The organism is Streptomyces sp. NPDC031225 (assembly GCF_055570355.1).
The window spans coordinates 1-55,762 of the sequence record NZ_JBVIHJ010000035.1; the positions used below are offsets into that span (position 1 = coordinate 1).

Sequence of the window (55,762 nt, forward strand, 5' to 3'; positions counted from 1 at the left end):
AGCAACCTCCTGTCGGCTGCCGCATCTTCTTCCCCGGATCTCCCCACCCTCACCTGATACGACCGTCCTGCCTGGTCAGAGGCGGGTCACCGACCCCGACCGGACCTCCTCGACGTGGGATGCGGCCGCCTAGGCGGTGCCGTTGACCCGGGAGATCGGCGGGCTCGCCGGAACCGTGGAAGCCCGATCGCTCGGGCCGCGGCGGACGGGTCGCCGTGGATCTCGCCGTGGATCAGGGTCGGTCGGCGATGGCGGTGGCCGTGGCGCTGTCGGGGTGGAGGGGGAAGACCTGGTCGAGGCCGACCATGCCCAGGACGCGCAGGGTGTCGGCGGGGACGGCGGCGAGCCCGATGTCCGCCCGGGCGGCGAGGGCGTGGTTGCGGGCGGCTAGCAGGGCGGTGATGCCGCTGGAGTCGCAGTGCGTCATGCCGGCGAGGTCCAGGACGAGCCGCATGCCCGGTCGGACCGTGAGAGTGGTGAGCACTGCCCGCAGTTCGCCGGCGCTGGTGTAGTCGAGTTCGCCGGCGATCTCCACGACAGGACCGGTCACAGCCTCTCGAACGGCGATCTTCAGCGGACTCATCACGGGCTCTTCGCAGTCAGCGGGTTCATCGGGCGTGCTTCCGGGCCGGCGCGCTCAGCGTGCGTGTTTCGGCGGGCGCGCTCACGCCTGACCCTTCGGCGCCGGGCGCGGTCATCGGGCGTGCTTCGGTAGGGGCGCTCACGCGTGCCCCTACGGCGCCGAGCGCACTCACCGCGCGTGCCCCGATGGGTGCGCTCATCCCGTGACCCTTCGACGTCGGACCGCTCAGCGTGTGTGTTTCGGCGCCGGGCGCGGTCATCGCTCGGGCTCCGGTGGGCGTGTCACCGCGTGCCTCTTCGGCGTCGGCGCACTCACCGCGCGTTCTCCGTCGTGGGCCCGACGGCCGGGACGCCGAGGGCGAGCAGTGCCGTGTCGTCGTCGAGGCCGTCGCCGAAGCCGTCCAGCAGGCCGGTCAGGGCGTCGATGACGGCATGCGGGGGTTTGCCCGCCTGAGCGGTGGCGAAGGACAGCAGGGCCTCGTCCCCGTAGCGGCTGCCGCGGTCCTCGCCGGTACGCGCTTCGGTGAGACCGTCGGTGTAGAGCAGAAGGGCGTCGCCGGGGGCCAGGACGGTCGCGGCGGTGACGAAGCTCGCGTCGGGCAGCGCGCCGACGAGGAAGCCGCCGGGGGTGGGCAGGTAGTCGGCGGTGCCGTCGGCACGCAGGACGAGGGCGGGCGGGTGGCCGCCCGCGGCGAGCCGGACGGTGATCTGCCCGGCGCCGGGGCCCGGTTCGAGGGTGCCGAAGACGGTCGTGCAGTAGCGGGGGTCACCGCTGCCGGTGTACCGCTCGTGGAGCACCGTGTTGAGGGTCGACAGGGCGGCGACCGGGTCGGGGTCGTGCAGAGCCGCGGCGCGCAGGGTGTAGCGGGTCAGGGAGGTGACCGCGGCGGCCTGGGGACCCTTGCCGCACACGTCTCCGAGGAAGAACGCGAAGCGGGTGCCGTCGAGCGGGAAGACGTCGTAGAAGTCGCCGCCGAGCCGGTCGGGAGAGGCGGTGTGGTAGTGAGCGGCCGCTTCCACTCCGGGTACCGCCGGCAGGGTGGCGGGCAGCAGTGACTGCTGGAGCACGGCGAGGGCTTCCTGGAGCCGGGCCCGGTCCGCCTCGGCCTGTCTGTGTGCCTCTTCGGCCGCTTTCCGGCCGCGCAGGAGTTCCTCCTCGTAGGCCCGTCGGTCCCGGGCGTCGAAGACGGTGGTGCGGATCAGTTGGGGTTCGCCGGTGCTGCCGTGCTTGACCACGGAGGAGACCAGGACCGGCAGACGGCCGCCGTCGGCCTGTCTGGTCTCCAGGGCGACGCCGCTGATGCTGCCCTGCATCCGCAGCAGGGGCGCGAAGTGGGTCTCGTGGTAGAGCCTGCCGCCCACGGTGAGCAGGTCGGTGAAGCGCATGCGGCCCACCACCGCGGCGCGCTGCATGCCGAGCCAGCCCAGCATCGTGGAGTTGATCCTGGCGATGGTGCCGTCCATCAGTGTGGACAGGTATCCGCACGGTGCGTTGTCGTACAGCTCTTCGGCGCTGTCCTCCAGCAGCGCGGCGAACGCCGCGTCCGACGTTCTGGCGTCCCCGGAGTCCTGGGGGTCGGGTTGCTGTCCGATGCGGCACATCACCTCAGTCTGGCCAGAAAGGCGGTGATCGCCTCGTTGGTGGCCTCGGGGGCGGACAGGTGCGGGCAGTGCCCCGTCGCGTCGAGGGTGACCAGGGACGAGCCGGGGATCGTCTGGTGGACGTATGCGCCGACCTCACGAGGGGCGACGGCGTCCTGGGTGCATTCCAGCACCAGCGTGGGCACCTTCACGGTCTTCAGGTCGTCCCTCGAATCCGACAGGAACGTGGTGCGGGCGAAGACGCGTGCCATGTCGGGATCGGTGGCGCAGAAGCTGTTCTTCAGCTCCTCCCCCAGTTCCGGCCGCTCCGCGTTGCCCATGATCACCGGCGCCATCACCGCCGACCAGCCCAGATAGTTGGACTCCAGCGACGTGAGGAGTTCGTCGATGTCCTGCTCACTGAATCCGCCCCGATATCCCTCGTCGTCGATGTACCGCGGCGACGGGGCGATCATGACCAGCGCCCCGATGCGCTCGGGCGCCCGGTCGGCGGCCAGCACCCCGACCATCGCGCTCACCGAGTGCCCGACGAAGACCGCGTCACGCAGGTCGAGTTCCTCACACACGTCCACCACGTCCTGGGAGTACCCGTCGAGGGACGAGTAACGCTTCTCCGAGAACGCGGACAGATCCGAGCGGCCCGCACCCACGTAGTCGAACAGCACCACCCGGTAGTGGTCGACGAGGGCGGGCAGCGTCAGCCGCCACATGTTCTGGTCACAGCCGAAGCCGTGGGCCAGCACTACCGTCCGTCCCCCGGGGTTGCCGGTGACCGTGACATTGTTCCTGCGAGCGACATCCATGGCCCCAGTCTCTCAACCCGCCGGACCGCTCCGGCATGCCCCCGCATCCCTTCACATCTCACCGGCCGCTCGGACACAACACGTCACCCGCCCTCGACCCGGCGATGACCGTTCCTTTCCACGCCTTTGTGCCCATGCGGGCGTATCCCGGGAAGGGGACGAACATGACAGTGAACGAATCCCCCCGAGGCACGGCCCTGCTCGCGGATCCCCTGCGCAACAAGGGCACCGCCTTCGACCCCGAGGAGCGGGCCGCGTACCGTCTCGACGGCCTGCTTCCGCCCGCCGTGGAAACCCTGGACGAACAGGCCGAGCGCGCGTACGAGGCGTTCCTCGGCTACGACAAGCCGCTGAACCGGCACATCTACCTGCGCCAGTTGCAGGACACCAACGAGATCCTCTTCCACCGCCTGGTCACCGGGCACCTGGAGGAGATGCTGCCCGTCGTCTACACGCCGACCGTGGGCGATGCCTGCCGGCGCTTCAGCGAGATCTACCGCCGTCCGCGCGGGCTGTTCCTTTCGTACGAGGACCGGCACCGCTTCCGGGAGATCCTGCGCAACCGTCCGCATCCGGACGTGGACGTGATCGTCGTCACCGACGGTCAGCGCATCCTGGGACTGGGTGACCAGGGCGTCGGCGGCATGGGCATCCCGATCGGCAAGCTCAGCCTCTACACCGCCATCGGCGGCATCCACCCGGCCCGCACCCTGCCGATCCTGCTGGACGCCGGCACGGACAACGAGGAGCTGCTGGCCGACCCGCACTACCTGGGCCGCCGGGAGCGCCGCGTCACGGGCGCCGCCTACGACGAACTGGTGGAGTCACTGGTGTCGGCGGTGGAGGCCGAACTGCCCGGCACACTGCTGCAGTGGGAGGACTTCGCGACCGCGCACGCCCGCCCGATCCTCACCCGCTACCAGGACCGGCTGCTGACCTTCAACGACGACATCCAGGGCACGGCCGCCGTCGCGCTCGGGGCGCTGACCACGGCCACGACGCTCGCCGGCACCCGGCTGACCGACCATCGGATCGTGGTCCTCGGTGCGGGTTCCGCGGCGGTCGGGGTGGCCGACATGATCCGTACGGCGATGACGGACGAGGGCCTGTCGCAGGACGAGGCCCGCTCACGTTTCTGGTTCGTGGACGTCGACGGGCTGCTGGTGTCCTCGCGCGAGGAGCTCAGCGAGGAGCAGCGGGTCTACGCCCGCGACGACGTGCGGGAGTCGGACGGCCTGGCCGAGGTGGTCCGCCGGGTGGAACCGACCGTGCTGATCGGACTGTCCACCGCGAAGGGCGCCTTCACCGAGGAGATCGTCCGGCAGATGGCGTCCGGGTGCGAGCGGCCGGTGATCTTCCCGCTCTCCAATCCGACCTCGCACGCCGAGGCCGACCCCGCCGACCTGGCCCGCTGGACGGACGGCCGGGCGCTGGTCGCCACCGGTTCACCGTTCCCGCCGCTGAAGATCGACGGCCGTGAGGTGTCGGTGGCGCAGGCGAACAACGTGTACGTCTTCCCGGCCATCGGCCTCGCGGTGACGGCCTCCCGGGCGAGCCGGGTCACCGACCGGATGATGGTCGCCGCCGCCCGCGCGGTGGGCCGGTGTGCGGTACGGTCCGCGCCGGACGAGGGTGTCCCCGCGCCGCTGCTGCCACCGCTGCGGGACATGCGGGACGCCGCCCGGGAGATCGCCGTGGCCGCGGCGGTGGCGGCCGTGGAGGACGGTGTCGCACCGGAGGCGACCGAGGAGGAACTGCGGGCGGCGGTGGCGCGCACCCAGTGGACCCCGCAGTACGAAGGCTGACCCGGCTGCCCGACAGCAGTTCGGCCCGCCGAGCGGACTCGGCGGGCCGAACTGCTGTCGATCACGGGTCAGTTCACCATCGGTACCAGCGGCCTCGGCCACCACCGGAGTTGGTGGACCGCATGACGAAGCCGAGCAGCCACAGCACCAGGACGGCTATGGCGACCCACCAAAGGATCTTGACGGCGAAACCCGCTCCGAACAGGAGCAGTGCGAGAAGCAGGACTATGAGCAGGGGAACCATTTCTATCAACCTCCTGCACCGCCGTCTGCCCTGCGATTCTTTCGTCATTCACCCACAATGCATTGTTTGTGAAGGATGATTTGGGGAATCGACGTCAGCGCTGAAAAGCCGGGGATCCTGCGGGCGCCCGCCGGGCGGCACTGCGGTAGGTGGCGATACCCAGGGCGAGCATCCAGTAACTGAAGACGGCCCCCATCAGGGCGGTGGTGCCCCATCCGTTGGCCGCGTAGAAGTGCTCGGGTGTGTTGCCGAAGAACAGGGACGGCACGAAGAGCAGGTTGGCTCCCGCGAGGACGAAGGCGGAGCGGCCGGTCCAGCGCGGCAGCAGTTTCGTGCGGGCGATTCCGTGACCCACGGCGGTCAGGAAGAACGCGAGGACGAGGCGGCCGATCGTTCCGTAGAGGACGTAGGTGCCGCTGACCGTGATGGTCGGGTCGATGGGATGGTCGGCGGCGATGACCGCGCCGGCTTCCAGTCCGCTGGAGACCAGGGTGATCGTCACGTAGACCAGACCGGTGGCGAAGGCCAGGGTGCCGACCCACTCGTGGGCGGGGCCGGCTCCTTTGACCAGTTCCCGGAAGGCCGTCACGAACACGAGCAGGAACGTCAGGGCGAGGATCCCGATCAGCAGCCTGGCGAGGACGTTCGAGTCCGGCGGCGGGCCGGAGTAGACGAAGTACAGGGGTACTTCGACGATGAAGGCGATCGCGGTGGCGATGCCGGCGAGGCCCGTCAGGCGCCGGGCGGCGGTTTCGTTCATGACTGTCCCCCTGGGGTCGGTGTGGTGGTGCGTCGGTGGTTCGCTCGCGGCGGTGGTCTCTCCCGCGGTCAGCCGAGGGTGTTCCAGAACGCGCAGTGGTGGCTCGCGGACGTCGTGCGGGTCGGGACGATGTGGTCCGGTGCAAGGGACAGCACCGTCCGCCGGGACCATCGGGGCGTCGACGGGCCGTTCGGGTCGGCGGTGCGGGCGAAGCGGGTCCAGTAGTCGATCATGGTGTCGGCGAGCCGGTGCTGCGCCGCGGTCAGTGCGCGGGGGCGGCCGCCCAGGTCGAACAGGTAGGGCAGTTCGCTCGCATGCGGTGCGCCGAGCGGGAACGGCGGTGTGCCGGAGGTGAGCGGCGGGGCGTGCTCGTCGGCGAACTCGTAGCGCCAGAGGGGTACTTGGGCGGCGAGCAGGCTTCCACTGGCCGCGGTCGGGCAGGCGAAGTCCGCGTCGCCGATGACCGCGCCGAACACCGGCCCCCCGTCGGTGCGGTGCACCGGGTACTCGTGGACGATCGCCTTCGCCTGTCCCGGCGCGGGGAAGAAGGCGGCGACGACATCGGGCCAGGTGCCGGGGGTCACGGGGTTGCCCGCCTGGACGATCCCGGCGGCCCAGCCGTTGCCCTCGTCGTGGTTGTTGCCGATGAGCACGGGCACGTGGTGGAAGCGGCCGGCGCTGATCGCCGCGGCGGGGTCGGCAGGCAGCAACGGGGTTGCGTACGCGGGCTGTTGGTCACCGCCCTGGGCCCCGAGAAGCCGGGCCACGGGCACGCGTCGCAGACAGGCGAGGGCATCGCGGGCGGAGCCGCAGCCGGCCTTCGCCGCCAGGTCCGCGCCCGCCGCGCGCGCCGTGGACAGGGGCACGGCGGACGGGGCGAACGGCCGGTCGGGGCGGCCTGTGCACGGGCCGCTCTCGATGATCGCCCGGTCGAAGAGTCCCGCGGCGGCGGGTGAGGCGAGCTGGGCGCAGACGCTGTAGCCGCCCGCCGACTCCCCGGCCAGGGTGACGTTGCGCGCGTCGCCTCCGAAGGCGCCGATCTCGGAGCGGACCCAGTGCAGCGCGGCCTGCTGGTCGGCCAGGCCGAAGGTGCCGGAGCCGGGCAGCCCCCTGTGCGCGAGGTAACCGAGGGCGCCGAGACGGTAGTTGACGGTGACGACCACGACGTCACCGCGGGTGGCCATGCGGTGTGCGTCGTACGAGCTGCCCGCTCCGGTGGTGAAGCCGCCGCCGTGCAGCCATACGATCACCGGCCGGAGGCGTCCCGGTCGCGCGCTGTCGGGCGTCGTCACGTTCAGGTGGAGACAGTCCTCGTCGGTGCTGCCGCCGGGCACCTCACCGGCCGGCTGCGGGCAGGCGCTCGCGGGCCGGGTCGCGTCCCGTACCCCGGACCAGGGTGCCGCGCGGTGGGGCGGCGCCCAGCGCAGCGCGCCGGTCGGGGGCGCCGCGTAGGGGATGCCCTCGAAGGTTCGGTAGCCGGCGTGGGCGGCGCCGCGCACGGGGCCGTCGTGGATGCGTACCGTCGTGGCGGGCCGGGACGGCTGCGTCGGTGGTGCTGCGGACCAGGCCGCTGCGAGCACGGCGGTCAGAGCGCAGGCCAGTGTGGTCAGGACTCGCTGCATGGTCGTCATCTCCCCCTCGGATCAACTGCGTTCAGCTGCCGCCCATACCGCCCTGCGCGGCGATCATGGTCGTCGGCAGGGCACGTACGGCTTTCTCCAGACCGGGCGCGAGAACGGCGAGGCCCCCCGTGCAGGCGTCGATACGGGCGCGGAAGGTCTTCTGGTCCTGTCGTGAGAGGACCGAGCGGATGCCGCCCGCCGCGGCCAGGGCCAGCAGTGCGGCATCGGTGGCCGGGATCTCCCGCACCGGGCCGTCGCCGTGCAGTGCCGTCGACACCCGGTCGTGGAGGGCGGCGGGCACGGCCGGGTCCGTCACGGTCAGGCGCCGGGTGCCGAAGCGGGTGCGGGGCTCCCTCACGGTCAGCAGGCCCGCGGCGGCGAGCCGGTCCTCGACCTCCGTCAGGGTCCGCTTGCGGTGGCGGCGGACGAGGTGCTTCCAGCCGTGGCCTCCGGCGGCGTCCCGCAGAACGCCGTCCAGGACGGGGTCGCCGGTCGGTTCCGTGCCGGACACGGTGACCGTGCCGTCGGCCTCCCCCAGTCGGCCGCGCGACGCGAGGTCGACCAGGGCGGCGGCACGCAGCAGCAGCTCGGTGCGGGGACGGTCGTAGGGGCCCGCGGCCGTGTCGTCGTGGGCCAGCAGATACATGAGGCAGGGCAGGTCGTCGGTCACATATCGACGTTATGGCCGGTCGGCCCGGCCGCGGATCGGCCGCACGAACGGGCCGGCACTGGGAGCACAGGAGGAGCCCGGCGCCGTCTCCTCCCTGAGGAGGAGAGGTGGTCGTCAGGGTTCGCGGGGGCGCACGAGTCCGTGGTCGTAGGCGGCGACGACGGCCTGGACGCGGTCGCGCAGCCCGAGTTTGCGCAGGACCGCGGTGACGTGGTTCTTGACGGTGGCCTCCGACAGGCGCAGCCTTCCGGCGATCTCCGCGTTGGACAGGGCCTGCCCGATCAGGGTGAGCACCTCCCGCTCACGGCCGGAGAGGTCCCGCAGGGAGGGCGGCGGCGCCGGGTCGGGGGTGGTGCGCAGGAACCGGTCGAGGACGCGGCCGAGCACGGTCGGCGCCAGCAGCGCGTCGCCGCGCGCGGTGAGACGGATCGCGTCGACGAGTTCTCCGGGGCGGATGTCCTTCAGCAGGAAGCCGCTGGCCCCGGCCCGCAGGGCGGCGACCACGTGCGCGTCCACGTCCCACGTGGTCAGCACGAGCACCCGGGCCCGGCTGCCGCACTCCGCGATCTGCCGGGTCGCCTCGATGCCGTCCAGGACGGGCATGCGTACGTCCATCAGCACCACGTCGGGCGAAAGGTCCCGCGTCAGCCGCACCGCCTCCCTGCCGTCGGACGCCTCACCGACCACTTCCAGGTCGTCCCGGGCGTCGATGATCATGCGGAATCCGGTGCGGACCAGGACCTGGTCGTCGGCCACCACCACGCGCAGCGTCATCAGGCGCGCTCCACCGGCAGCCGGGCCGCCACCTCGAACCCGCCTCCGGGCAGCGGAGCGGCGCGCAGAGTGCCACCCACGAGCCGGGCGCGCTCGTTCATCCCCACCAGACCGCGTCCCGCTCCCGCCGCACGCGAACCGCCTTGTGCCGTACGCCCGTTGTCGGTGACGGTGACCTGTACGCACGCCTGCCCGGCCGTCACGCGCACGCTCACCTCGTCGGCGCCGGCCGCGTGGCGCAGCGTGTTGGTGAGGGCCTCCTGGATGATCCGGTACGCGGCCAGGTCCACCGGGGCCGGCAGTCCGTCGCACTGGCCCTCGCGGTGCACGTGCACGGTCATCCCGCTCGTGCGCACGGTGTCGGTGAGCGCGTCCAGGCGGGCGAGCGAGGGCCCCGGCTCCCGGCGTCCACCCGGTTCGACGGACTCGTCCTCCTCCGCGTCGGGGCCGAACGCCCGCAGCAGCAGGCGCAGTTCGCCGAGTGCCGAGCGGGCGCCCGTCTCGATGGCCCGCAGTGCCTCACGGGCCTGGTCGGGCCGGTCGGTGAACACGTCGTCTGCGGCGCCCGCCTGAACGACCATCACCGACAGGGTGTGCGCGACGACGTCGTGGACCTCGCGCGAGATCCGCGCGCGTTCCTCCACCACGGCCCGGCGGGTCTCCGCCCTCGTCCGTTCCCGCTGCGCCCTGCGCCACTGCCCGGCGGTCCACGCGAGGACCACGGCCAGCAGATAGACCGTCATCCCCGCGGGGCCGCCGCCCGCCGCGAACGCCAGCGGCGCGGGCAGGCACATCGCCGCGAGCGCGCCCGCCGACAGCCGCCGCGTCCCGGTGGCCGACAGCACGCACAGGGTGACCTGGGCCGCGAGCAGCGCCCCCGTCAGGGTCACCTCGGGCAGCAGGGCCCACACCGCGAGGCCGGCCGCCGCGTTCGCGGCCAGTACGGCGACCGGGGCGCGCGTCTGCCATCTCAGGGCTCCGGCCTGCGCGAGGACCAGGACCACGGCCACGGGCAGCTGTCGGCCGTCCTCGGCACCGGCGGCGAGCACCGAGGTGCCGAGGATGCCGAGCACTAGTGCGGCCGACCCCCACCACAGCCTGCGGGCCGTCCGGGGCGACAGCTCGCCCCGGCCTTCCGCGGTGAACGTCCCGTCCGGCTGTCTCCTGCTGCGGTCCACGCCCCGACCCTATCGGCGCGCGGCGGTGGACATCGGGGGTCAGTCCAGCGGGTCGAGGTACGTCAGCACGGACGCGTCCTCCTCGATGAGCGGGGCGAGAGCCGCGTTGAACGGGGGGCCGTACGGGGCGTTCAGATGGGCCCTGAAGGCGTCCTTGTCGCGGTACACCTCGAAGATCCAGAAGGCGTGCGGGTCGGACTCCTTGGTGTAGACGTCGAAGGCGATGTTGCCTTCCTCCGCGCGGACCTCGCGGGCGTAGTCGCGCAGCAGCCGGGCGACTTCGCCCGCCGCTCCCTCGCGGGCGGTGAACTCGGCGAACAGGGTCTTCTTCACGGGGTCGTGCCCACTTCCGGCGTCATCTTCCTGGCGCCGGTCATGATGGCCACCGCGTCCTCCATCGAGTGCGTTTTGGGGGTGATGACGCCCGCGCAGGCGCCGAGCCGCTGGATGTGGATGCGGTCGGCGACCTCGAAGACGTTCGGCATGTTGTGGCTGATGAGGATGATGCCGAGGCCCTGGTCGCGGAGGTCGCGGACGAGCTTGAGGACCTGGCCGGTCTCGCGGACGCCGAGGGCGGCGGTGGGTTCGTCGAGGATGACGACCCGGCCGCCGAACACCGCGGTCCGGGCGACGGCCACGGACTGGCGCTGGCCTCCGGAGAGCGTCTCCACCGCCTGGTTGATGTTCTGGAGCGTGCCGATGCCGAGCCGCTTGATGTGGTCGGCGGCCTGCTTCTTCATCTCGCCGGTGTCGAGCATGCGGAACACCGAGCCGAGAATGCCCTTGCGGCGGATCTCGCGGGCGAGGAAGAGGTTGCTGGCGATGTCCAGGGCGGGGGCCACGGCGAGGGTCTGGTAGACCGTCTCGATGCCGGCGTCGCGGGCGTCCTGCGGCCGCTTGAAGGTGACCTCCCTGCCCTCCACGCGGATGCTGCCCTGGTCCGGCACGAGGGCCCCGGACAGGCACTTGATCAGGGTGGACTTGCCGGCGCCGTTGTCGCCGATGACGGCGAGGACCTCGCCGGGGTGGAGGGTCAGGTCGACGTCGTTCAGGCCGACGACCCGGCCGAAGACCTTGACCAGGCCCTTGGCCTCGAGAACGGGGGCGGTGTCGGTCGTCACGACTTCACACTCCGGATCCACTGGTCGACGGAGACAGCCGCGATCACGAGGACACCGACTGCGAGGACTTGGTAGTTCGGGTCGATGCCGGCCAGCGCGAGACCGTTCACGAACACCTGGACGATGAGGGCGCCGATCAGCGAGCCGAAGACCACGCCGCGTCCGCCGAACAGGCTGGTGCCGCCGATGACCACGGCGGTGATGGACTGCAGGTTGGCGTTGAGACCGCTGTTGGGGTCGCCGCCGCCGACCCGGCCGACCAGGACCCAGGCCGCCACGGCGATGGTGAACCCGGCCAGCATGTAGGCGCTGAGCAGCACCCGGTTGACGGAGATGCCGGCGAGGCGGGCGGCCTCGATGTCGTCGCCCACGGCGTACAGGTGGCGCCCCCAGGCGGTGTAGCGCAGGGCGTAACCGACCACCGCGTACAGGGCGATCATGAGGAGGACGCCGTACGTCAGATTGAGCTGGCCGACGGAGACGGTCTGGCCGCTCCACACCAGGATGTTGCCCGGCTGCAGGGCGATGGTCTGGCCCTTGGCGTAGATGAGGGTGATCGCCGTGAAGACGCTGAGGGTGCCGAGGGTGACGATGAACGGCGGCAGCTTGACCTTGGTCACCAGGAACCCGTTGACGGCCTGGGCGGCGATCGCGACGACCGCGCCGGCCAGCAGGGCGAGCCCGCCGGGCCAGCCGTTGTCGGCGACGAGCTTCGACATCAGCAGGGAGGCGAGCACCATGACGGCGCCGATGGACAGGTCGATGCCGGCGGTGAGGATGATCACCGTCTGGCCGACGGCGAGCGTCCCGATGACGGCCACCTGCTGGGCCACGAGCGAGAGATTCTGCAATGCGTAGAAACGGTCGTTCACCAGGGAGAACACGATCGCTGCGAGCACCAGGACGATGGCCGGGCTGAGGGCCGGCTGGCGGTGCAGCACCGAGTGGACGCGCTGGCTGAGGGTGGCGGGCCGGTTGAGGAACTCCTCCGCCGGCGCCGGTGTGGCTTGACTGTCCACGTGAGTGGTCACTGGGGGTCCTTCCGCTGTCTTCCCCGGTACGGCTCATGAACTCGTGTGCGGCGGTGCGACGCCGGTGCCCTGACGGCTTCCGGCGTCGCACCGGGTCGGGGTGTCAGCTGCCCCAGCAGGCGGACGCGGCCTGCGAGGGGGACTGCACGCTCAGGCCGCCCAGGGACTTGTCGGCCACCAGTGCGGTCCCGGTGTCGTAGAACGACTTGCCGTTGGTCACGCTGGGCTTGCTGCCGCCGCGGGCCAGCTTCGCGATCGAGCTCACGCCGAGGGCCGCCATCTTGCCGGGGTACTGCACCGCGTCGGTGGCGAACTTGCCGCTGGTGACGTTCTTCAGGCCGGAGCAGCTGCCGTCGATGGCGTAGATCGCGGCGCTCTTCTCCTTGCCGGCCGCCTTCAGCGCGTTGTAGGCGCCCTCACCGGCGGGCTCGTTGATGGCGTACACGACGTTGATGTCCGGGTTGGCCGACAGGCAGGTCTCCATCGCGGTGCGGCCGCCGTCGATGGCGCCCTGGGTGGGCTGGTGGCAGGCGACGGTGTACGTGCCGCCCTTGCCGCCGGTGTACTTGCCGGTCTTGGCCTCCTTGCCGTTCTCGGTCTTGCTGCCCGGGTCGATGCCCATGCCCTCCAGGAAGCCGTGGTCGCGGTCGATGTCTACGGAGACGACCTGGTTGTTGAACAGGTCGAGCATGGCGATGACGGCGGGCTTGCCGTCCAGGGCGGCCGCGGCGTACTGGCCGTTCAGCCTGCCCGCCTGCTCGTTGTCGGTGGCGTAGGTGATGTCGGCGGTGCTCGCCGGGTTGAGCGCGGTGTCGAGGGCGATCACGAACAGGCCGGCCTGCTTGGCGCGGGTCAGCGCGGCGTTCACGGCGTCGCCGTTGGTGGTGATCAGGATGCCCTTGTCGCCCCGTGAGATGGCGTTGTCGACGGCGGTGATCTGGGTCTGGGTGTCGCCGTCGGACTGGCCGGCCGCCACCGTCAGGCTCACCTTGTCCTTGGCGGCCTGGGCCTTGGCGTCCTTCTGCATGCTCACGAAGTAGGGGTTGGTGAGCGTCTTCAGGATCAGCGAGACCCCCACCTTGTCGCCGCTCGAGGAGGAGCCCCCGTCGGAGGAGCCGCAGGCCGCCATCGTGGCGCCGAGGCACATGGTGACGCCGATCGCTGCCGCACGCGTACGCAGGCTGCGGCGGCCCGACGCCTGGCTGCTGGAGAAGTTCATCACTTGATCCCTTTCGGAGCCGTCCCTTGGCCGACGCTGAGACAACGTTGACTGACGGGGATGCTGGACCCATATGGACGTGGGCGTCAAGGGGCTGGTAGACATGCGTCGGCAACGAGTGAGTAACGCGCGATCGGCTGGAGACAACGATGACTCAAGGTGGGCCCCCGCCACGGTCCCCCCGCAGTCGCCCCACGATGCGTGAGGTGGCGGCGCTGGCCGGCGTGGCGATCAAGACGGTGTCTCGCGTGGTCAACGGCGTCCCCACCGTCGATCCGGCGATCGTCGCCCGGGTGCGTGAGGCCGCCGACCAGCTGGGCTACCGGCCCAACCTGACCGCCAGCAGCCTGCGGCGCGGGGACGGCCGTACGGCCACCATCGGCATGCTCGTCGAGGACGCGGCGAACCCGTTCTCCGCCGCGCTGACCCGCACCGTGGAGAACGTGGCGCGGGAACGCGGTGTGCTCGTCCTGGTCGGCAGTGTCGACGAGGACCCGGCCCGGGAACGGGAGTTGGCCCGGGCGCTCATCGACCGGCGGGTCGACGGGCTGGTGATCGTCCCGGCGGGGCGCGACCAGAGCTATCTGATCAGCGAGCAGCGCTCCGGTACCCGGATGGTCTTCATCGACCGTGAGGCCGGACTGCTCGACGCGGACGCCGTGGTCTCCGACAACCGCCAGGGTGCCGTCACCGCCGTCAACCACCTGCTGAAGGCCGGCCACCGTCGTATCGCCTATCTCGGCGACCGGGCGTCCATCCCCACGGCCGCTCTGCGCTTCGACGGCTACCGGCACGCCCTGGAGGTCGCGCAGCTCAAGTGCGACGACGAGATCGTCCTCCACGCGGCGGCCAGCGAGGCGGCCGCCATGGCCGCGACCGAACGGTTCCTGTCCCTGCCGGATCCGCCGACGGCCCTCTTCACCAGCCAGAACCTGGTGACCATAGGGGCCGTCCGCGCCCTGCGCGCCCTCGGCCTGCAGGACTCCGTCGCCCATGTCGGCTTCGACGACTTCCCGCTGGCCGACATCCTCAGCCCGGGCGTCTCCGTCATCGCCCAGGACGTCGAGCAACTGGGCAAGCAGGCCGCCGAGATGCTCTTCCACCGGCTGGACGGCGACCAGTCCCCCACTCGGACCGTCACCGTGCCGACCCGGCTGGTCGAGCGCGGCTCCGGCGAGATCCCGGCCGGAGCCCTTCGCGACTGACCGGGCCGGACGGCGGGCGGGAGCCCCGGATCGTCGACGGCACCGGGGGCAGATCTGGGTGGCCACGGAGCCGAGCCGTTTCGCTGCGTCGCCGCGTGCGCCGAGACCGGCCGAGGTAGCGGCCGGCGTGCTCGCGGGTGAGGTGGATGGTGGTGAGGCGCTTGCCGGTCCGCTCGATGAGATCGCCCGGTTCCTGCTCCTCGGCCTTGAGGTGCGGGCGTCGATCAGGACGATCTCGGTGGGGCCGCTGATCGGCGTCGCGGCCGTCGGCGAGAACGTTGCCGGGCGGGACCTCGTCGTTCTCCCGGGCGTGCACGACGGGAGGGAACGGCCTGCCGCCGCGCCGGACCCTGCGTGCCGAGAGCCCCTCGGCACGCCCGACCTGGCAGGGAAGGCGCCCGCGCCGCATGTGACGCCGCGTCAGTATGTACAAGGGAAAATCCGGTTCATCAGTGCGCAAATGGATCACTGGATCGGTGTAATCGGCACAGATGCCGGTCCGCGTGGGGATCTAGCGTCGGAGGGCACGGGGCCGTACGAGCCAGAAAGGCATCGAGTCACTCATGCCCATCCCGCACACCGACGTCATGCCCGCCGTCGAGTTCGACACCCTGACCGCCGCACCCGCACCCGCCCCCGGCCGGCCGCCCGCCGACCCCCTGCTGCTCCCCGTCGACGAGCTGCCCGCCTCCATGTCGCCGCCCGAACAGGTCAGCCGCCGGGTGCGTGACGAGCTGATGCTCGACGGCAACGCCCGGCTCAACCTCGCCACCTTCGTGACCACGTGGATGGAGCCGCAGGCACGGGAGCTGATGGCGGAGACGGCGGAGAAGAACCTCGCGGACCGCGCGGAGTACCCGCAGATCACGGCCATGGAGGAACGCTGTGTGCGGATGCTCGCCCGGCTCTGGCACGCGCCGCGCCCGGAACAGGTCCGCGGCTGCTCCACCACCGGTTCCAGCGAGGCGGCGATGCTCGGCGGACTCGCGCTCAAGCGCCGCTGGCAGGCCCGCCGGCGGGCCCAGGGCAAGGACACCGCGCGCCCGAACATGGTGATGGGCTCGAACGTCCAGGTGTGCTGGAAGAAGTTCGCCAACTACTTCGAGGTGGAACCGCGTTACGTCCCGATGGAACCGGGCCGCCACCACCTCACGCCGGACACGCTCACCGCCTACTGCGACGACAACACCATCGGCGTGGTGACCGTCCTCGGCTCGACGTACGACGGCTCCTACGAACCCGTCGCGGACATCTGCCTCGCCCTGGACGGATACCAGACCGCCACCGGCACCGACATCCCCGTGCACGTCGACGGGGCGTCCGGTGCGATGGTGGCGCCGTTCCTCGACCCGGGGCTGATGTGGGACTTCCAGCTCGAACGGGTCGCCTCCATCAACACCTCCGGCCACAAGTACGGGCACGTCTTCCCCGGTCTCGGCTGGGCCCTGTGGCGGGACGCCGCCGCCCTGCCCGACGACCTGGTCTTCGAGGTCGACTACCTGGGCGGCAGCTCACCCAGCTTCACCCTCAACTTCTCCCGCCCGGGCGCGCACGTCGTCGCGCAGTACTACAGCTTCCTCCGGTACGGCTTCGAGGGGCTGCGCAACCTGGCCGCCCAGAGCCGTACGACAGCGCGGGCACTCGCCGCCCGGATCCGCTCCATCGCCCCCTACGAGCTGGTCACGGACGGTTCCGAACTCCCCGCCTTCGCCTTCCGCGTGGCACCCGGCGTCCAGGGCATCACGGTGTTCGACGTCTCGCAGGCCATGCGTGCCCGCGGCTGGCACCTGCCCGCGTACACCTTCCCCGCGCCCTGCCAGGACGTCTCCGTGCTGCGTCTGGTCGTACGCACCGGATTCACCGCCGAACTCGCCGGCATGTTCGTCGCCGACCTGACGGAGGTCACCAGGCGGCTGCACACGGACCGCCCGGCGTCTCCGCCCGCTTAGGCCCTGCCCGGCCCCAGCGAGGCGCGGACGAGGCTGCTCAGTTCCTCGTCTCCGATGTCCGGCACCTCCTGGGAGCGGAGCCGGAGGGTGCCCTTTCCGCTGAGGAGCCCCGGGTGACGGGAGAGGAGGTCCGCGGCCGCGTCCGTGTCCCAGCCGTAGAGCGAGACGCCGTGCCGCCACACGCCCACGTGCAGCCTGCGGTCGCCGACCCGGTAGGTGGGCATCCCGTAGGACAGCCCGATGTCGGCGTCGGGGCAGGCCGCCAGGATCAGCCGGTGCACCCGGTCGAAGAGCGGACGGTGCTCGGGGTCGATCGCGTCGACATAGGTCTGGGTCTCGGCATCCATACGCCCCATTTGTACAGGGGAGACCGGCGTCACAGTGGCGTTGCGGGCAAGGTCACAGCCGCGCCCTCTGCTGCTCCTTTGCTGCTCTGGCCTAGCATCCGAGCATGACGGTCCTGCCTGACGACGGGCTCTCGCTGGCCGCCGAGTTCCCTGCCGCGAATCTTGAACAGTGGCACGGCCTGGTGGCCGGTGTCCTGCGCAAGTCGGGCAGGGAAGTCTCCGGCACGGCAGCTGAGGACGCCCTGTCCACCGCGCTCGAGGACGGGCTGCGCACCCGCCCCCTGTACACCGCGCACGACGCCGTACCCGACCCCGGTTTCCCCGGCTTCGCCCCCTTCGTGCGCGGCGCGCGCGCCGAGGGGAACACCGGCGGCGGCTGGGACGTACGGCAGCGGCACGCGGTCGCCGACAACAGCGCGGTGCTCGCGGACCTGGAGAACGGCGTCTCCTCGCTGTGGCTGGTGGTGGGCGAGAACGGTGTCCCGGTCACGTCGCTCGGCACGGTCCTCGACGGCGTCTACCTCGACCTCGCACCCGTCGTCCTCGACGCGGGCGGCCGGTTCGAGTCCGCCGCCCGGGAGTTGCTGCGGCTGTACGCCGAGCGCGGCGTCGACAACAAGGCCGCGCGCGGCAACCTCGGCGCCGACCCGCTGGGCCACGAGGCCCGTACGGGCGAGGCGTTGGACTTCGCTCCGGTCGTCCCGCTCGCCCGGCGGTGCGCCGAGGAGTACCCGGGGCTGCGGGCGCTGACCGTGGACGCGCTGCCGTACCACGAGGCGGGCGGTTCGGCGGCGCAGGAGCTGGGCTCCTCGATCGCCACCGGTGTCGCCTATCTGCGGGGGCTGACCGAGGCCGGGCTGAGCGTCGAACAGGCCTGCGGGCAGCTGGAGTTCCGGTACGCGGCGACGGCCGACCAGTTCCTGACCATCGCCAAGCTGCGGGCGGCGCGCCGGCTGTGGGCGCGGGTCGCCGAGGTGTGCGGGGCGCCCGGCGCGGGTGCGCAGGCGCAGCACGCCGTGGTGTCGCCGGTGATGATGACCCGTCGCGATCCGTGGGTGAACATGCTGCGCGCGACGATCGCCACGCTGGCCGCCGGGGTCGGCGGTGCCGACGCGGTGACCGTGCTGCCCTTCGACCACGCGCTCGGTCTGCCGGACGCGTTCGCGCGGCGGATCGCGCGCAACACCTCGACGATCCTGGTCGAGGAGTCGCATCTGTCCCGGGTGATCGACCCGGCGGGCGGCTCCTGGTACGTGGAACGGCTCACCGACGAACTCGCCGAGGCCGCCTGGCGGTTCTTCCGGACGATCGAACGCGACGGCGGCCAGGCGGCCGTCCTGCGCTCCGGCCGGCTCCGCACCGACCTGGCGACGACATGGGCGCAGCGCTCCAAGAAGCTCGCCACGCGCCGCGAACCCATCACCGGCGTCAGCGAGTTCCCGCACCTCGGCGAGAAGCCCGTGGAGCGCGCCCCCGCGCCCGAGCCCCGGACCGGCGGTCTGCCCCGCGTCCGGCGCGACGAGGCGTACGAGGACCTGCGCGCCCGCTCCGACGCGCACCTCGCTGCGACCGGGTCCCGGCCGCGGGTCTTCCTCGCCTCGATCGGTCCCGCCGCCGCACACACCGCGCGTACGACGTTCGCCGCCAACCTCTTCCAGGCGGGCGGCGTCGAGCCGGTCACCGAGGGCACGTTCGAGGAGAGCGGCGCCACCGAGGTCTGTCTGTGCTCAAGCGACGCGCTGTACGAGGAGCGGGCCGACGACGTCGCGGGGACCCTCAGGTCGGCAGGCGCGCGGCACGTGTTCCTCGCCGGGCGGCCCGGGCAGTACACCGGCGTGGACTCCTACGTCTTCGCGGGCTGCGACGCCGTCGCCGTGCTCACCGCCACCCTCGACCGCATGGGAGTGTCCTGATGACCGCCCCCACTGGCCCTTCCGTCCCCGACTTCTCCGGGATCGAGCTGGGGACCCCGGCCACCGAGGGCGGTGCCGACGACTGGCGTACGGCCGTGAAGAACGCCACCGGCGGGGCCGAGTCCGCCTGGGAGACGCCCGAGGGCATCGAGGTCAAGCCGCTGTACACCGGCCGTGACCTGGAGGGCCTGGACTTCCTGGAGACGTACCCGGGTGTGGCGCCGTATCTGCGCGGCCCGTACCCGACGATGTACGTCAACCAGCCCTGGACGATCCGCCAGTACGCGGGCTTCTCCACCGCCGAGGAGTCCAACGCGTTCTACCGGCGCAACCTCGCGGCCGGCCAGAAGGGCCTGTCGGTCGCCTTCGACCTGCCCACGCACCGCGGTTACGACAGCGACCACCCGCGCGTGACCGGTGACGTCGGCATGGCGGGCGTGGCCATCGACTCGATCCTCGACATGCGGCAGCTCTTCGACGGCATCCCGCTGGACAAGATGTCCGTGTCGATGACGATGAACGGCGCCGTGCTGCCGGTGCTGGCGCTGTACATCGTGGCGGCGGAGGAACAGGGCGTGCCGCCCGAGAAGTTGGCCGGGACCATCCAGAACGACATCCTCAAGGAGTTCATGGTCCGCAACACCTACATCTATCCGCCGAAGCCGTCGATGCGGATCATCTCCGACATCTTCGCCTTCACCTCGCAGCGGATGCCGCGCTACAACTCCATCTCCATCTCCGGCTACCACATCCAGGAGGCGGGTGCGACGGCCGACCTGGAGCTGGCGTACACCCTCGCGGACGGGGTGGAGTACATCCGCGCGGGACGCGAAGTCGGCCTGGACGTGGACGCGTTCGCGCCCCGGCTGTCCTTCTTCTGGGCGATCGGCATGAACTTCTTCATGGAGATCGCCAAGCTGCGCGCGGCCCGCCTGCTGTGGGCGAAGCTGGTCCGGCAGTTCGACCCGCAGAACGCCAAGTCCCTGTCGCTGCGTACCCATTCGCAGACCTCGGGCTGGTCGCTCACCGCGCAGGACGTCTTCAACAACGTCACGCGCACCTGCGTCGAGGCGATGGCGGCGACCCAGGGCCACACCCAGTCGCTGCACACCAACGCCCTCGACGAGGCACTGGCGTTGCCCACCGACTTCTCCGCGCGCATCGCCCGCAACACCCAGCTGCTGATCCAGCAGGAGTCCGGCACCACCCGGGTCATCGACCCGTGGGGCGGCAGCGCGTACGTGGAGAAGCTGACGTACGACCTGGCGCGCAAGGCGTGGCAGCACATCCAGGAGGTGGAGGCGGCGGGCGGCATGGCCAAGGCGATCGACGCCGGCATCCCCAAGCTGCGCATCGAGGAGGCCGCGGCCCGCACCCAGGCCCGCATCGACTCCGGCCGCCAGCCCGTGATCGGCGTCAACAAGTACCGCGTCGAGACCGACCAGGCGATCGACGTCCTCAAGGTCGACAACTCCTCGGTGCGCACCCAGCAGATCGAGAAGCTGCGGCGGCTGCGCGCGGACCGCGACGAGACCGCCTGCCGGGACGCCCTCGACGCGCTGACCCGGGCCGCCGACGGCGAGGGCAACCTGCTGGAACTGGCCGTGCACGCGGCCCGCGCGAAGGCCACGGTCGGGGAGATCTCCGACGCCCTGGAGAAGGTGTACGGCCGGCACGCGAGCCAGATCCGTACGATCTCCGGCGTGTACCGCAACGAAGCAGGGGAGTCCCCGTCCGTGGACCGCACCCGCGCCCTGGTGGACGCCTTCGAGGAGGCCGAGGGCCGCCGCCCGCGCATCCTGGTCGCCAAGATGGGCCAGGACGGCCACGACCGCGGCCAGAAGGTGATCGCCACCGCCTTCGCCGACCTGGGCTTCGACGTCGACGTCGGCCCGCTGTTCCAGACCCCGGGCGAGGTGGCCCGCCAGGCCGTGGAGGCGGACGTGCACATCGTCGGCGTCTCGTCCCTGGCCGCCGGTCACCTCACCCTCGTACCGGCGCTGCGCGAGGCGCTGGCCGAGGAGGGCCGGGAGGACATCATGATCGTGGTGGGCGGGGTGATCCCGCCGCAGGACGTGCCGACCCTGCTGGAGATGGGTGCGGCGGCGGTGTTCCCGCCGGGGACGGTGATCCCGGACGCCGCCTACGACCTGGTGGAGCGCCTGTCGGCCGACCTCGGGCACGGGCAGTGATCGATCTCGACGCCTATGTGAAGGGTGTGCTCGACGGGAAGCGGGCGATCGTGGCCCGCGCCATCACGCTCGTCGAGTCCACCCATCCCCGACACCGGCCACTCGCACAGGAGTTGCTCACCGCGCTGCTCCCGCACAGCGGCCGGGCGCGGCGGATCGGTGTCAGCGGAGTACCGGGTGTGGGCAAGTCGACGTTCATCGACGCGTTCGGCACGATGCTGACCTCGCTCGGACACCGGGTGGCCGTGCTCGCCGTGGACCCGTCCTCCAGCCGTACCGGCGGCTCGATCCTCGGCGACAAGACCCGCATGGAACGCCTGGCCGTCGACCCGGCGGCCTTCGTACGGCCCTCCCCCACGGCGGGCACGCTCGGCGGGGTGGCCAAGGCGACCCGGGAGTCGATCGTGGTGATGGAGGCCGCGGGCTACGACGTCGTGCTCGTCGAGACCGTCGGTGTCGGCCAGTCGGAGACCGCCGTCGCCAACATGGTCGACTCCTTCCTGCTGTTGACGCTGGCCCGCACCGGCGACCAGCTCCAGGGCATCAAGAAGGGTGTCCTGGAGCTGGCCGACGTGATCGCCGTGAACAAGGCGGACGGGCCGCACCAGCGCGACGCGCAGGCCGCCGCACGGGAGTTGGCGGGCGCGCTGCGCCTGATGCACGGCAGGGACGCGGCCTGGACCCCGCCGGTGCTGAGCTGCAGCGCCCGCGAGTCGGCGGGCCTGGACACCGTGTGGGAGCGCCTCGAACAGCACCGCACGCTGCTCGACTCCACGGGCCGCCTCGCCGCCAAACGCCGTGACCAGCAGGTGGACTGGACCTGGACGATGGTCCGCGACGACCTGCTCGGCCGCCTCCGCTCCGACCCGGCCGTCCGCACCCTCGCCCCGGACCTCGAACAGCAGGTCAGAAACGGGGAGTTGACGGCCACGCTGGCCGCCGAGCGGATCCTGAAGGCCTTCGGCCAGGACACCGACCGCGGGTAGGCGCCCGGTCGGACGACGGCCACCGGCCGGTGGGGTGCGGGGGCCGTCGACCTGGACCTGTGCGACGACGGCGTCGGCTTCGACCTCGCGCAGGTCGACGGCAGCTCCCGCACGGACCGCGGTTTCGGCCTGCCGGCCGCCCGGGCACGACTGCGGGAGTACGGCGGTGATCTCACCGTCGACGGGGCGCCGGGCCGGGGCACCCGCATCCGAGCCACCGTCCCCGCCCGCCCGTGCACCGGTGCGCTGCTGCCGCTGGGTCCGACGGCGGCCGTACGGTGACCGCCCCGCCGCTGCGCCTGCTGATCGCCGACGACCACACGGTCGTGCGGGCAGGGCTGCGTGCCCTGCTGGAGGGCGAGCCGGATCTCAACGTGGTCGCGGAGGCTTCGGATCCCGAGGAGGCCGTGGGTCTCGCCGTGGATCTGGCGCCCGACGTCGTGCTGATGGACCCGCGGTTCGAGAGGACGGCCCGGGCGCCGCCGTGGCCGACGGCGTCGAAGCCGTCCGCGCGCCTGAGGCCGGCGCGCGCGGTTATGTGCTCAAGGCCGGGCCGCCCGAGGACCTCTTCCGTGCCGTGCGGAGCGCCGCGGTGGGCGGGATGGGGCTCGCGCCCGAGGTGGTCGGGGAGCTCGGCGGCCAAGTGGTCAGCCCGGCGCCGGAGTTGACGCGCCGGGAGCGGGAGGTCGTCCAACTGATGGCGGACGGCGACAGCAACCGTGGCATCGCCGAGTCCCTGTGCCTCAGCGAGGCGACGATCAAGGCGCACCTGGTGCGCGTCTACCGCAAGCTCGGCGTGGGCAACAGGGCGGCCGCAGTTTCGGAGGCGGTCCGACGGAGGCTGCTGGAGTTCACGTAGGAAGGTGGCTGACGGGTCCCGCCGAGCTCAGGGCCGCGTCTGCGGACCGGTGTCCCCCGCCGGCGGGGCCTCCCGCACCCGGGTGACGGCCGCGGCCATCTGCTGACGGACCTCCTGGGGAACCGGTTCTCCGTCGACGGCGCCCATCAGCTCCTGAGCGAGGTGGTGGAGCTTGCGGTTGGTGTGCTGCGAGGTGATGACGAGCACCGTCCAGGCGTCCTCGGAGCTCAGTCCGAAGGTCGCCATCACGATGCCGCGGGCCACGTCGATGGCCGGCCGGGTCCGCATGGCGCGGCGCAGCTGGCCGACCTCCAGACGCAGCTCCTCGTCGACGTCCACGGGCCGGCCCCGTGCGTCGAGAGCGGGGACAAGCACTGTGTCCTGGCCGACCCGTCCGTCCGGGCTGTCCGCGCCGTACGAGCCCGCCGGGCCGCCAAGGCCTTCAGGACGCTCGGTGCCGGACGGGCTCTGCGCGCCGCCGGCCGCGAACAGCTCCCTGGCGCCCGTCAGGTCGAGCAGTCGTCCCACGGCAGGGCCGCTCACCCGGACGGAGACGGTCTTGCCCTGGTCGAGGGCCGCCCGACGCAGGCCCAACAGGACGTTGAGGCCACCGCAGTCGCAGAACCCGACCTCGCCCAGGTCCAGGTCGATGCCGGTGGCCGAGCGGTCGAGGGCGGCATGGAGCTCGGGCTGGAGCCACTCGGCACCCACGTCGAACTCACCACGGCATGTGACGACCATCCGGTCGCCGGCGACCACGGATTCGACCGTGGCCAGACATGGCGGGGCCACGTCCCTCGCGATGAGGGGCTGCGCCGAGTGCGCAGGTTCCGGCATGACCCTTCTCCCTTGTGTGCTCGGCTGCCTCCGCTACCCAGACTCCCCTCCCCGACCTATATACGTCAACCAATACATGAAACTATGTTCCGGTTTTTGGATGCGTGAATATATGGTCGGTAGAGTGGGGCCATGGATGGAGTTCCCGAGTCACACACCGGATGGACGTTCGTCACCAACCACGCGCGCGTGCTGGCCGTGATCGCGGACAACCACAGCGCCCGGATCCGCGACATCGCCGCACACTGCCGGCTCACCGAACGCGCCGTCCAGAAAATCATTTCCGATCTGGAGCAGGACGGGTACCTCTCGCACATCAGGGAGGGGCGCACCAACACCTACCGGATCGACCCGGGCAAGGTCCTGCGCCATCCGGCCGAGGCCGGTCTGACGGTGGCGTCACTGCTGTCCCTGCTCGTCCAGGACGAGGCGGACCGCACGGACTCCCCCAAGCGGGCCGCACCCCGGGCGTGACCCGACCGGAGCGACCGGCTGACGAACGGGGCCGCCGGCCCACCTGGCCAGGCCCGGGCAGGCGCGCGCAGGAACGGCTGCACCACCCGCCCGGACGGCACCGCACACAGCCGTATCGCGCCGCCCGCCTCACGATGCCGGGACCGCGCCGCGACCCTCACCCTCACCCGGGCCACGCCCCGATCACCGCGGGCGCCCCCTCCGAACCCGGCCGCCCCACGCGCACACCGCGTGAGGTCCCAGAAACTTCGCGTTCATGACAGCCCGGCCGCTCGGTAACAACCGCTTCCTAGGGTGACCCGCCGTGGGATCCACGTCGTATACAGGGCCGCCGGGCAGCTGACGACGGCCCGGCGACCGCCCCCTCCTGCCGACGACGTCAAGCGGGGTTCCCACACGTCCCCCCACCACCCGCTCCGAGCCCCACCGGGAGGCGTGACATGAGCACAACCGAGTCACGGTCGGCAACGGCAGACCCGACGACATCCGCCGACCAGGCGGCCAACGAGACGCTGGAGGACTACACCCTCCGCTTCGCGCCCCGCAGTTACCGCCGCTGGACCCCGATGGTCGTGGCCACCACGGCACTCGGCGGCATCGCCTACATGGCCGACTTCTCCATCGGCGCAGGCATCGGCCTGGCGCACGGCACCGGCAACGCGCTCGTGGCGATCGCCGTCGCCGCCGTCGTCATCTTCGTCACCGGCTTCCCCCTCGCCTACTACGGCGCCCGCTACAACATCGACCTGGACCTGATCACCCGCGGGTCCGGCTTCGGCTACTACGGCTCGGTCCTCACCAGCGTCATCTTCGCCAGCTTCACCTTCATCTTCTTCGCCCTCGAAGGCTCGATCATGGCCCAGGGCCTCAAGCTGGGCCTCGGACTCCCGCTGTGGCTGGGCTACCTGGTCTCCACGCTGATGGTGATCCCGCTGGTCATCTACGGCATGAAGGCGCTCAGCAAGCTCCAGGTCTGGACGACCCCGGTCTGGCTGCTGCTGATGGTCGGCCCGCTGATCTACCTGATCTCCACCGACCCGGGCACGGTCGACCGCTTCCTCGCCTACGCGGGCACCGACGGCGACGGCGGCGTCAACACCGCCTCCGTCCTTCTCGGCGCGGGCGTGTGTCTCTCGCTCATCGCGCAGATCGGCGAGCAGATCGACTACCTGCGCTTCATGCCGCCCAAGACCGAGGCGAACAAGCGCAGTTGGTGGACCGCGGTCATCATGGCCGGTCCCGGCTGGGTCGTACTCGGTGCGCTCAAGCAGGCCATCGGTGTCTTCCTCGCCGTGTACATCCTCGCGAAGGTCGGCGCGGACGTCGCCCCCGAACCCATCCAGCAGTTCAAGGGCGCCTTCGACGCGATGATGCCGTCCTGGCTGGTGCTCCCGCTGGCCGTGGCCCTCGTCGTGATCAGCCAGATCAAGATCAACGTGACGAACGCGTACTCCGGCTCGCTCGCCTGGACCAACTCCTTCACCCGCCTCACCAAGCACTACCCCGGCCGCATGGTCTTCGTCCTGGTCAACCTGGGCTTCGCGCTCGCCCTGATGGAAGCCGACATGTTCAGCTTCCTCAACGACATCCTCGGCTTCTACTCGAACTGCGCGATCGCCTGGGTAGTCACCGTCGCCACCGACATCGGCATCAACAAGTACCTGCTCAAACTCTCCCCGCACGCCCCCGAGTTCCGCCGCGGCATGCTCTACGCCGTCAACCCGGTCGGTGTGGTCGCCTTCGTCGCCGCCTCCGGCCTGTCCATCGCCATGTACTTCCACGCCCTCGGCGACACCCTCCAGCCGTACTCCCCCGTCGCCGCCGCCCTCATCGCCTTCGTCCTCACCCCGCTGATGGCCGTCGTCACCAAGGGCAAGTACTACCTGCGCCGCACCGACGACGGCATCGACGAGCCGATGCTGGACGCCGACGGCAACCCGAGCGCGGTCACCTACGACTGCCACGTCTGCCGGCAGCCGTACGAGCGCCCCGACCTGGCCGCCTGCGCCACCCACGACGCGGTGGTCTGCTCGCTGTGCCTGAGCACGGACAAGGCGGGCGACCACGTGCTGCCCGCCACCGTCTGACAGCACACGGTCCACGTCGGACCGCGGACCGCACTCACGGGCATCCGCGAGTGCCCGGGCGACCGGGCCTCGCGGGTCGGCGTTTCCTCGCGGTCAGGCGGCGGCGCCGAACCACCTGGGCAGCCGGTCGAGGAGTTCCGCCCGGTCCTCGCCCGCCCACGCCACATGGCCGTCCGGTCGCAGCAGTACCGCGGGCACGTCCAGTTCCCCGCTGCCGTCGACGACGTGGTCGACCCGGTCCGACCAGCCCGCCACCGAGAGCCGCCCGGTCCGGTCGAGGAGCAGTCCGCGGCCGCCGCGCGTCAGCTCGTAGAGTCGGCCGCGCTTCAGCGGGAGGTCCCGCAGGCGCCGGCCGAGCAGTTCATGGCCCTCGCCGAAGTCGTAGCGCACGCCGATCGCGGTGATCTTCTCGACCAGGTACCGGTTCACCTCGTCGAAGTCCATCAGCTGCGACAGCAGCCGGCGCACCGCCCGCGGCCCCGGCTCGGTCGAGAGCAGCTCCATCTGCGCGCGGGTGCTGCTGAGCACGTCGGCGGCCACCGGGTGCCGTTCGGCGTGGTAGCTGTCGAGCAGTCCTCCGGGCGCCCAGCCGGCCACCTCGGCGGCCAGTTTCCAGCCCAGGTTGAACGCGTCCTGGACACCGAGGTTGAGGCCCTGTCCACCGACCGGCGGGTGGACGTGCGCCGCGTCGCCGGCCAGCAGCACCCGGCCAACCCGGTAGCGCTCCGCCTGCCGGGTGGCGTCGCCGAAGCGGGACAGCCAGCGCGGTGAGTGCACCCCGAAGTCGGTACCGGCGACCGCCCTCAGCCGTCGCTTGAACTCGTCGAGGGTCGGCGCGGCCGAGCGGTCCTCCGCCACCCCCTCGGCGGGCACGACGACGCGGTACAGCCCGTCCCCGACGGGCCCGAGGCCGAACAGCTTCTGGGTGCGGCGGATCTCGGTCACCACCTTGCTCACCGTCTCCGGCGGCACGCCGACCTCCATCGCGCCGAGCAGTGTCTCGGTCGTGGCGGGTTCGCCGGGGAAGCCGACACCGATCAGCTTGCGCACCGTGCTGCGGCCGCCGTCGCAGCCGACGAGCCAGCGCGACCGCAGCCGGGTCCCGTCGGCGAGTTCGGCGTCCACCCCGTTCTCGTCCTGGCTCAGTCCGACCAGTTCGCTGCCGCGCCGGACCTTGGTGCCGAGCTCGACTGCATGCTCGGCCAGCAGACGGTCGGTGGTCGTCTGCGGGATGGCCAGGACGTAGGCGTGCGCACTGTCCAGCCGTTCCGGCCAGGGCCTGTCGATGCCGGCGAAGTAGCCGCCGGCGGTGAACTGCCGTCCGTGGGCGAGGAACCGCTCCAGCAGCCCGCGCTGGTCCAGCACCTCGATGCTGCGCACATGCAGACCGAGCGAGCGGACGACCTGCGTCGGTTCCGCCGCCTTCTCCAGGAGGACCACCCGCACGCCGTGCAGCCGCAGCTCGGCGGCCAGCATCAGTCCGGTCGGTCCGCCGCCGACGACGGTCACGTCGATCATCGAATCCCCCTCTGTCGACACGGGCCGGGCCGCTGCGCTCATGGTCTGTTCCCGCAGGCTCCGGCCTCGGACGGGGATTGTGCGGCACCACCGGGGCCTTGCCGCAAGGCCCCCCGTGGGCTATACGTTGAAGAGGGCAAGGAGGTGCTGACCTCCCTGCCCTCTGTCATGTGTCCCCGCACGATCCCGTTCAGGCCGACTGCGGCTGCAGGTAGCGCGCCAGCAGGTCGTCCAGGGTCACCATGCCCGTGAGCGTGCCCGCCTCGTCGCGTACGACCGCCAGCGAGGCGCGGTTGCGGCGGAGCAGGTCGATCGCGTCGGCGACCTTGGTGTCCTGCGTCAGTTCCGGGACCGGGCGGGCGAGGGTGCGGGCGGTCCCGGTACGGCCCTGGGCGCGGGCGACCAGGGCGTCGCGGGCGTGGAGGGAGCCGAGGACCCGGTCGCCCTCACGGACCAGCATGCGGGTGCGGTCGTGGTCGGCGGCCGTGCGCAGGATGGTGTCGAGGTCGGCGGTACCCGCCACTGACGTGATGTCCGCGGCCGGGATCCGCAGGTCGCCGACCGGGGTCTCGGGCTCTGTGAGCGAACGGGTGAGCAGCTCGGAGTCGGCCTCGCTGATCAGGCCGAGGCGCTGCGACTCCTCGACCAGGTGGGTGAGTTGCTCCCGGTTGTGCACGGCTGCCAGCTCGTCGCGCGGGGTGACCCGGCACAGCCGTACCAGCGCGTTGCTCATGGAGTTGAGCACCGAGATCAGCGGCCGGACGACCTTGACGACAGCCCGGAAGGGCGGTGAGAGCAGCATCGCGGAACGCTCGGGGTGGGCGATCGCCCAGGACTTGGGGGCCATCTCACCGAGCACCATGTGCAGGAACACCACGACGAACATGGCGAACACGAAGGCCACGCCGTAGCTGAGTCCGCTGGGCAGGCCCAAGTCGTGGAGCAGCGGGTCGAGTTCGTGGGAGATCGCGGGCTTGGAGACCGAGCCGAGGCCCAGGGTGCAGACGGTGATGCCGAGTTGGGCGCCCGCCAGCATCAGCGACAGCTCGCGCATCCCGGCCAGAGCCGCCTTCGCACCGCGCCGGCCCTGCGCCGCGGCCTTCTCCATGCGGTGCCGCTTGGCGGCGACCAGCGCGAACTCGGCGGCGACGAAGAACCCGCTGCCGATCAGCAGCAGGACGGTGACGAGGAGCGCCATGGGGAAACTCATGCCTGCTCCTCCTCGGACTCGGACTCGGACTCGGACTCGGAAAGCCTCTCGATGCGGACCCGCTCCGGCACGTGCCGGTCCAGGGTCCGTACGTCGATCACCGCGCGGCCGCCGGGGAGCAGGTCGACGGTGACCCGGTCCCCGATGGCGGGGAAACGGCCGAGGCGGTCCACGACGAGGCCCGCGACGGTGTCGTAGTCCTCCTCCTCGGGCAGTTCGACGCCGGTGGCGTCGGCGATCTCGTCGAGGCGGCGGCCCGCGTCGACCAGCCAACCCGCCCCGTCGGGCACGGCGAGTTCGGTGACGGTGTCGGTCTCGTCGGCGATGTCGCCGACCAGTTCCTCGGCGATGTCCTCGTAGGTGACGATGCCGGCGACGCCGCCGTGTTCGTCCAGGACGACCGCGAACTCGTCGTCCTTCTCACGCATCCGCTCGACGGCGTCCGGCAGCGGCAGTGTGTCGGGGAGCAGCAGCGGGGTGCGGGCGAGGGCGCCCGCGGTGGCCCGGGCGAGTTCATGGGCGGGCAGGCGCATCAACTCCCGTACGCCCAGGACGCCGGGCACGTCGTCGGGGTGGTCGCCGAGGACGGGGTAGGTGGAGTGGCCGTGCTCGGCGATCAGGTCGATCGCCTCGGCGGCGGTGGCGTCCCTCCGGACGAAGACGGCGTCGACGCGCGGCACCATCACCTCGTCGAGGGTGCGCTCGGAGAACTCCAGGGCGTGGTCGAGGAGTTCGGCGGTGTCCTTGGGCAGTTCGCCCTGTTCGTGGGACTCGCCGATGAGGTGGCCTAGCTCCTCCAGGGTGGCGCCGTGGTGGAGTTCCTCGACGGGTTCGATGCCGACCCTGCGGAGCAGGCGGTTGGCCGCGCCGTCGAAGACGTGCACGAGCGGGCCGACGACCTTCAGGTATCCGAGCGTGGAGGGTGCGAGGGCCTTCGCGAGCCGTTCGGGGACGGCGATGGCGAGGTTCTTCGGGGCCAGTTCGCCGAGGACCATCTGGACGACGGTGGCCAGGACGAAGGCCAGCACGACGGAGATGCCGCCGACGGCCCCCTCGGGGATGCCCATGCCGGTCAGGGCGGGCTTCAGCAGTGCGGAGACCGACGGTTCGGCGATGAAGCCGACGACCAGACCGGTGACGGTGATGCCCAGCTGGGCGCCGGAGAGCATGAAGGACAGTCGGCCCAGGACCTTGAGGGCGCGGGCGGCCTTCTTGTCACCGGCCTCGGCCTCGCGGGAGAGTGCGAGCCGGTCCGCGGAGACGTACGCGAACTCCTGGGCGACGAAGTAGCCGGTCCCCGCGGTCAGCAGGAACACGGCGAGCAGGCCGAGGACGGCGCTTGTGGTACTCAACGGCGGGTGGATCGCGTCGGGCGGGAGTCCGTCGGTGGGGCGGACACGGGCTTGCTCCTTCGGTAGTGACGTGCAGGGTGTGAACGGCCGGGACGGGAACGGCGTTCCCAGATCTACCAGCGGTGGGGCCGAACCGCCCGGCGATCACGCGGTCGCCGGGGCAGGCCCCACCCCGAAGGAGGGCTCGGCGAGCATGCCGATCACCAGCGAGGCGACCGGGATCTCGGTCACCGGGTCACCCCCGCTCCCCCGGTCGGGCGGCGGACGGCACGGCTGGTACTGGGAGGCTCACCCATTGCGGAACTGTGGCTCCTTCGTCGGTCGGGGGCGTTCCACACAAGGGTAAAGGACAAGCAAAGTGACCTGGCGCGAAGGAGACGGGTACGCTGCCGGTCCGGCGGGCGTCGTGTCCGACTCCGGCGTCAACGTCTGACGGAGGCCTTCACATGTTCGGACTGAGCGAACTCGCGATCATCCTGATCGTCGTCATTGCCGTCCTCGCCATCAAGAAGGGTCCCGAGCTGACCCGTTCCGCGGGAAAGTCGGCGCGCATCCTCAAGGCGGAGGCACGGGCGGCGAAGGAGGGCCCGCCGACCCCCAAGGTGATCAAGGGGGAGGTCGTCGAGCCCGGCAACACCACGGCGTCCAGCTGATCGTTTCAGGACGGCCGCGCGCCGTCACGATGATCTACCGCTCCGGGTCCCGTGTCACGAGCCGGCCGAAGAGGCGCCGGTCGCCGTCGAGCCTGGGTTGCGCGCTGTTCAATTCCCGACCGGGACGGGCCGGGTTCCACCAGGGGTGGTGGCGTGCCGCGTCCGCGGTGGCCGGGCAGGGGGGCGCTGTGGCGGTGCGCGGCGCTTCTGTCGGCGTGCTCGACAGTGAGCCGGTGGGTCGCGTAGGCCGCCGCCGCGGTGAGGACGATTAAGGCGGCGGCTGTCAGGAAGCCGTTCACGGCGGCCGCGTCACATACCGACGATCAGGCGACTGGCCCGACCGGGCTGGTGCGGGACGGCCGCGGGCATCGCGGTGGCGCCGCCCTCGTATTCCCATGCCTCGCCCGGGTCCACCGGCTCGTAGGTCGCGGCGACATCGTGCCGGGCCTCGTCCGCGGCGATGAGCGCGCTCGCGGTCAGGGGCGGTCCGTCGGAGCGGGACGCGGCGGTCATCAGCCGGGCCGCCGACTCCGCTCCGGTTTCGGGCGGGATGATCAGCAGGTCCCAGCGGCCGGTGCCGTAGGAGAGCAGCAGCAGCTTGTGCGGGTCGATCTCCGGGGTGAACCAGCCGACCTTGACGATGTGGCCGTCCACGGGAACCCGGCGCGGGATGACCGGCCAGTACTTCGGGTTGACGGCGATGCGTGTGATCCGGCCCCACAGGGGGTCCAACACGCCGGTCAGCGCGGGCAGTTCACTCAGCAGATCCCGGGAGCGGGGCCACCAGGCACCGTCCAGGAGTCCGCGGGAGGCGCCGTCGGCCTTCAGGGCGAGACGCGCGGCCGGGGTTGCGACGGGCTCGGGATGCGGCAGGGTTGAGTGCAAGGTCGCCGACATGATGCGGACCCGTCTCCGGGCCGCCTCTGCGGCGGCCCGGGTTTCATCTCTCGCCGAGAACGACCCGGCGTGAAAGCCGGTGTGCGAAGTGCCCTCGGTACTGTCAACCCTACTCCGCGCCCGGCCGCGACGCGGCGTAGTGGCCGCCTAGATGTGGAGCAGCCTCTGGGTGGTCTCCCGGTACTGCCTCAGTGCGTGCCGAAGTTCGTCGGACTGTGCGTCGGGGTTCTGGTCCTGCCAGCCGGCACGCAGAAGACGCCGTCGTTCCGCGAGGGCGTTCACGAGCTGTGCGATGGCTTCGTCATAGGCGCCCTCGGCCTCTTCCAGCGCCTCGAGCGGGGTGTCGGCGAAGGTGTTGAGGGCGTGCCGGAGGCGCTGGACGATCTTGTCCTGTTCGTCCGACGGGAGCAGCGGCTCCGTGCTTGGGCTACGGCGTCCGGCCGGGCCAGGAGTCTGGCCGGCCGGCTGCCGGGCGCGTGTCTGGTCGTACATCATCGGGGGCTACTTCCGTTCCGCCTGAAGGCGTCCTTGGTCTTCTCCACGGCCTGTTTCAGACTTCCGGAGACGCGGTCGTTGCTGCCTCGGCGTTGCAGTCGCCTGTTTCCGGTGACTCGGCCGAGCTCTTGCGTGATCCTGCCCCTCATCGTCTGCGCCTGGTTCCTGATGCTCCGTGCAACGGTCATGGCGGGCCTCGCTGTTGTCCGGTGGGTGGCTGCTCGCGGGGACCGGGCGAGGTGGGATGGTGCAACGCTTCGCCGTGTGTTCCGCGGGCGCACGGCCCGGCACCGTGCGGCCTTTCCGCGTCCGGCGACGGTCCGTGTCAACGCAGCGGTTCGCGATCGGCGCCGCCTCTCTACGGCCTGGGCGGTGGCGCATACAGCCCCATCGACGCGGCCGGCCGGTCGGGCCGTCCGCCGTCGGCGTCGGCGTGGGCGTCGGCCGATGCGGAGGGCGCGTCGACCAGTTCGGCCGTCATGAGAGCGGTCGCGGTCGACTGCGGGGCGGTGCTCACGCTCGCGGCGGCCATCAGTCGGGCGGCCGACGGGTCGCTGACCTCCGGAGGTATCACCAGGAGGCCCCAGGGGCCCGACGCTCCGGACAGCAGCAGGATCTTGTGCGGATCCAGGTCCGTGGTGAACCAACCGACCTTCACCACATGCCCGTTGACGAAAATCCGTTGCGGGATGATCGGCCAGTAGCGGGGGTTGACGGCGATACGGGTGATCCGTCCCCACAACGGGTCCAGTACGTCGGCCAGCAAGGGGAGTTCGTAATTCAGGTCACGAGAGTGGGGCCACCAAGCGCCGTCCAGCTCGACCTGCCCCGGGGAGGGACTCACGAGTTTGAGGGCAAGGCGTGCGGCCGGGGCCCCGAAGGGCACAGCGCGCGGCGGAGGATGGTCGGTGATCGCGGACATCGTGCGAACCCGTCTCCGAACCCCTGCGCGTGCGCAGTTGCCCGGTGCTGTTGCTCACCAGGAACGACACCGGGATCGGAGCCGGTGCGCGAAGTGCTCCCGATGGGTTCACGCTACTCCCCGAAGACGCCGAACGGACCGCTCCCGGAGATCCCTCACGTCCGGCGGCCGTCCTTGCCCGAGGAGCGGCTGGTCTCCAGCCAGGACCGCGCCGGTTCTGCCGCGCTGGTGGTGTCCACAGTGAGCTCGAGGCGGGTCCCTCCCCCGGCGTCCGCGGGATAGCTGCGCTGTTCTGTGGTGGCGAAGCAGTGACGGAGAACCTCCGCGACCCGGCGGGCGACCTCGGGGGAAGCGGCGACGATACGTACGTCGGCGTGTCCGTCCGAGGGGGTTTCCTGGGGCTGCATGATGACCGTTCCCTCTTGGGCGTGTGGATCCTTGGACTGGATCTTTCACCCTACGCCAGCCCTTGTGACCAGCGAGCTTTACGACTGCTGAGGGCTGCGGAGTACCGTGGTACGAGGAAGTCACTCCATGTCTCGCGCAGAGAGGCGGGTGTCATGTCCGACTCCGGTTTCCCGCGTGTGACCAGGCTCCTGCCGGACGCCGTCCACCAGGCGGTGAAGCCGGGGACCGCTGTCGTACGGCTACAGACCACGCATGACCGCCGGGGCGTCCTCGACGGGGCGTGGTGGCCGTGCTCCCGTGATATCGCAGCCGAGCTTCCCGCCCTGATCTCCGCGCTGACCGAGTACCTCGGGCCGCTCACACGCGTCGGCCTGGACGCCGGAGCCTGGGACGCGGTGCCCACGCGACTGCTCGTCGACGGCCGCGTCGTCCACATCGACTCCTTCCCGGTCGGCGACGACACCGTCCTCGTCACCAGGGGCGATCAGGACCACTTCTCCCTCCTCGCCATCCCGCCGCACGCGACGCCCGAGGCGGCACGCACCGCGATGGCCGAAGCCGTCCGCGCCGACAACATCACGCAAGCCGAACAGATCCTCATCGACACCGGGACCGACCGAGCAGCGCCGAAGACGTGACGCCGCTCAACTGAGGCGACCGTCGCGCCAGTCCGGTGCCGGCGCCGGACCGACGGCGCTGACGAAGGCGTCGGAGATGACCTGTGCCGCGAGCTCGGGCAGGCGCGGGTCCGTACGTGGAGTCCACTCGGGAACGACCAGGCCGGCAGTACCCGGGTCGGGAGGCGTTCTGCGACGGCTCACCCGTCTGCGGCGGTCACCCGCGACTTCCGGCAGCTCGGTTTCTCTCGGCTGGTCGCCCGGACCGACGCCCCGGCCTGCAAGGCCTTCCTGCGCGCCGGGCAGCGCCGGCCGCACCGCTCGCCGCACGCGCTCGACCCCGCCCGCCCCACGAGATCAACGGCGAGGTTTCTTCACGGCTTCTTGCGCCTGGCTGTCCGCCCCGGCCTCCATGAGCGGTTCCGCGGCCTCCTCGGGCGTGTCCGGTGGCACGACCAGCAGGTCCCAGCGCCCGTGGCCGGGCGCGAGCAGGACGATGGTGTGCGCGGCGGATGCCGTGAGGGTCCTGTGCAGCTGTACGACCTGGTTGGAGACGAGCATCCGGCCGGGCACCGCGGACCAGGCCGCCCCGTTGACCGTGACGCTGGTGATGTGGCCCCACGCGCGCGGCAACCCGGCGAGCAGTCGGGGGAGTTCGGCGAGCAGGTCGTACGAACGGGGCCACCATGCTCCGTCGATCGGCCGGGGACTACCGCCGCGCGGCGCCAGGCGCAGACGTAGGAGGGGATGGGACGGAAGCGGGGACGGTAGTGCGGTGGTCATGGGGGCTCCTGCCAACTGCCGTGCACGGAGGAACGATTGATGTCGGGCGCGGTGAGCGGCGACGCGGGCCGGACCTGACCGGCGCACCTCGTGCACGCGGCCGAGGCGTTCGAAGAGGTGGATGACGGCGCCTCCTCGGCCTGGATGCGGATGGCGCGGCCGGCTTCACGGGCTGCCCTGTGAGGACGGGTGGAGCTCTGCGGAAGGAAGGCGGGCTGGTGGACCCGCCCACGAGGCGACAGCCCGGGGCAGGCCGGGCCCATTTCCGACATACGGAAAGCCTCTGTCCTTTCCACCGTACTCCGGCCCGCGTCACAAGCAGGTCTGCTCGTAAGCGGCATCGCGTCGACCCGGGCCGGCACTGGGCGTCCACCGGCTGCACGGCCGAGGGCCTTGCCGCTCCGCACATCCGGCACGACGGGCAGGAATGCGGCACTTGATGATGTACGACCGGACACGAGGCCGCACAGCCGGCGGATCAGACCCGCGGCGTCACAGGATGCCGCGCCCCCGATCCGGCACCGCTGTTCCCGTGCGACAAGCGGGACAAGAGCGCCCCGTCCCACGGAGCTCCACGGACGAGCCGGATTCCCACTGCTCCGAAACGCCGGATGCCCCGCCGACTACAGCCGCGACGCCACCCGGGTCTCCTCGTGGGCGTGCGGATACTTTGCGGAGCGGTGCTGAAAGGCGAGCACCTTGGGGTTCTGGACGACGCCCCCGCGGATCTCGATGGCACGCCGGATCGTGTCGTCGGTGTCCCAGCCGTCGGACCCCTGAAGCACGACGTCCAGATAGGGCAGGAGGGCCTCGCTGTTCTCCCAGGTCGCGGAGTTCCACAGGTAGGAGGGGCTGTGGTCCACCGCGTAGTACCCGACGTGGTCGCCGACGGTGAACATCGGCTCGGTGAAGGTGGTGGGCCGGGCCCAGGCGAAGCCCATGCCCTCATCGCAGGAGACGTCGATGACCAGGGTGCCCGGGGCCAGCTTGGGCAGGTCCTCGTCAATCAGGAACATCAGCGGTGCGTCGGTGTCCTGCAGCACGCAGTTGACGATGATGTCGTGCCCGGCGAGGAACTCGGCCAGCGGCATCGGGCCGTCCTCGGTGAGGGCGACACTGCGTCGCGGGTCGAGGGTGTCGTCGGCTCGGTCGTGGTCGAAGTGGACGATCCGCGCGGAGTGTATGGGGGAGCTGACGGCGGTGACGCCACGTGCGGTGAGCACGTCGACGTCGTGCACACCGAGAGCGCTGAGCGCGGTCACCGCGCCGCGGGCGGTCGCGCCGAAGCCGATGACGACGGCACGCTGCCGACGCCCGTAGTCGCCTGTCACGCCGGTCAGTTGCATGGCGTGCAGGACCGAGGAGTACCCGGCCAGCTCGTTGTTCTTGTGGAAGACGTGCAGGTTGAAGGCGCCGCTGCGGGTCCAGTGGTTCATCGCTTCGAAGGCGATCAAAGTCAGCCGTCGGTCGATGGCGGTCTGTGTGAGCGTCTCGTCCTGGACGCAGTGCGGCCAGCCCCACAGGACCTGCCCCTCGCGCAGTTCCGCCAGGTCCTCGTGGAGGGGTTTGGCCAGCAGGATGACATCGCAGTCGGCGATGAGTTCCTCCCGCGAGCGGAAGCCCGCGACGAGCGGGGCGAGCCGGCTGTCCGGGACGCCGAAGTACTCTCCGTAATTTTCCTGGAGGTAGATGCGCTTGCGGAGAGCGGCGTCGATACGCTCGAAATGAGCGGGGTGAACCGGCAGACGATGCTCGTTCTCCTTGCGGGTCTGCGACATGATTCCGAGCGTGAGCTGCTGCAAAATGCCCCTTTGGTTACTCCCTGTCTAGCACACCAGGGCAAGTCGGCAGCCGGTCGCGACAGGCAGGGCCAGGGCAGGCGCGCAGGCGGGAGCCGGTCCTGGCGACATACGCGTGGCTTTGTGCGCTTCCGGGACGGGGCTCTCCGAAGCGGCCGCCCGTGACAGATGTCGTATCGCGGCTTCCTCGCCGGACCGCTGATGGCCGAGCGCGACGACCGGGCCCGCCGCCGCTCGGAACGACGCATCAAGGCTGCCGCCTTCCCGGCGAGAAGTCGTTGCGGGCCTTCGGCTTCGAGGCGAACCCCAGCGCGGACCCGGCGGCCGTCCACACACCGGCGACCTGCGAGTGGGTCGGTGCGTACGGCGTCGGTGGCAGAGGAGTTTCCCGGACCCCCGTGCCGAGCGGGTCCGGCATGGCCCATGATGAGCGGGCCATGCACCGTTCCGTCACGACGACTCGCGCGCCTCTGCCCGTTCTGCGGGCCGCGGTGTTCGCCGTCGTCGGTACGGTCCTCGGGATCAGCGCCCATCACCTGCTCTCCGAGGGCCCGGTGCCCTGGACGTGGGGCGCCGCCGCGACGGCCGTGCTCTTCGCGGTGGGCCTCGTCGGTGTGCAGCGGCCCCGCAGCCTGGCGACGGTCGTCGCCTGCAGTGTCGCGGGGCAGTCCGGGCTGCATCTGTGGCTGACGGTCACCGCGCACGCGTCGGCCTCCCGGCACCCGGGCGGCCATCCGCACGGCACCCGGCCGGCGTGGCACGAGAGCCCGCAGGGGTCCCTCGCCATGACGGCGGCCCACGCGCTGGTCGCCGCCCTGGTCGCGGTCCTGCTGCACCGCGCGGACGCGGCCTGCTGGACGGTGGCCCGCGGGGTGACGGCGGCGCTCGACGCGGTGCGGCCCCGACTGGCCGCCGCCCTGCTGCTGTTCGCCCGGCCCGCGTCACCCGCGCCGACGGCAGCGGTGGCCGTCGTGCCGAACCGCGACGAACGACCGCTCACCGGGCGGCCGTTGCTGGCGCACGCGGTGGTACGGCGGGGTCCTCCGGCGGCGAGCGCAGCTCCCGCCCACTGACCTCAACGGGATGCCGGTCCGGCCCGTGCCGGACGGCCGGCCCGCCGTGCCACCCTGCCTGGAGACATCCATGTCCCGTATCACCCTGCCCCGCCTGTCCATTGCTGCCGCGACGGCGGCGACCGCCGTGCTGCTCACCGCCGTTCCGGCCGCCGCCCACACGGAGGTCGAGGCCGACAAGGCGCAGGCCCTCGCCGAGAACGTCACCGTCTCCTTCCACGCCGAGGCGGAGTCCGACTCCTCCGGGATCAAGGAGGTGCGCGTGGTGCTGCCCGAGGGCATCGCCCCGGCCGACGTGGTCTACGACGAGGGCCCCAAGGGCTGGAAGTTCAGCGCGACCGACGACGGCTACACCGTCAGGGGCACGGAGCTGAAGACCGGCGAGAGCGCCGAGTACTCCGTGGTCGTACGGCAGTTGCCGGACGCGAAGGAGGTGGCCTTCAAGACCCTCCAGACCTACGGCGACGGACACGTCGACCGCTGGATCGAGCTGGACGAGAACGGCGAGAACCCGGCACCCACACTGAAGCTCAAGGCCGCGGCACCCGGCGCGAAGCCGGTCGGCCCCTCGCCCAGCCCCTCGCCCAGCCTCTCCGGGAGCCCCACTCCGACCGCCGCCGCAAAGACGAGCCCGGCGGCCTCCCCGCAGGCCGCCGACACCGCGACGGACGACGACGGCGGGCTGTCCGCGGGCGCGTGGACCGGTATCGGTGCCGGGATCCTCGTGGCGGCGGCCGCCGTGGTCTTCGCGGTCCGGCGCCGGGGCGGCACCGCCGAGTAGGCGCGGGAACGCGCGGGAACGCGCGGGGCGCACGTGGGAATTCGCATCCGTCCCGGATGAATCGTCCGCCTCCGGGTAGGCCAGCCACACGGCGAACCCGGAGGTGGAGTGCCATGACCTGTGCGAGCTCCCCTGCACGGCACGGGACCTGGGCGGTGACGCTCGCCGTCACCGCCCTCGTCCTGACGGGAGCCTGTGACGCCGACGGAGGCGGCGCTGACGACGCCGTCTCCCGGACGGCCAGGTCCTCCGCCACCGGATCGCCGGGCCCGGCCACACCCGGGGGCTCCCCTTCGCTCTCCGTCTCCCCGACACCGAGCGCCACCGCGCCCCCGGAGCCGGCACGGGCCGAACAGGACATCCGGCACGCGTGGACGGTCCTCTTCGACCCCGGGTCCTCCCTGGACGAACGCACAGGCGTCGTCGAGGACGGCGACGAGAACGCCCTGATGGTCGACAACCTCTTCCGCGACCCGAGCGGCCGCAAGCTGCGCGCCGAGGTGACCTCGGTGTCGTACACCTCGGACCGGTACGCCGACGTGGCCTACGACCTCACGCGCGACGGGCACCGGCTGGACCCCGGCGGCCCGGGGGCGGCCGTACTCCAGGACGACGGCGGTTGGAAGGTCGCCCTGCGGACGGTCTGCGCGCTGACCCGGCACGCCGAGGACGCCCCCGAGGCACCGAGCTGTCTGGCGCCGTCCGCTAGCCCTGCCGGAACAGGTCGTTGAGCTCCGTCTGGGAGAGCTGGCCGGCAGCGTAGGAGAACGTGCCGCGGTCGGCCAACTCCCGTGCCGCGTCCAGCAGATGGCGGTACATCGCGCGGGCGATGCTGCCGCCGACCGTGACCCGTCGTACGCCGAGTCCGCGCAGGTCGTCGAGGGAGAGCGCGTTGCCGGTCAGGCCCATCACCACGTTGAGCGGGCCGTCGATCCCACGGACCAGGGTCCCGATGGTCGCGGCATCGGCGGCGCCGGGGACGAACGCGCAGTCGGCGCCCGCCTCCAGGTAGGCGTTGGCCCGCCGTACGGCCTCGTCGAGCGGGCCGCCGACCAGGAGCACGTCGGTACGGCCCACGAGGACGAAGGGCTCGCCGTCGGCCGCCAGGGTCTCGCGGGCGGCGCGGATGCGGTCGACGGACAGTTTCTCGTCGTAGAGCGGCCGGGTGCGGTCGCCGGTGAAGTCCTCGATGTTGCCGCCCGCGGCTCCGGCGGCGAGCGTCATCGCGAGGGTGGCGGCCACGGTCTCGGGCGACTCGCCGTATCCGTCCTCCAGGTCCGCGCTCAGCGGTACGGAGATCCCGCCCGCGATCTCACGGACCCGGCCCAGCATGGTCGCGCGGTCGACGCGGTCCTCGGGCGGCCGGTCGGCGAAGAAGTCGTGGTCGGGCCGTCCCAGGGAGAAGGCGACACCCGCGCTCGTCGTCGCCACGGCCGGGAATCCGGCCGCCTCAAGGATCCGGGCGCTGCCCACGTCCCACGCGTTGGGGAGCAGGAAGCAGCCCTCCCGGTGCAGATCGGCGAAGCGCTGCGCCCTGGCTCGGCGGTCGGTGTCCACACGGTCCTTCCCGGCCCGTCGCCCCTCGACGGACTCCCGGAGAACGTACGCCGACGACGGCGCTGGGCGAACCGTTCGCGTCGTGGCTCTCCGCAGGCGGAGCGGCTTCACCGGCCGGGTGCCGGGGCCCGCCGACAGGCCCCCTGGGTGCTGGGGCACACCCGTGCGGCGGAGCCCGCTCCCCGAACCCAGCCCTGTGCCCCTGCGGGTCGCGGTCCTGTGCGCCCCCTAGGATGAGTCCGATGACCAGCCCCGAGCAACTGCCGGCACTCTCGCCCCTGCGGCGGGCGTTGCTCGTGCTCGGGCTGCTCGTCGGGCTGTTGGCCATGCACGGGATGGCGCCCGGGGGCGGGCTCCAGGGCCACCCCGGCGGCGGCTCCGCGCACATGGCGACCGTCGCCGCCGGTGTCGACGAGCCCTGCCACGACGGTTGCGGCTCCGGACACCTTCACCACGCCGACCCGACCTGCGCGTCGGGCGCGGTGAGCGGTGGGCCCGCGCTGCCCGCGCTCGTTCCCGACCCCACCGCAACGGCCGTAGGGGACGACGCTCCCGGCCCGGAGGTCGTCACGTCTCAGGGTGGTGCCCGGGCGCCGCCCTCCCTCGCGGAACTCCAACTCCTGCGGATCTAGACACGGCGTGCTTCGCCACGTCCAAATCCGTTTCGCACCGCAGGAGTTCCCGTATGCGCACCACCCGATTCGCTGCCCTTTCCGTGAGCGCCGTGTTCGCTCTCGCCGCCTGTGGGGGCGGCAGCGACGACAGCAACGACAGCGGCGCCGCCAGTGCCGAGTCCCACAACGCCCAGGACGTCTCCTTCGCGCAGGGCATGATCCCGCACCACCAGCAGGCCGTGGAGATGGCCGAACTCGCCGACGGCCGGGCCTCGTCCGGCAAGGTGAAGGACCTCGCGGCGCGCGTCGAGAAGGCTCAGGGGCCGGAGATCAAGACCATGTCCGGCTGGCTGAAGACCTGGGGCGAGGACGTCCCGTCGTCGATGCCCGGGATGGATCACTCCGCGCACTCAGGCATGGCCGGGATGATGGACAGCGCCGACATGGACGAACTGAAGAAGGCCTCCGGCGCCGACTTCGACTCCATGTTCCTGACCATGATGGTCGAGCACCACGAGGGCGCCGTGAAGATGGCCACGACCGAGCAGGACAAGGGCGCCTACAAGCCCGCCACGGGCATGGCCGGTTCCATCGTCACCTCGCAGAACGCCGAGATCACCGAGATGAACAAGCTCCTCGGCGAGAACTGACCCACCCGCGTGTCCCCGCGGTGCCCGTGCCGTCGAGCCCGGGCACCGCGGCCTTCCCGCGCCGCAACCACCCGCCGTACGCGTGGACTTCGGGCACAAGTCCGAACAGGGAGGACATGTGGTGATCCATGGTGACGCACCGCACGGTTGACGCTCTCCTGTGCGGGCACCCGGAGAAGGACTCTCCGGATCCGCGAGGAGCGACAGTGGCCACAGGGCGACTCCCCGATCACGAGCAGCGCATTCTCGACGAGGTGGAACGCGCCCTTCGCCGCGACCGCCGTCTGGACCGACGGCTGCGCACCCTGCGTCTGCGCCGACGGCCCGACCTGTCCCGGATCACGCACTACCGGCCGCACATCCTGACCGTGGGCTTCCTGCTCACGGTGTCGGTCACCTTGCTGGTGATCGGGATCGTCACCTCACGTCCCGCGGTGATCTGGGCCTTCTCGGCGGTCTGGCCGCTGACCCTGTTCGCGTCGTTCCGGCTGGTGTGCCGGTGGACGGAAGGCTGATCCACCGGCCGGCCGTCAGCCCTCGCCGTTGTCGAAGGCCGACTCGATGGGCCGCTCGTCCACGAGGACCCGTCCCTTCGGGGGTCCGGTGAGCAGGCCGCGTACGGCGGTCAGGACGTCCGGCGCCACATGCGCGGCCCGTGCCGTCTCCTGCGGCCGGGTCCGCTCGTCGGGTACGAGGATCCCGTGAGCGCCCACCCGGGCCGCGGCCTCGGCGTCCGCGGCGGTGCCGACGACCGCGCACTCGGCCGGCGCGGTGCACACACGGCCCGCCGCCCAGAGGATCAGCCCCGGTTCCGGCGGACGGCAGTGGCAGCCGTCGTCGGGGCCGTGCGGGCAGACCCCCCAGATGTCGAAGGGGCCGAGGAGTTCGTCGACGCGGTGGTTGACCGCCCGGACGTCGGCGTCGCTGAGCAGTCCGTGCCTGATGCCGGGCTGCAGGGCGACGAAGCCGGTGCGGACGTCGTGCATCCGGAGCATGCCCAGTGCCTCCCGCGCACCGGGCACCGGACGCACTCGGTCCGGGTCGACGGCGTCTTCGGCGAGGATGCTGTCACGGTCGAACAGCACCGTACGCAGGCGCGTCATGGGCCACCTCCCGGCTCTCGCGTGCACTTCTTCCCCACCACGGGTAACCGCGCTGGGCCGGTCCATGCGGCGCGAACGCGTCCTACCAGGTCAGGTCGAGGCGGTACGGCGAGCGGTGGATCATCGTCGGCCGCATGACGGCGGGCGGTCCGTCGGCGAGCCGGAGCCCCGGCAGCCGGACGGTCAGTTCCCGGAGCGTGATCCGGAGTTGTTCACGGGCCAGTTGCGAGCCGGGGCAGCTGTGCGCGCCGAGACCGAAGGCGAGGTGGCGGCCGGGCGGGCGGGTGATGTCGAACGCGTCGGGACGCGGATGCCGGGCCGCGTCCCGGTTGGCGCCGCCGAAGGCCACGAACACCGTTTGCCCGGCGGGCAGTTCGGTGCCGGCCAGGGTGACGGGGCGGGTGGTGACGCGGCGGAAGCCCTGCAGTGCGCTGTCGTGGCGGGCGGCTTCCTCGACGGCGGCGGGGATCAGCTCCGGCTCGGCGCACAGCAGTTGCCACTGGTCCGGGTGCCGGAGCAGGTGCAGGACGGTCGTGCCGATGAGCGCGGTGGTGGTCAAGTGCCCGGCGATCAGCAGGTTCTGCAGGTGGGCGACGAGTTCGTGCCGGTGGTCGAGGGTGAGTTCGCCCGGTGCCGTGAGGGAGGCGACGAGCTCCGTGCACAGGTCTTCGCGCGGCTCGGCGTGCCGCTCGCGCGCGCACCGGTCGAGGATGTGCTGCATGGCCACCACGTCCTCGGCGGCGGCGATCTGCTCGTCCTCCTCCAGCGGACGGAACAGCAGTTCCTCGGCACGGTGCCCGCCGTGCACGACGGCCGGGACGTCGGCGGGGTCGAGGCCGACGATCCGTCCGATGACGTCGCCGGGCAGTTTCCGGGCGTACGCCGACATCAGCTCGACCCGGCCGTCCTTCACGAACCCGTCGACGAGGGCGGCGGCGCGCTCGGCGGCGTAGGGCAGGACGGCGGCGACCCGCGACGGCGAGAGTCCGCGCACGATCGGCGCGCGCAGCCGCTGGTGCAGGTCGCCGTCGGCGGTGACGACGACCGGTCGTCCGCCGAACCCGCCGCCGAGGACGGCCAGTGCGGCCGGTGCCGGCAGCACGTCGGGCACGAGGGCGTTCGCCGACGAGAAGTCCTCGGGGCGGCGCAGCACTTCGCGTACGTCGGCGTCCCGGGCGACCAGCCAGGCGTCGAGCTCGGCGATGTGTGTCAGGCCGTCGGTGTCCCGGGCCCGTGCGTAGTGCGGGTAAGGGTCGCTCTGCAACGCGTCGAGTGTGCCGTGCGGTTCGCTGTCCACGAGACGTCCCCCTGCGGCCGGCGATGCGGTGGCGCTCATCGTGCCGTACGGGTGAGCGGGTGCGGAAGACGTCATGAAGGGGCGAGCCGCCGCTCCTGCCCCCAAGAGCGCGGTCGACCGAGGTACGTCGCTCCGCCCATGTGCGCCTGCGCCATGTATGTGAGACCCCTATGAAATCCCCGCTGAACAGGCCGGATTCCCTAAGATCGGCCCGTGGTCACCTTCCTCCTCGAACGCACGGCCCCGCTCTCCCAGGACGAGGCCTGGCGCCGCCTCACGGAGTGGCCCCGCCACGGCGAGGTCGTCCCCCTGACGCGCGTCACCGTCGTGCCGCCCGGACCGACGGCCGAGGGCACGCTCGTCGTCGCCCGGTCGGGGATCGGCCCGTTCGCCTTCGACGACCCCATGGAGGTCACGGTCTGGCGTCCTCCGGCGGAGGGCGTCTCCGGCCTGTGCCGGCTGGAGAAGCGGGGCCGGGTGGTGCGGGGCTGGGCCGAACTGGAGGTGCATCCCGGTCCCGGCGGCCGGGCCCGGGTGGTCTGGCGCGAGGAAATCGGCGTCCGCTTCCTGCCCGGTCTGTTCAACCCGGTCCAGCGGGCGACGGCCCGGTCGGTGTTCGGCCAGGCGCTGAACCGGCTGCTGCGAGGGGCGTGAGCGGCGTGCAACAGTAGGCGCCATGACGGCAGTTGACGGTACGACGACGCAGGTGGACGAGGTCGAGCAGCTCGCGGTGGACGGGCTGCGGTGGCTGAGGGACGCCGCACGGGAGACAGCGGGCGACGGGCTCGGCTGGCCGGCCACCCGCTCGGACCGCGCACTCGACCCGACCCTCTACAGCGGCACGGCGGGGATCATCCCCGTCCTGCTGGAGGCATGGCGGCACTTCGACGACGACGCGTACGCCGACCTGGCTTTCCGGGCGGGCCTCGGCCTGACGGCCGCGGTCGACGAATGCGAGGACGACTCCCTGTACTTCGGCCGCACCGGCCTGGCCTTCACGCTGCGGGTCCTCGACGACGAGTTCGGCGATTCCACCTTCCGCATGGCGGCCGACCGTGCACTGGCACTCGTCCGTTCGCACTTCGACGGGGAGCGCTGGGGTGAGTTGTTCGAGCTGATGGGCGGCAACGGCGGGATCGGCCTGGCCGCCCTGGCGGCCGGTGACACCGAGTTCGCCGTCCTCGCGGTGGAGCCCTATCTGCGGACGGCGGAGAAGACTTCCGCGGGCGTCACCTGGCCGCACCGCCCGGATGTCGACGCCCGCCTCCACCACATGTCCCACGGCACCCTCGGTATCGCCTACGCGCTGGCACGGATCGGCCACACCGCCGGCCGCGCCGACCTGGTCGAGAGCGCGCTGGCCGGGGTCGCGGACGTCGTGGCCCGGGACGAGGGCGGGCCGGACGGGTTCCTGGTCCCGCACTCCACCCCGCAGTTCCGTCCCGACGTGGTCGAGCCGATCAGCTACGGCTGGTGCCACGGCCCGGCCGGCGACGCCCAGCTCTTCCGGCTGCTGCGCGACACCCACGGCGACCCGGCCTGGGCCGCCCTCGCCGACCGCTGCTGGCACACGCTCATCGGCTCCGGGATCCCACAGCGCCTGCGCCCCGGGTTCTGGGACAACAACGGCCGCTGCTGCGGCACGGCGAGTGTGCTGGCCCTGGCCTGCGACCGCATCGCCGAAGGGCGGCAGGCGCACGACTTCGCGCGGGTCCTGGTCACCGACCTCGCCGCCCGCGCAGTCCGGGACGGTGACGGCGCCCGCTGGTCCAACGTCGAGCACCGGGCCACCCCGAGCGACCTCGAACCGAACACCGGCTGGGCGCAGGGCAACGCGGGCATCGTGCGTGAACTGCTCCGCTTCGTCGGGCTGAGCCGGGGCGGCGACCCGGGTTACGCGTTCTCGTGGCCGGACCAGCCCCCGGTGACCGCTCAGGCCACCGAGCCGATCCGCCGGACGGGTTCCGACACCCCGTCGTGATGGATCGGGGTGTGCGCCCCGGTGAGCGGGACGCCGCTGCCGCCCCGCCGGGCGGCGACGATCTCCGCGGCGATGGACAGGGCCGTCTCCTCGGGCGTACGGGCGCCCAGGTCAAGGCCGATGGGTGACCGCAGCCGGGCCAGCTCCAGCTCCGTCACACCGACTTCACGCAGCCGCTCGTTGCGGTCGAGGTGGGTGCGGCGGGAGCCCATGGCACCGACGTAGGCGACGGGGAGTCTGAGGGCCAGTCGCAGCAGGGGTACGTCGAACTTGGCGTCGTGGGTGAGGACGCACAGGACGGTCCGGGCGTCGACCTGCGTGCGTTCCAGGTACGTGTGCGGCCACTCGACGACGATCTCGTCGGCCTCGGGGAAGCGTGCCGTCGTCGCGAAGACGGGGCGCGCGTCGCACAGGGTCACCCGGTAGCCGAGGAACTTCCCGATCCGGACCAGTGCCGAGGCGAAGTCGATCGCGCCGAAGACGATCATGCGGGGCGGTGGGACGGAGGACTCGACGAGCACGGTGAGCGGGGCTCCGCAGCGTGAGCCCTGTTCGCCGATCTCCAGGGTGCCGGTGCGGCCCGCGTCGAGGAGGGCGCCGGCCTCGGCGGCGACCGTGCGGTCCAGTTCGGGATGGGCGCCGAAGCCGCCGTCGTACGAACCGTCGGGCCGTACGACGAGAGCGCGTCCGACGATCCCCCGCGGGCCGGAGACGACCCGTGCCAGGGCCGCCGCCTCCCCGCGGGCGGCGGCTTCCAGCGCGGCCGTGACCACCGTGCGGACGAGGTCGCCCGCCCGGACCGGGGTGACGAGGATGTCGATGACACCGCCGCAGGTCAGGCCGACGGCGAAGGCGTCCTCGTCGCTGTAGCCGAAGCGTTCGAGGACCGGTTCACCGTCCTGCAGTGCCTGCAGGCACAGCTCGTACACCGCGCCCTCGACGCAACCGCCGGAGACCGAGCCGATCGCCGTGCCGTCGGCGTCCACCGCGAGGGCGGCGCCCGGCCGGCGGGGCGCGCTGCCGCCGACGGCCACGACGGTGGCCACGGCGAAGTCACGTCCCTGCTCGACCCACCGGTGCAGTTCTTCGGCGATGTCCAGCATCTCGGTCTCCTTGACGGCGGTTGCGTACGGGGGATTCGGGTGGGGTCGGCTAGTGGACGCCCAGCCAGCTCTCGACGGGGTTGAGGGCGTAGTAGAGGAGGAAGATCAGCGTGAGACCCCACATGAACGCCCCGATCTCCCGCGCCTTGCCCTGGGCGGCCTTGATGGCGACGTACGAGATCACTCCGGCGGCGACGCCCGCGGTGATCGAGTAGGTGAACGGCATGATCACGACGGTGAGGAAGACGGGGATCGCGGTGGCGCGGTCGGCCCAGTCGACGTGGCGGGCGTTCATCATCATCATGGCGCCGATCACCACCAGGGCCGCGGCCGCGACCTCGCCCGGCACGATCGCCGTGAGCGGGGTGAAGAAGAGACAGGCCGCGAAGAACAGGCCGGTGACCACGGAGGACAGTCCCGTACGGGCTCCCTCGCCCACGCCCGTCGCCGACTCGACGAACACGGTCTGGCCGGAGGCACCGGCCACGCCGCCGATCGCGCCGCCCGCGCCGTCGATGAACAGCGCCTTGGACAGGCCCGGCATCCGGCCCTGGTCGTCGGCCAGTTTCGCCTCGGTGCCGACGCCGATGATGGTGGCCATCGCGTCGAAGAACCCGGCGAGCACCAGCGTGAACACGATCATGCCGACCGTCATCGCGCCGACCTCGCCCCAGCCGCCGAACTCGACATGCCCGAAGATCGAGAAGTCGGGTGTCGACACCGCGCTGCCGTGCAGTTCGGGGGCGCCGCTCGCCCACTGTCCGGGTGCGATGGCACCGGCCGCGTTGAGCGCGACGGCGAGTACGGTCCCGCCGACGATGCCGATCAGGATCGCCCCGGGCACTCCGCGCGCCTGGAGCATGAAGATCGCGAGGAGGGTGACGGCGAACAACAGGACGGGCCAGCCCGCGAGTTCACCCGTCGGGCCGAGGGTCACCGGGGTCGCCTTGCCCTGGTGGACGAAGCCGGCCTTGTAGAAGCCGATCAGGGCGACGAAGAGGCCGATGCCCATCGTGATCGCGTGCTTGAGGGCCAGCGGGATCGCGTTCATGATCATCTCACGCAGGCCGGTGACGACCAGCAGCATGATGACCACGCCGTACATCACGCACATGCCCATCGCCTGCGGCCAGGTCATCACGGGGACGACCTGCGAGGACAGGACTCCGGAGACGGAGAGTCCGGCGGCGAGCGCGAGCGGCACCTTGCCGAGGAAGCCCATCAACAGCGTGGTGAGGGCCGCCGCGAACGCGGTCGCGGTGATGAGGGCGTTCTGTCCGAGCGTGTGTCCCGCCGCGTCCTTGCCGGACAGGATCAGGGGGTTGAGCAGGAGGATGTACGCCATCGCCATGAAGGTGGTGACGCCGCCGCGCACTTCGCGGGCGACCGTGGATCCTCGCCGGGATATGTGGAAGTACCGGTCGAGCCAGGACCTGCCTGCCGGGACGCGGGTGCCTTCTCCCGCGTCGTCGGCGGTGGTCGCCGGCTCCAGTTGCTGCTGGGTCATGTGGGCCTACTCCCAAGGTTCACAGGGACACCCGTACCGACCGCCTCGGCGGCCACGGGATTTGGGAAGGTGCTTCGGCCGCACGACCCGGGGGACGGCCCGAGACGAACGATCTGCTTGCTCCGGGCGACGCGGCGAGGTGTGACGTTCCCGCGCGCCGCCCGGAGGGACCTACGCCGTGCCGGTGAGGTGTTCCGGGCGTACCGGCGTCCTGTTGAGCTCCAGCCCCGTCGCGTTGCGGATCGCCGCGAGCACGGCCGGGGTCGAGGACAGGGTGGGTGCCTCGCCGACGCCACGCAGTCCGTACGGCGCGTGGTCGTCGGCGAGTTCGAGCACGTCGACGGGGATGGTCGGCGTGTCGAGGATGGTGGGGATCAGGTAGTCCGTGAAGGACGGGTTCCTGACCTTGGCCGTCACGGGGTCGACGATGATCTCCTCCATCACCGCCACCCCCAGGCCCTGGATGGTGCCGCCCTGGATCTGGCCCACGACGGACAGCGGGTTGAGCGCCTTGCCGACGTCCTGTGCGCAGGCCAGTTCGATGACCTTGACCAGGCCGAGCTCGGTGTCGACCTCGACGACGGCGCGGTGCGCGGCGAAGGAGTACTGGACGTGTCCGAAGCCCTGCCCGGTGCGCAGGTCGAAGGCCTCGGTGGGCCGGTGCCGCCACTCGGCCTCGACCTCCACGGACTCCTCCTCCAGTACGTCGACCAGGTCCGCGAGGACCTCACCGCCGTCGGTGACGACCTTGCCGCCCTCCAGGAGCAGCTCGGCGGTGGCCCAGGCCGGGTGGTAGGAGCCGAACTTGCGGCGCCCCAGCTCCAGCACCTTCTCCCGGACGAGCTCGCAGGAGTTCTTGACGGCGCCGCCGGTGACGTACGTCTGACGCGAGGCCGAGGTCGAACCCGCCGAGCCGACCTGGGTGTCGGCCGGCTGGATGGTCACCTGGGTGACACCGAGCTCGGTGCGGGCGATCTGCGCGTGGACGGTGACTCCGCCCTGCCCGACCTCCGCCATGGCGGTGTGCACGGTGGCGACGGGCTCGCCCGCGATCACCTCCATGCGGACGCGCGCGGTGGAGTAGTCGTCGAACCCCTCGGAGAAGCCGACGTTCTTGATGCCGACCGCGTAGCCGACACCGCGTACGACGCCTTCGCCGTGGGTGGTGTTGGACAGACCGCCCGGCAGCTGCCGTACGTCGGCCGCCTCGCCGGCCGCGAGCCACTGCTGCTCCGGGGGAAGCGGCATCGCCTTGACGCGGCGCAGGAGTTCGGCGACGGGGGCGGGCGAGTCCACCGGCTGGCCGGTCGGCATGATCGTGCCCTGCTCCATGGCGTTCAGCTGCCGGAACTCGACCCGGTCGATGCCCACCGCGTCGGCGAGCTTGTCCATCTGCGCCTCGTAGGCGAAGCACGCCTGGACCGCGCCGAAGCCGCGCATCGCGCCGCAGGGCGGGTTGTTGGTGTAGAGGGCGATGGCCTCGATGTCGACGTCGTCGACCACGTAGGGGCCGATCGACAGCGAGGCGGCGTTGCCGACGACCGCCGGGGAGGCCGAGGCGTACGCGCCGCCGTCGAGGACGATCCGGCACTTGACGTGGGTCAACTTGCCCTCGCGCGTGGCCCCGTGCTCGTAGGTGAGCTTGGCCGGGTGCCGGTGGACGTGCCCGAAGAAGGACTCGAACCGGTTGTAGACGATCTTGACGGGCTTGCCGGTGCGCAGTGCGAGCAGACAGGCGTGGATCTGCATCGACAGGTCCTCGCGGCCGCCGAAGGCCCCGCCCACGCCGGACAGCGTCATGCGGACCTTGCGCTCGGGCAGGCCGAGGACGGGTGCGATCTGCCGCAGGTCGCTGTGCAGCCACTGGGTGGCGATGTAGAGGTGGACGCCGCCGTCCTCGTCCGGTACGGCGAGACCCGACTCGGGGCCGAGGAACGCCTGGTCCTGCATGCCGAAGGTGTACTCGCCCCGGACGACGAAGTCGGCGCGTCCGGCGGCCTCCTGGGCGTCGCCGCGGACGATCGGCTGGCGGTGCACGATGTTCGGGTGGGCGACGTGGCCGACGTGGTGGTCGTCGCGTCCCTCGTGGATCAGGATCGCGTCCGGCGCGGTCGCGGAGGCCTCGTCGGTGATGACGGGCAGCTCGCGGTACTCGACCTTGATCTTGGCGGCCGCGCGGCGGGCCGTCTCCGGGTGGTCGGCGGCGACGATGGCGACCGGCTCACCGTGGTGGCGGACCCTGCCGTGGGCGAGGACCGGGGTGTCCTGGATCTCCAGACCGTAGTTCTTCACCTCGGTCGGCAGGTCGTCGTAGGTCATGACGGCGTACACGCCGGGCAGGGCGAGGGCCTCACTCGTGTCGATCGACACGATCTCGGCGTGCGCGACGGTCGAGCGGAGGATCTGCCCCCAGAGCATGTCCTCGTGCCACATGTCGGACGAGTACGCGAACTCGCCGGTGACCTTGAGGGTGCCGTCCGGACGGAGCGTGGACTCGCCGATGCCGCCCTTGGTCTTCGAACCCTGGGTGATCTTGCTGGGAGCGCCGTTGGCAGCCACGGTCAGACCTCCTGGGATTGCCGGGCGGCCGCGAGGCGGACCGCGTCCATGATCTTCTCGTAGCCCGTGCAGCGGCACAGGTTGCCCGACAGCGCCTCGCGGATGTCCGCGTCGCTCGGGTTCGGGGTGCGCTCCAGCATCTCGTCGGCGGCGACCAGCAGCCCCGGCGTGCAGAAGCCGCACTGGACGGCACCGGCGTCGATGAACGCCTGCTGGATCGGGGCGAGTTCGGTGCCCTCTCCGGCCTGGGAGTCCTGCCCGGACTGCCCGGACGTACCGTGGGCGCCGCTTGTGCAGGACCGCTGTTTCGCGTGGTCGGCGAGTCCTTCGACGGTCACGACCTCACGGCCCTCGACCTGCCCCGCAGCGACCAGACACGAACACACCGGGACCCCGTCGAGCCGGACCGTGCACGACCCGCACTCGCCCTGCTCGCAGGCGTTCTTGGACCCCGGCAGCCCGAGCCGCTCCCGCAGCACATACAGCAGGGACTCGCCCTCCCACACGTCGTCCGCTTCCTGCGGACGTCCGTTGACCGTGAAATTGACGCGCATCAGGCGACTCCCTCCGAACGGGCGGCGGTGCCGCGGTACGACTCCCAGGTCCAGGTCAGCGTGCGGCGGGCCATGATGCCGACCGCGTGGCGGCGGTAGCTCGCCGTGCCCCGGACGTCGTCGATCGGGTTGCAGGAGGCGGCGCACAGGTCCGCGAACTGCTTGGCGACCGACGGGGTGATGATCCTGCCGTTGTCCCAGAACCCGCCCTCCTCCAGAGCGGCGTTCAGGAACTCCTCGGCGGCCTTGGCCCGGACGGGGGTGGGAGCGGCGGAACCGATCCCGGTCCGTACGGTCCGCGTCCGCGGGTGCAGCGCGAGCCCGAAGGCGCACACGGCGATCACCATCGCGTTGCGGGTGCCGACCTTGGAGTACTGCTGGGGCCCGTCCGCCTTCTTCACGTGAACGGCCCGGATGAGCTCGTCGGCGGCCAGCGCGTTGCGCTTCACGCCGGTGTAGAACGCGTCGATGGGGATGAGACGCGATCCCCGCACCGACTCCACCTCGACCTCGGCGCCCGCCGCGAGCAGAGCGGGGTGGGCGTCGCCGGCCGGGGAGGCGGTGCCGAGGTTGCCGCCGACGCCGCCGCGGTTGCGGATCTGCGGGGAGGCCACGGTGTGCGAGGCGAGGGCCAGGCCCGGCAGCTCACCGCGCAGGTTCTCCATGATGTGGGTGTACGGCACGGAGGCGCCGAGCCGCACGGAGTCCTCGCCGACCTCCCACTCGGTGAGGTCGGTGACGCGGTTCAGGTCGAGCAGGTACTCGGGCCGCCGGTGGTCGAAGTTGATCTCGACCATCACGTCGGTGCCGCCCGCGATGGGCACAGCGGTGGGGTGCTCGGCCTTGGCGGCGAGCGCCTCCTCCCAGCTGGCGGGGCGAAGGAAGTCCATGATCGGCTCTCTTCTACGTCTCGTGATCGTACGGATCGAGCCAGAACGTGTGCGGCGGCCTCGGCTCGTTCATGTGCTGTTTACGTGGAGTGAAGCCAGTACACAGCGTCGTACTCCGACCGGGTCAGTCACGGAAACCATGAAGGAGTTGGCTGGTCGCGGCCCTCATCTTGTAGATTCATATGAACGGAGGGCTTCGGTAACCTCCATGTTTTCCTTGGGAAACGTCCGGCACAGCCCACGTGACCTGGGACACAGTCCGAAGGCGGCAGAAGCCGCTCCCCACCCCACCGGTCCCCCTCCCCATCGTAGATTTCGAGACAGAGAACGGCGGCGACGAGAATGCGGCTGCGCGCACTGCTGGACACCGACGCGCTGGGCCTGCGGCTGCTCGGCGGCGAGGACGAGCTGGACCGCACCGTACGCGGTGTGATGACCACGGACCTGCGCGACCCGAGCCGCTACCTCGCCGGCGGGGAGCTGGTCCTGACGGGCCTCGCCTGGCGCCGTGACGCCGCCGACTCGGAGCCTTTCGTCCGACTGCTCGTACAGGCCGGAGTGGTCGCGCTGGCGGCCGGCGAGGCGGAACTGGGCAACATCCCGGACGACCTGGTCGCCGCCTGCACCCGCCACCGGCTCCCGCTCTTCGCGGTGCACGAGTCGGTGGCGTTCGCGACGATCACCGAGCATGTCGTACGGCAGGTCTCGGGCGAGCGCGCGGGCGACCTGGCGGCCGTGGTGGACCGGCATCGCCGCATGATGACCTCGGGCCCTGCGGGCGGCGGCCCCGACGTGGTCCTGGACCTCCTGGGCTCGGACCTGGACCTGCGCGCCTGGGTCCTGTCCCCCACCGGGCGTCTGATCGCGGGCCCGAAGGTGGCGGGTCCGGGTCTGCCGGCCGACCTGTGCGCGAAGCTCGCGGCGGAACACCTGGCAGCCGCCCGCACCGGCCGCCGCGGCCCCCACCGGGTCACGCTCGGATCGTCGACGTACTCCCTCTTCCCGGTCCGCCCCTCCGGCCGCTCCACGGGTGCCTCCCGGGACGTGCGCGAGACCGTGCTCTCGGACTGGCTGCTGGCGGTCGAGGCGGACGCCGGTGACTGGCCGGAGGGACGCCTGGACCTCCTCCAGGGCGTCACCCAGCTGATCGCGGTGGAGCGCGACCGAAGGGACGCGGCCCGCACGGTCCGGCGCCGGCTGGCGCAGGAGGTCCTGGAACTCGTCCAGGCAGGAGCCGCCCCCGCCGAGATCGCCGCCCGCCTCCGGGTGGCGGCCCCGGTCCTCCTTCCCGGCCTCGGAGCGGCCCCGCACTGGCAGGTGGTCGTGGCGAAGGTCGAATGGCAGGACGGCGGACCGGACGACGGACCGGACGGCGGACCGGTGGCCCAGTCGCTCCTGGAGGAGATCCTGGTGGACCCCCTCGCGACCGGCCCCGAACCCTCCGACCGCATCGCCGTGGCCCACACCGGCGGCGAGGCGATCGCCCTGGTGCCCCTCCCCGCGGTCTCGGCCGAGCACGACGGCTCGGAGGCCGGCATCCTGGCCGAGGCCCTCCTGGAATCGGTCCGGGACCCGCTCTCCGCGGGTCTGGACGGCGACGGCCGGGTCACCCTGGGAGTCAGCGCGACGGTCCACTCCGCGGAGGGTCTCAGAGGCGCCCTGGAGGAGGCCCGTCACGCCCGCAGGGTGGCGGCGGCCCGCCCGGGCGGGGTCTGCGCGGCCGGCCACCAGGAACTGGCGTCGCACGTCCTGCTGCTGCCGTTCGTGCCCGACGACGTCCGCCGGGCCTTCACGGCCCGTCTCCTGGACCCCCTGCGCGACTACGACCGCCGCCACCGGGCCGAGCTGATCCCCACCCTGGAGGCCTTCCTCGACTGCGACGGCTCCTGGACGCGCTGCGCCACCCGACTCCACCTGCACGTCAACACGCTGCGCTACCGCGTCGGCCGCATCGAGCAGTTGACGAGCCGTGATCTCTCCCGCCTTGAGGACAAGCTGGATTTCTTCCTGGCACTGCGGATGAGCTGACGGCCGCGGGCCCTCCGACGCCCACGACTTTGTGAATTCCTTCACCCACCCCCTTGGCCGGGCCCCGCGTTTCGTGCTGAGATGCCGCCACCACTCAAAGCTCGATGGCGCGCTCGGGGAGGGCAATGTGGCGGATACCGCCATGTCTGGTAACGGAACGACCGCCGGCGACGATCCACTCCAGACCGCGGTATGGCGGCTGCGTTCCCGGGCCTGCTGGGCCGACGCGGCCGCCCTGCTCCAGCCGGTCACCGCGGCGGCGGCCCTGCAGCGGACCGCGTTGCTGGTGGAGCGCTGTCTGTACACCGAGCAGGGCTGGCCGGAGGCGGAGGACGCGCTGCGCACCGCCGAGGCCCTCGCCCACAGCGACGACGAACGGGGGGCCGCCGCTTGTGAACGGGGGCACCTTGCGTACGCGGCGACACTCCACGGCGTCCGTGACCGCGCCGACGAGGCGAGAGCGGCACTGGGCCGGGCGGCGGCGCTGATCCCCCCGGGGGCCGAGGACAGGGCGCTGCTGGACTTCCGCCGGGGTCTGCTGGCCGAGAACCTGGCCCACTCGCCCCAGTCGGCCCGCGCGGCCTACCGCCGCGCCCACGCGGGCGCCACGGCCCACTCCGACCCCCTGCTGCTCTCCTTCACCTGGCGCCATCTCGCCGGACTGGCCCTGCGGGACGGGGAGTTGGCGGAGGCGCGACACGGATTCGCCGAATCACTGCGGATCCGGGAGGAGTTGGGATACCTGGTGGGAACGGCACCGGCGCTCGCCTCCCTGGCGGACGCCGAGGTGGAGCCGGAGGCGTCCCGGCTGCGCGAGGAGGCGAGGCGGTTGCACCGGCTGCTCGGCGGTGTACCCACCTGGCTGGCACGCCAGCTGGCCCCGCCGGCGGCCAGCGCGTGAACTGACGGTCCCCCAGGTCCTGCCGTCACTTTTCGCGCCGCCCGCCCGGAGGTGGTCCCTCGCGCCGGCGGCAGGTGTGCGCTCTCGACGTGCCGGGCGCGGCCCGCGTACTGGTCCTCCATGTGCGCCTTCTGCGCTCCGCACGGCGAGAAGGGCGCACACGGCACCGCGAGGCAGGCGGCAGTCAGGACGGTTGCTCCTGGTCGGAGGGCACTGGGGGCGTTCCAGGCATCGGCCATCGAGAACACCC

At 71.6% G+C, this 55,762-nt stretch carries 52 protein-coding genes and 3 pseudogenes; 23 read left to right on the forward strand and 32 right to left on the reverse strand.

Going from position 1 to position 55,762, the window contains the following annotated elements; translation table 11 throughout:
* Positions 1-232: 232 nt before the first annotated feature.
* The 3 genes from ACZ48Z_RS40425 to ACZ48Z_RS40435 all read right to left on the reverse strand — a co-directional run bounded on the left by ACZ48Z_RS40425 (position 233) and on the right by ACZ48Z_RS40435 (position 2,987).
* Positions 233-583: an STAS domain-containing protein gene (locus tag ACZ48Z_RS40425; protein WP_468740915.1), complete on the reverse strand. Its 351-nt coding sequence runs from the start codon at positions 581-583 to the stop codon at positions 233-235.
* 311 nt (positions 584-894) lie between these two features.
* The gene (locus ACZ48Z_RS40430; protein WP_468740916.1) at positions 895-2,184 is read right to left on the reverse strand and encodes a PP2C family protein-serine/threonine phosphatase; all 1,290 of its coding nucleotides are present in this window, start codon (positions 2,182-2,184) and stop codon (positions 895-897) included.
* Complete coding sequence (locus ACZ48Z_RS40435; protein WP_468740917.1) at positions 2,184-2,987, reverse strand: alpha/beta fold hydrolase; 804 nt, start codon at positions 2,985-2,987, stop codon at positions 2,184-2,186. Before ACZ48Z_RS40435 ends, ACZ48Z_RS40430 begins: the two co-directional genes overlap by 1 nt.
* 164 nt (positions 2,988-3,151) lie before the next feature.
* On the opposite strand from ACZ48Z_RS40435, the gene ACZ48Z_RS40440 reads away from it, so the two are divergent.
* Positions 3,152-4,792, forward strand: a complete 1,641-nt coding sequence (locus tag ACZ48Z_RS40440) for an NAD-dependent malic enzyme (protein WP_468740918.1) — start codon at positions 3,152-3,154, stop codon at positions 4,790-4,792.
* 73 nt (positions 4,793-4,865) lie between these two features.
* Here ACZ48Z_RS40440 and ACZ48Z_RS40445 read toward each other — a convergent pair whose 3' ends face one another.
* The 10 genes from ACZ48Z_RS40445 to ACZ48Z_RS40490 form a co-directional block, all read right to left on the reverse strand.
* A complete protein-coding gene (locus ACZ48Z_RS40445) occupies positions 4,866-5,036 on the reverse strand; it encodes a hydrophobic protein (protein WP_468740919.1) in 171 nt (56 codons plus the stop codon).
* Positions 5,037-5,130: 94 nt separating this feature from the next.
* On the reverse strand, positions 5,131-5,796 hold the full coding sequence (locus tag ACZ48Z_RS40450; protein ID WP_468740920.1) for a hypothetical protein: 666 nt from the start codon (positions 5,794-5,796) through the stop codon (positions 5,131-5,133).
* A gap of 68 nt (positions 5,797-5,864) precedes the next feature.
* Positions 5,865-7,418, reverse strand: coding sequence for a carboxylesterase/lipase family protein (locus ACZ48Z_RS40455; RefSeq protein WP_468740921.1), 1,554 nt, complete (start codon positions 7,416-7,418; stop codon positions 5,865-5,867).
* 31 nt (positions 7,419-7,449) lie between these two features.
* Positions 7,450-8,088, reverse strand: coding sequence for a GOLPH3/VPS74 family protein (locus ACZ48Z_RS40460; RefSeq protein ID WP_468740922.1), 639 nt, complete (start codon positions 8,086-8,088; stop codon positions 7,450-7,452).
* 114 nt (positions 8,089-8,202) lie between these two features.
* Positions 8,203-8,862, reverse strand: coding sequence for a response regulator (locus tag ACZ48Z_RS40465; protein WP_468740923.1), 660 nt, complete (start codon positions 8,860-8,862; stop codon positions 8,203-8,205).
* Complete coding sequence (locus ACZ48Z_RS40470; RefSeq protein ID WP_468740924.1) at positions 8,862-10,040, reverse strand: sensor histidine kinase; 1,179 nt, start codon at positions 10,038-10,040, stop codon at positions 8,862-8,864. The genes ACZ48Z_RS40465 and ACZ48Z_RS40470 overlap by 1 nt, the downstream gene beginning before the upstream one ends.
* A gap of 39 nt (positions 10,041-10,079) precedes the next feature.
* Positions 10,080-10,373 (reverse strand): putative quinol monooxygenase, encoded by a 294-nt coding sequence (locus tag ACZ48Z_RS40475; protein WP_468740925.1) that lies wholly within the window; start codon positions 10,371-10,373, stop codon positions 10,080-10,082.
* Entirely contained in the window at positions 10,370-11,161 is a 792-nt protein-coding gene (locus ACZ48Z_RS40480) for an ATP-binding cassette domain-containing protein (protein ID WP_468740926.1), read from the reverse strand. Before ACZ48Z_RS40480 ends, ACZ48Z_RS40475 begins: the two co-directional genes overlap by 4 nt.
* Positions 11,158-12,192, reverse strand: coding sequence for an ABC transporter permease (locus ACZ48Z_RS40485; RefSeq protein ID WP_468740927.1), 1,035 nt, complete (start codon positions 12,190-12,192; stop codon positions 11,158-11,160). Before ACZ48Z_RS40485 ends, ACZ48Z_RS40480 begins: the two co-directional genes overlap by 4 nt.
* A 103-nt stretch (positions 12,193-12,295) precedes the next feature.
* The gene (locus tag ACZ48Z_RS40490; protein WP_468740928.1) at positions 12,296-13,411 is read right to left on the reverse strand and encodes a substrate-binding domain-containing protein; all 1,116 of its coding nucleotides are present in this window, start codon (positions 13,409-13,411) and stop codon (positions 12,296-12,298) included.
* A 149-nt stretch (positions 13,412-13,560) separates the two neighbouring features.
* Between ACZ48Z_RS40490 and ACZ48Z_RS40495 the strand changes: the two genes are divergently transcribed.
* Both ACZ48Z_RS40495 and ACZ48Z_RS40500 read left to right on the forward strand, forming a co-directional pair.
* The gene (locus ACZ48Z_RS40495) at positions 13,561-14,616 is read left to right on the forward strand and encodes a LacI family DNA-binding transcriptional regulator (RefSeq protein ID WP_468740929.1); all 1,056 of its coding nucleotides are present in this window, start codon (positions 13,561-13,563) and stop codon (positions 14,614-14,616) included.
* 563 nt (positions 14,617-15,179) lie between these two features.
* Positions 15,180-16,565, forward strand: coding sequence for a glutamate decarboxylase (locus ACZ48Z_RS40500; protein WP_468740930.1), 1,386 nt, complete (start codon positions 15,180-15,182; stop codon positions 16,563-16,565).
* On the opposite strand, the gene ACZ48Z_RS40505 is transcribed toward ACZ48Z_RS40500, so the two are convergent.
* Entirely contained in the window at positions 16,562-16,912 is a 351-nt protein-coding gene (locus tag ACZ48Z_RS40505) for an iron chaperone (RefSeq protein ID WP_468740931.1), read from the reverse strand. The genes ACZ48Z_RS40500 and ACZ48Z_RS40505 overlap by 4 nt on opposite strands.
* A gap of 104 nt (positions 16,913-17,016) precedes the next feature.
* Between ACZ48Z_RS40505 and ACZ48Z_RS40510 the strand changes: the two genes are divergently transcribed.
* The 5 genes and pseudogenes from ACZ48Z_RS40510 (at position 17,017) to ACZ48Z_RS40530 (ending at position 22,862) form a co-directional block, all read left to right on the forward strand.
* Entirely contained in the window at positions 17,017-18,825 is a 1,809-nt protein-coding gene (locus ACZ48Z_RS40510) for a methylmalonyl-CoA mutase family protein (RefSeq protein WP_468740932.1), read from the forward strand.
* Complete coding sequence (scpA, locus tag ACZ48Z_RS40515; protein WP_468740933.1) at positions 18,825-21,017, forward strand: methylmalonyl-CoA mutase; 2,193 nt, start codon at positions 18,825-18,827, stop codon at positions 21,015-21,017. Before ACZ48Z_RS40510 ends, scpA begins: the two co-directional genes overlap by 1 nt.
* Positions 21,014-22,003: a methylmalonyl Co-A mutase-associated GTPase MeaB gene (gene meaB / locus ACZ48Z_RS40520; RefSeq protein ID WP_468740934.1), complete on the forward strand. Its 990-nt coding sequence runs from the start codon at positions 21,014-21,016 to the stop codon at positions 22,001-22,003. Before scpA ends, meaB begins: the two co-directional genes overlap by 4 nt.
* A gap of 48 nt (positions 22,004-22,051) precedes the next feature.
* Positions 22,052-22,285 (forward strand): annotated as a pseudogene (locus ACZ48Z_RS40525) (ATP-binding protein); the annotation flags it as partial.
* Positions 22,282-22,862, forward strand: a pseudogene (locus ACZ48Z_RS40530) (response regulator transcription factor). The pseudogenes ACZ48Z_RS40525 and ACZ48Z_RS40530, both read left to right, overlap by 4 nt.
* A 27-nt stretch (positions 22,863-22,889) precedes the next feature.
* On the opposite strand, the gene ACZ48Z_RS40535 reads toward ACZ48Z_RS40530, so the two are convergent.
* Positions 22,890-23,699 (reverse strand): ANTAR domain-containing protein, encoded by an 810-nt coding sequence (locus ACZ48Z_RS40535; RefSeq protein ID WP_468740935.1) that lies wholly within the window; start codon positions 23,697-23,699, stop codon positions 22,890-22,892.
* 132 nt (positions 23,700-23,831) lie between these two features.
* Here ACZ48Z_RS40535 and ACZ48Z_RS40540 point away from each other — a divergent pair, with 132 nt between their 5' ends.
* Positions 23,832-24,173: a helix-turn-helix transcriptional regulator gene (locus tag ACZ48Z_RS40540; protein ID WP_468740936.1), complete on the forward strand. Its 342-nt coding sequence runs from the start codon at positions 23,832-23,834 to the stop codon at positions 24,171-24,173.
* A 440-nt stretch (positions 24,174-24,613) separates the two neighbouring features.
* Positions 24,614-26,260, forward strand: coding sequence for a purine-cytosine permease family protein (locus ACZ48Z_RS40545; protein WP_468740937.1), 1,647 nt, complete (start codon positions 24,614-24,616; stop codon positions 26,258-26,260).
* Positions 26,261-26,353: 93 nt separating this feature from the next.
* On the opposite strand, the gene rox is transcribed toward ACZ48Z_RS40545, so the two are convergent.
* The 3 genes from rox to ACZ48Z_RS40560 form a co-directional block, all read right to left on the reverse strand.
* Positions 26,354-27,778 carry a rifampin monooxygenase gene (gene rox, locus ACZ48Z_RS40550; RefSeq protein ID WP_468740938.1) on the reverse strand — a complete coding sequence of 475 codons (1,425 nt, stop codon included), beginning with the start codon at positions 27,776-27,778 and terminating at the stop codon, positions 26,354-26,356.
* 190 nt (positions 27,779-27,968) lie between these two features.
* Positions 27,969-28,988, reverse strand: a complete 1,020-nt coding sequence (locus ACZ48Z_RS40555; protein WP_468740939.1) for a hemolysin family protein — start codon at positions 28,986-28,988, stop codon at positions 27,969-27,971.
* A complete protein-coding gene (locus tag ACZ48Z_RS40560; protein WP_468740940.1) occupies positions 28,985-30,340 on the reverse strand; it encodes a hemolysin family protein in 1,356 nt (451 codons plus the stop codon). Before ACZ48Z_RS40560 ends, ACZ48Z_RS40555 begins: the two co-directional genes overlap by 4 nt.
* Before the next feature lie 446 nt (positions 30,341-30,786).
* Here ACZ48Z_RS40560 and ACZ48Z_RS40565 point away from each other — a divergent pair, with 446 nt between their 5' ends.
* Complete coding sequence (locus ACZ48Z_RS40565) at positions 30,787-30,993, forward strand: twin-arginine translocase TatA/TatE family subunit (RefSeq protein WP_468740941.1); 207 nt, start codon at positions 30,787-30,789, stop codon at positions 30,991-30,993.
* 309 nt (positions 30,994-31,302) lie between these two features.
* Here ACZ48Z_RS40565 and ACZ48Z_RS40570 read toward each other — a convergent pair whose 3' ends face one another.
* The 4 genes from ACZ48Z_RS40570 to ACZ48Z_RS40585 all read right to left on the reverse strand — a co-directional run bounded on the left by ACZ48Z_RS40570 (position 31,303) and on the right by ACZ48Z_RS40585 (position 33,714).
* Complete coding sequence (locus ACZ48Z_RS40570) at positions 31,303-31,890, reverse strand: DUF5994 family protein (RefSeq protein ID WP_468740942.1); 588 nt, start codon at positions 31,888-31,890, stop codon at positions 31,303-31,305.
* A 147-nt stretch (positions 31,891-32,037) separates the two neighbouring features.
* Positions 32,038-32,385 (reverse strand): hypothetical protein, encoded by a 348-nt coding sequence (locus tag ACZ48Z_RS40575; protein ID WP_468740943.1) that lies wholly within the window; start codon positions 32,383-32,385, stop codon positions 32,038-32,040.
* Positions 32,386-32,743: 358 nt separating this feature from the next.
* Entirely contained in the window at positions 32,744-33,271 is a 528-nt protein-coding gene (locus ACZ48Z_RS40580; protein ID WP_468740995.1) for a DUF5994 family protein, read from the reverse strand.
* A 191-nt stretch (positions 33,272-33,462) separates the two neighbouring features.
* Entirely contained in the window at positions 33,463-33,714 is a 252-nt protein-coding gene (locus ACZ48Z_RS40585) for a hypothetical protein (protein ID WP_468740944.1), read from the reverse strand.
* Positions 33,715-33,867: 153 nt separating this feature from the next.
* On the opposite strand from ACZ48Z_RS40585, the gene ACZ48Z_RS40590 reads away from it, so the two are divergent.
* The gene (locus tag ACZ48Z_RS40590; RefSeq protein ID WP_468740945.1) at positions 33,868-34,353 is read left to right on the forward strand and encodes a DUF5994 family protein; all 486 of its coding nucleotides are present in this window, start codon (positions 33,868-33,870) and stop codon (positions 34,351-34,353) included.
* 336 nt (positions 34,354-34,689) lie between these two features.
* Here ACZ48Z_RS40590 and ACZ48Z_RS40595 read toward each other — a convergent pair whose 3' ends face one another.
* The gene (locus tag ACZ48Z_RS40595; protein ID WP_468740946.1) at positions 34,690-35,115 is read right to left on the reverse strand and encodes a DUF5994 family protein; all 426 of its coding nucleotides are present in this window, start codon (positions 35,113-35,115) and stop codon (positions 34,690-34,692) included.
* A 623-nt stretch (positions 35,116-35,738) separates the two neighbouring features.
* Complete coding sequence (locus tag ACZ48Z_RS40600) at positions 35,739-36,917, reverse strand: N(5)-(carboxyethyl)ornithine synthase (RefSeq protein WP_468740947.1); 1,179 nt, start codon at positions 36,915-36,917, stop codon at positions 35,739-35,741.
* Positions 36,918-37,079: 162 nt separating this feature from the next.
* Between ACZ48Z_RS40600 and ACZ48Z_RS40605 the strand changes: the two are divergent.
* The 4 genes and pseudogenes from ACZ48Z_RS40605 to ACZ48Z_RS40620 all read left to right on the forward strand — a co-directional run.
* Positions 37,080-37,270 (forward strand): annotated as a pseudogene (locus ACZ48Z_RS40605) (ATP-binding protein); the annotation flags it as partial.
* Positions 37,271-37,351: 81 nt separating this feature from the next.
* Complete coding sequence (locus ACZ48Z_RS40610; protein WP_468740996.1) at positions 37,352-37,987, forward strand: hypothetical protein; 636 nt, start codon at positions 37,352-37,354, stop codon at positions 37,985-37,987.
* 70 nt (positions 37,988-38,057) lie between these two features.
* The gene (locus ACZ48Z_RS40615; protein ID WP_468740948.1) at positions 38,058-38,768 is read left to right on the forward strand and encodes a DUF1775 domain-containing protein; all 711 of its coding nucleotides are present in this window, start codon (positions 38,058-38,060) and stop codon (positions 38,766-38,768) included.
* A gap of 113 nt (positions 38,769-38,881) precedes the next feature.
* Positions 38,882-39,499, forward strand: coding sequence for an MTB12 C-terminal domain-containing protein (locus ACZ48Z_RS40620; RefSeq protein WP_468740949.1), 618 nt, complete (start codon positions 38,882-38,884; stop codon positions 39,497-39,499).
* On the opposite strand, the gene ACZ48Z_RS40625 is transcribed toward ACZ48Z_RS40620, so the two are convergent.
* Positions 39,474-40,325, reverse strand: a complete 852-nt coding sequence (locus ACZ48Z_RS40625) for an isocitrate lyase/PEP mutase family protein (protein WP_468740950.1) — start codon at positions 40,323-40,325, stop codon at positions 39,474-39,476. The two genes, ACZ48Z_RS40620 and ACZ48Z_RS40625, sit on opposite strands and share 26 nt — an antisense overlap.
* Before the next feature lie 242 nt (positions 40,326-40,567).
* Between ACZ48Z_RS40625 and ACZ48Z_RS40630 the strand changes: the two genes are divergently transcribed.
* The 3 genes from ACZ48Z_RS40630 to ACZ48Z_RS40640 all read left to right on the forward strand — a co-directional run bounded on the left by ACZ48Z_RS40630 (position 40,568) and on the right by ACZ48Z_RS40640 (position 42,104).
* A complete protein-coding gene (locus tag ACZ48Z_RS40630; RefSeq protein ID WP_468740951.1) occupies positions 40,568-40,957 on the forward strand; it encodes a DUF6153 family protein in 390 nt (129 codons plus the stop codon).
* 53 nt (positions 40,958-41,010) lie between these two features.
* Positions 41,011-41,589, forward strand: coding sequence for a DUF305 domain-containing protein (locus ACZ48Z_RS40635; protein ID WP_468740952.1), 579 nt, complete (start codon positions 41,011-41,013; stop codon positions 41,587-41,589).
* A gap of 206 nt (positions 41,590-41,795) precedes the next feature.
* On the forward strand, positions 41,796-42,104 hold the full coding sequence (locus ACZ48Z_RS40640; protein WP_468740953.1) for a DUF3040 domain-containing protein: 309 nt from the start codon (positions 41,796-41,798) through the stop codon (positions 42,102-42,104).
* Between the two features lie 15 nt (positions 42,105-42,119).
* Here ACZ48Z_RS40640 and ACZ48Z_RS40645 read toward each other — a convergent pair whose 3' ends face one another.
* Both ACZ48Z_RS40645 and ACZ48Z_RS40650 read right to left on the reverse strand, forming a co-directional pair.
* Positions 42,120-42,692: an HAD-IIIA family hydrolase gene (locus ACZ48Z_RS40645; RefSeq protein WP_468740954.1), complete on the reverse strand. Its 573-nt coding sequence runs from the start codon at positions 42,690-42,692 to the stop codon at positions 42,120-42,122.
* A gap of 82 nt (positions 42,693-42,774) precedes the next feature.
* Positions 42,775-43,989 carry a cytochrome P450 gene (locus ACZ48Z_RS40650; protein WP_468740955.1) on the reverse strand — a complete coding sequence of 405 codons (1,215 nt, stop codon included), beginning with the start codon at positions 43,987-43,989 and terminating at the stop codon, positions 42,775-42,777.
* Between the two features lie 213 nt (positions 43,990-44,202).
* Here ACZ48Z_RS40650 and ACZ48Z_RS40655 point away from each other — a divergent pair, with 213 nt between their 5' ends.
* Both ACZ48Z_RS40655 and ACZ48Z_RS40660 read left to right on the forward strand, forming a co-directional pair.
* Positions 44,203-44,643 (forward strand): SRPBCC family protein, encoded by a 441-nt coding sequence (locus ACZ48Z_RS40655; RefSeq protein ID WP_468740956.1) that lies wholly within the window; start codon positions 44,203-44,205, stop codon positions 44,641-44,643.
* 22 nt (positions 44,644-44,665) lie between these two features.
* Positions 44,666-45,970, forward strand: a complete 1,305-nt coding sequence (locus tag ACZ48Z_RS40660) for a lanthionine synthetase LanC family protein (RefSeq protein ID WP_468740957.1) — start codon at positions 44,666-44,668, stop codon at positions 45,968-45,970.
* Here ACZ48Z_RS40660 and ACZ48Z_RS40665 read toward each other — a convergent pair.
* The 5 genes from ACZ48Z_RS40665 to ACZ48Z_RS40685 form a co-directional block, all read right to left on the reverse strand.
* Complete coding sequence (locus ACZ48Z_RS40665) at positions 45,922-47,073, reverse strand: XdhC family protein (protein WP_468740958.1); 1,152 nt, start codon at positions 47,071-47,073, stop codon at positions 45,922-45,924. The genes ACZ48Z_RS40660 and ACZ48Z_RS40665 overlap by 49 nt on opposite strands.
* A gap of 49 nt (positions 47,074-47,122) precedes the next feature.
* Positions 47,123-48,580: an NCS2 family permease gene (locus ACZ48Z_RS40670; protein ID WP_468740959.1), complete on the reverse strand. Its 1,458-nt coding sequence runs from the start codon at positions 48,578-48,580 to the stop codon at positions 47,123-47,125.
* Between the two features lie 171 nt (positions 48,581-48,751).
* Positions 48,752-51,139 carry a xanthine dehydrogenase family protein molybdopterin-binding subunit gene (locus ACZ48Z_RS40675; protein WP_468740960.1) on the reverse strand — a complete coding sequence of 796 codons (2,388 nt, stop codon included), beginning with the start codon at positions 51,137-51,139 and terminating at the stop codon, positions 48,752-48,754.
* Between the two features lie 2 nt (positions 51,140-51,141).
* Positions 51,142-51,693, reverse strand: a complete 552-nt coding sequence (locus ACZ48Z_RS40680; RefSeq protein WP_468740961.1) for a (2Fe-2S)-binding protein — start codon at positions 51,691-51,693, stop codon at positions 51,142-51,144.
* A complete protein-coding gene (locus ACZ48Z_RS40685) occupies positions 51,693-52,583 on the reverse strand; it encodes an FAD binding domain-containing protein (protein WP_328751400.1) in 891 nt (296 codons plus the stop codon). Before ACZ48Z_RS40685 ends, ACZ48Z_RS40680 begins: the two co-directional genes overlap by 1 nt.
* Before the next feature lie 342 nt (positions 52,584-52,925).
* Between ACZ48Z_RS40685 and ACZ48Z_RS40690 the strand changes: the two genes are divergently transcribed.
* Together ACZ48Z_RS40690 and ACZ48Z_RS40695 are read left to right on the forward strand one after the other, a co-directional pair.
* Entirely contained in the window at positions 52,926-54,611 is a 1,686-nt protein-coding gene (locus ACZ48Z_RS40690) for a PucR family transcriptional regulator (protein WP_468740962.1), read from the forward strand.
* Between the two features lie 127 nt (positions 54,612-54,738).
* The gene (locus ACZ48Z_RS40695) at positions 54,739-55,512 is read left to right on the forward strand and encodes a hypothetical protein (RefSeq protein WP_468740963.1); all 774 of its coding nucleotides are present in this window, start codon (positions 54,739-54,741) and stop codon (positions 55,510-55,512) included.
* Positions 55,513-55,762: the final 250 nt, after the last annotated feature.

Bases quoted from the DNA above. Each gene is read 5' to 3' on its own strand.
- ACZ48Z_RS40425 (WP_468740915.1), bottom strand. From the start codon at position 583: ATGAGTCCGCTGAAGATCGCCGTTCGAGAGGCTGTGACCGGTCCTGTC.
- ACZ48Z_RS40570 (WP_468740942.1), bottom strand. From the start codon at position 31,890: ATGTCGGCGACCTTGCACTCAACCCTGCCGCATCCCGAGCCCGTCGCA.
- ACZ48Z_RS40430 (WP_468740916.1), bottom strand. From the start codon at position 2,184: ATGTGCCGCATCGGACAGCAACCCGACCCCCAGGACTCCGGGGACGCC.
- ACZ48Z_RS40450 (WP_468740920.1), bottom strand. From the start codon at position 5,796: ATGAACGAAACCGCCGCCCGGCGCCTGACGGGCCTCGCCGGCATCGCC.
- ACZ48Z_RS40500 (WP_468740930.1), top strand. From the start codon at position 15,180: ATGCCCATCCCGCACACCGACGTCATGCCCGCCGTCGAGTTCGACACC.
- scpA (WP_468740933.1), top strand. From the start codon at position 18,825: ATGACCGCCCCCACTGGCCCTTCCGTCCCCGACTTCTCCGGGATCGAG.
- rox (WP_468740938.1), bottom strand. From the start codon at position 27,778: ATGATCGACGTGACCGTCGTCGGCGGCGGACCGACCGGACTGATGCTG.
- ACZ48Z_RS40670 (WP_468740959.1), bottom strand. From the start codon at position 48,580: ATGACCCAGCAGCAACTGGAGCCGGCGACCACCGCCGACGACGCGGGA.
- ACZ48Z_RS40455 (WP_468740921.1), bottom strand. From the start codon at position 7,418: ATGCAGCGAGTCCTGACCACACTGGCCTGCGCTCTGACCGCCGTGCTC.
- ACZ48Z_RS40510 (WP_468740932.1), top strand. From the start codon at position 17,017: ATGACGGTCCTGCCTGACGACGGGCTCTCGCTGGCCGCCGAGTTCCCT.
- ACZ48Z_RS40660 (WP_468740957.1), top strand. From the start codon at position 44,666: ATGACGGCAGTTGACGGTACGACGACGCAGGTGGACGAGGTCGAGCAG.
- ACZ48Z_RS40610 (WP_468740996.1), top strand. From the start codon at position 37,352: ATGCACCGTTCCGTCACGACGACTCGCGCGCCTCTGCCCGTTCTGCGG.
- ACZ48Z_RS40680 (WP_468740961.1), bottom strand. From the start codon at position 51,693: ATGCGCGTCAATTTCACGGTCAACGGACGTCCGCAGGAAGCGGACGAC.
- ACZ48Z_RS40590 (WP_468740945.1), top strand. From the start codon at position 33,868: ATGTCCGACTCCGGTTTCCCGCGTGTGACCAGGCTCCTGCCGGACGCC.
- ACZ48Z_RS40635 (WP_468740952.1), top strand. From the start codon at position 41,011: ATGCGCACCACCCGATTCGCTGCCCTTTCCGTGAGCGCCGTGTTCGCT.
- ACZ48Z_RS40575 (WP_468740943.1), bottom strand. From the start codon at position 32,385: ATGATGTACGACCAGACACGCGCCCGGCAGCCGGCCGGCCAGACTCCT.
- ACZ48Z_RS40585 (WP_468740944.1), bottom strand. From the start codon at position 33,714: ATGCAGCCCCAGGAAACCCCCTCGGACGGACACGCCGACGTACGTATC.
- ACZ48Z_RS40615 (WP_468740948.1), top strand. From the start codon at position 38,058: ATGTCCCGTATCACCCTGCCCCGCCTGTCCATTGCTGCCGCGACGGCG.
- ACZ48Z_RS40445 (WP_468740919.1), bottom strand. From the start codon at position 5,036: ATGGTTCCCCTGCTCATAGTCCTGCTTCTCGCACTGCTCCTGTTCGGA.
- ACZ48Z_RS40495 (WP_468740929.1), top strand. From the start codon at position 13,561: ATGACTCAAGGTGGGCCCCCGCCACGGTCCCCCCGCAGTCGCCCCACG.
- ACZ48Z_RS40535 (WP_468740935.1), bottom strand. From the start codon at position 23,699: ATGCCGGAACCTGCGCACTCGGCGCAGCCCCTCATCGCGAGGGACGTG.
- ACZ48Z_RS40555 (WP_468740939.1), bottom strand. From the start codon at position 28,988: ATGAGTTTCCCCATGGCGCTCCTCGTCACCGTCCTGCTGCTGATCGGC.
- ACZ48Z_RS40545 (WP_468740937.1), top strand. From the start codon at position 24,614: ATGAGCACAACCGAGTCACGGTCGGCAACGGCAGACCCGACGACATCC.
- ACZ48Z_RS40690 (WP_468740962.1), top strand. From the start codon at position 52,926: ATGCGGCTGCGCGCACTGCTGGACACCGACGCGCTGGGCCTGCGGCTG.
- ACZ48Z_RS40440 (WP_468740918.1), top strand. From the start codon at position 3,152: ATGACAGTGAACGAATCCCCCCGAGGCACGGCCCTGCTCGCGGATCCC.
- ACZ48Z_RS40490 (WP_468740928.1), bottom strand. From the start codon at position 13,411: ATGAACTTCTCCAGCAGCCAGGCGTCGGGCCGCCGCAGCCTGCGTACG.
- ACZ48Z_RS40505 (WP_468740931.1), bottom strand. From the start codon at position 16,912: ATGGATGCCGAGACCCAGACCTATGTCGACGCGATCGACCCCGAGCAC.
- ACZ48Z_RS40685 (WP_328751400.1), bottom strand. From the start codon at position 52,583: ATGGACTTCCTTCGCCCCGCCAGCTGGGAGGAGGCGCTCGCCGCCAAG.
- ACZ48Z_RS40595 (WP_468740946.1), bottom strand. From the start codon at position 35,115: ATGACCACCGCACTACCGTCCCCGCTTCCGTCCCATCCCCTCCTACGT.
- ACZ48Z_RS40565 (WP_468740941.1), top strand. From the start codon at position 30,787: ATGTTCGGACTGAGCGAACTCGCGATCATCCTGATCGTCGTCATTGCC.
- ACZ48Z_RS40645 (WP_468740954.1), bottom strand. From the start codon at position 42,692: ATGACGCGCCTGCGTACGGTGCTGTTCGACCGTGACAGCATCCTCGCC.
- ACZ48Z_RS40540 (WP_468740936.1), top strand. From the start codon at position 23,832: ATGGATGGAGTTCCCGAGTCACACACCGGATGGACGTTCGTCACCAAC.
- ACZ48Z_RS40620 (WP_468740949.1), top strand. From the start codon at position 38,882: ATGACCTGTGCGAGCTCCCCTGCACGGCACGGGACCTGGGCGGTGACG.
- ACZ48Z_RS40630 (WP_468740951.1), top strand. From the start codon at position 40,568: ATGACCAGCCCCGAGCAACTGCCGGCACTCTCGCCCCTGCGGCGGGCG.
- ACZ48Z_RS40665 (WP_468740958.1), bottom strand. From the start codon at position 47,073: ATGCTGGACATCGCCGAAGAACTGCACCGGTGGGTCGAGCAGGGACGT.
- ACZ48Z_RS40465 (WP_468740923.1), bottom strand. From the start codon at position 8,862: ATGACGCTGCGCGTGGTGGTGGCCGACGACCAGGTCCTGGTCCGCACC.
- ACZ48Z_RS40435 (WP_468740917.1), bottom strand. From the start codon at position 2,987: ATGGATGTCGCTCGCAGGAACAATGTCACGGTCACCGGCAACCCCGGG.